The sequence below is a fragment of the Methylobacterium sp. WL7 genome (assembly GCF_008040085.1).
GTDB lineage: Bacteria > Pseudomonadota > Alphaproteobacteria > Rhizobiales > Beijerinckiaceae > Methylobacterium > Methylobacterium mesophilicum.
The window spans coordinates 1-40,697 of the sequence record NZ_VRVG01000037.1; the positions used below are offsets into that span (position 1 = coordinate 1).

Below are 40,697 nucleotides of genomic sequence, written 5' to 3' on the forward strand. Positions count from 1 at the left end.
GACCCCAAACGCGTGGCCGCCAGCCAGCGAAAACCCAAGCCGCGGTCTACCGAGCCCGCACGCCAGACCAACGCCCATGTCGCAACCGCCAGGGTTCTGGCAAATCAAACACCTTGAAAGGGCTGGGTCCGAGACCTTTCGTGGGTCCAGGGCGAAGCCCTGGTTCATCGGGGCGCCGCCCCGATACCCCGCCAAAGGGCTCAGCCCTTTGGAAACCCAGATGCACGCCTGAACTTCGAGCCCCCGCCATGCCCGAGACCGACTCGTCGACGCTCACCGCCCGGATGGCGGACGCGATCCGCTTCCTCTCCCTCGACGCGATCGAGCGGGCGGGCGACGGGCATCCCGGTGCGCCGCTCGGCTGCGCCGAGATCGCGGTGGCCCTGTTCACCCGTCACCTGACGTGCAACCCGGCCGATCCGGAATGGCCGGACCGCGACCGCTTCGTGCTCTCGAACGGGCACGGCTCGATGCTGCTCTATTCGGTGCTCCATCTCGCAGGCTATGCCGGCCTGCCGATGGAGCAGATCCGGCGCTTCCGCGAACTCGGCTCCCACACCCACGGCCATCCGGAGATCGCCCCGGAACTCGGCATCGAGGCGACCACCGGGCCCCTCGGGCAGGGCATCGCCAACGCGGTCGGGATGGCGGTGGCCGAGGCCAGGCTCGCCGCGGAGTTCGGCCCCGGCCTGGTGGATCACCGCACCTACGCGCTGGTCGGCGACGGCTGCCTGCAGGAGGGCCTCGCTCACGAGGTGATCTCGCTCGCCGGCCACCTGCGCCTGTCGAAGCTCACGTTCCTGTGGGACGACAACTGCATCACCGACGACGGCGCCACCGACCTGTCGATCTCGGAGGACGTGCGCGCCCGCTTCCGCGCCGCCGACTGGCAGGTGATCGACGCGGACGGCCACGACGTCGAGGCGGTCTCGGCCGCGATTCTCGTCGCCCAAGGTGACCCGCGCCCGAGTCTGATCGCCTGCCGCACCGTGATCGGCCGCGGCCTGCCGCGGCTGGAGGGCCAGCGCGGCGCCCATGGCGGGCGGGTGTTCGCGACCGACCTCGCCGAGGCCAGGGCCGCGAAGGGGTGGGACCATCCGGCCTTCTCGGTGCCGGACGACGTGGAGGCGGCGTGGCGCAGGGATGTCGCCGGCCGCAATGCCGCCGCCTACGCGGATTGGCAGGCCCGTCGCGAGGCCCTGCCCTCCCGGGTCCGGGCGGAGTTCGACCGGGTCAGCGCCGGCCGCCTGCCGGAGACGTGGCGCGACGCGCTGCGCGCCCTGCGCGATCGCTTCGCCGCCGAAGGCACGGCGCGCCCGAGCATCGAGGTCTCCGCCGAGATCGTCGCCGCCCTGTCGGAGGCGATCCCCGAGCTATTCTCCGGCGCCCCGGATCTTGAAGGCCCGACCCGGCACAAGGGCGAGCTCCACGCCTTCACGGCGCAGGACCGCTCCGGGCGCTACCTGCATTACGGCATCCGCGAGCACGCGATGGGCTCGATGATGAACGGCATCGCGGCCCATCGCGGGCTGGTGCCGGTGGGTGCCACCTACCTGGTCTTCTCGGATTACATGCGCCCGTCGCTGCGGATGGCGGCGCTGATGAACCTGCCGGTCATCACGGTCTACAGCCACGATTCGACCGCCATCGGCCGCAACGGCCCGACCCATCAGCCGGTGGAGTACCTCGCCTCGCTCCGGGCGATCCCGAACATGCTGGTCCTGCGCCCGGCGGACGCGGTCGAGACGGCGGAATGCTGGGAGATGGCCTTGGCCAACCGGCACGGGCCGAGTTCGCTGATCTGCTCGCGGCAGCCGCTCCCGGCGCTGCGCCGGCCGGGCGGCCCTGAGAATCGCAGTGCCCGGGGCGCCTACGTGCTGGCGGAGGCCGACGGTGCGCGGCGGGTCACGCTGATCGGCACCGGCTCGGAGGTGGCGCTGGCGCTCGCGGCCCGCGACGTTCTCCAGGCGGACGGGATCCCCACCGCGGTAGTCTCGATGCCGTCCTGGGAGGCGTTCGCGGCACAGGACGCGGCCTATCGCCGGCAGGTCATCCCGCGGGATACGGTCCGGGTCGCCGTGGAGGCCGCCCTGCGCTTCGGCTGGGACCGGTGGATCGGCGAGGATGGCGGCTTCGTCGGCATGACCGGCTTCGGCGCATCCGGGGCACCGGAGGCCCTGTTCCGGCATTTCGGCATCACCGCCGAGGCGGTGGTGGAGGCCGCGCGGACGCGCCTGGGTTGAGGCTGGTGGCGGCCGGTCAGATCATCCCTGCGCTGCCGGTGCGCGCGACGCGCTCGCGCTGCTCGGCGTAGCGACCGGCAGCGACGCGCTTCAGCGCGCCTTCGAGGCGCCCGGCCACCTGACCGAGGAGCGAACGCTCGGAGCGGAAGCCGACGATATACGCGAGGGTGGCCATCGTGCCCGATCCCGAACAAGGGCCGGGCAGGCGCGCCCGGTTGCTGCGGTGCAATATGCGCCGGCCTGGGATCGCGCGTGAGGGGGCTCTTCCGCGGCCTGCTATGCGAGAGAAGCATGAGGCGCGCACGAAATCTTCACCGGACTGGTCCGCGAACAATGTTCGCCGGGTGCGGTGCAGCGAACGCGGTCGTCCGGACCGTCACCGTCCGGCAGGGGCACCCGGATCGAACGGCAAGCAGCCGCTTGCTTCGAGCCCTTCGCGGATCGCCCGCTTGGTGACCTTGCCGTAGCCGGATCTCGGCAATGCCTCCCAGAAGAACACCCGCTTCGGCAGCTTGTAGCGGGCGACCTCGCCGGCGAGCCACGCGATCAATTCCGCCTCGCCGATCTCGGCGCCGGGGCGGGCGACGCAGACCGCCACGCCGACCTCGCCCCAGGCCGGGTCGGGCACCCCCAGGATCGCGGCCTCGGCGATGGCCGGATGCTTCAGGAGCTTCTCCTCGGCCTCGCGCGGGTACACGTTCGACCCGCCCGAGATGTACATGTCCGAGGCGCGGCCGGTGATGAACAAAAACCCTTCCGGATCGAGGTGGCCGAGGTCGCCGGTGCGGAACCAGCCGTTCCGGAACGCCGCCGCGTTGGCCTCCGGGTTGTCGTAGTAGCCCGCGAACACCGCCGGGCCGCAGACGCAGATCTCGCCGGTCTCGCCCGCCGGCAATTCCCGCCCTGCCCCGTCCTGGATCTGCACCTGCATGCCGGTGCGCTCGAAGCCGCAGGTGCCGACCTTCACCCCCGGCCCGTCCTCGGCGGCATGGAGGCGGGGCGGCAGCACGGTGATGTTGCCCGTCACCTCGCCGAGCCCGAAATATTGCACCAGCACCGGCCCGAGCGCCCGCAGCGCCCGCTTCTGATCCTCCCGGTACATCGGCGCGCCGGCATAGATCACGTGGCGCAGGCTCGCGTGGTCGTGGGCCGCGACCGCCGGATGCTCGGTGATCAGCTTCACGATGGTCGGCACCGTGAACAGGTTGGTGATGCGCCAGCGCTCGACCAAGGACCACACCTCCGCGGGGTCCAGCCGCGTGCCGCCGGTGAGCACCGTCTTGGCGCCGGCCGCGACCTGCGCGAGTTGGTGGATGCCGGCCCCGTGCGAGAGCGGCGCGACCACCAGCGAGGCGTCCGCCTCATCGGTGCCCGGCATCAGGTCGCAGAGATGGTTGGTGATCACGAAGGCCATCTGGCCGTGGGTGAGCACCGCCGCCTTCGGGCGGCCGGTGGTGCCCGAGGTGAAGAAGAACCAGCACGGATCGTCGTGCTCGACATCGGCGGTCGGGGCCGCCTGCCCCGCGCGCTCGGCCACCAGGGCGTCGTAATCCAGCCCGAAGGCGGAGCCGCCGATCTCGACCACGAGGCGCAGGTCCGGCGCGGCTTCGCGGATCGCGGCGGCGTGGTCGGGGAACTCCGCGCCGCAGATTAGCGCCGAGGCGCCGCTGGCGCGGGCGAGATAGGCCACCTCCGCGGGCGTCTGCCGGAAATTCGTCGGCACCCAGACGGCGCCGAGCCGGAAGCAGACGAACATCGATTCGAACAGTTGGTTGCCGTTGCGCGCCTGGACCAGCACGCGGTCGCCCTTGGCGACGCCCCGGGCCGCGAGCGCCGCCGCCATGGCGTCGACCCGGGTATCGAGGGCGCCCCAGCTCCAGGTCCGGTCACCCCAGGCGAGGCCGATCGCGTCCGGCCAGCGGCGAGCCGCCCGGCGCAGAAAGTGCGCGAGGTTCATCACCCGCCGCGAACAGGGCGCGACGCCGCCGCGCGGCGCCGGCCCCGCCGGGCCGTTCACGCGAGCTTCCCGCAGGCCTTCTCCAGGAGGGACCAGCCCTCCTCGCCGTACCGGCCCTTCCATTCGGCGTAGAAGCCGGCCTTGCGCAGCTTCTCGCGAAACGGCTCCGGATCGGGCTTGTTGAACACCAGGCCACTCTTTGTCAGATCGTCCTGCAGGCTGGCATTGAGCTTGGCGACGTCGGCCCGCTCCTTCATGCCGGCCTCGTTGATGTGGCGGGCGACCATGGTGCGCAGGTCCTCGGGGATGCGCTCCCAGGCCCGGCGGTTCGCCAGGAACCAGTAGCCGTCCCACATGTGGTTGGTGAGCGAGCAGTATTTCTGCACCTCGTAGAATTTGGTCGTGGCGATCACCGCCAGCGGGTTCTCCTGGCCCTCGACGATCTTGGTCTGGAGGGCCGAGTAGGTCTCGTTCAGGTTGATCGAGGCGGGTGCGGCCTCGAACGCCCGGAACATCGAGGTCCAGAGCGGCGAGACCGGCACGCGGATCCGAAAGCCCTTGAAGTCGTCCGGGCTGGCGATCGGCCGGGTCGAGGAGGTGGTCTGGCGATAGCCGTTGTCCCAGATCTTCTCCATGGCCACGAGGTTGGCCTTGGCGATCTGCTGGCGGACCCAGGCGCCGAGCTCCCCGTCCATCGCGGGCCAGACGGCGTCGTAATTCGGGAAGGCATAGCCGATGCCGTTGATCGACGCGTTGGGCACCAGGGTCGAGAGGATCAGCGGCGACATCGTGAAGAACTCGACGCTGCCCGAGCGCAGCTGGCTCAGCGTGTCGGTGTCCGAGCCGAGCTGGCTCGTGGGGAAGATCTTGAGATCGAACCGGCCGCCGCTCTCGACACGCAACGCCTCCGCCATCTCCCGGGCGCGGACGTTCATCGGGTGTGTGTCGGGCAGGTTGTTGGCGTATTTGTAGGTGAAGTCCGCCCGCTGGGCCCGGGCCACGTGCGGCATCGCCACGGTTCCGGCGAGGATCGCCGTCGAGCCGGTGGACAGGAACCTGCGGCGGGACAGGGGCAAGCGGATTCGAGACGACATGGGCGGCCCTCCTGATCCGGGCGCGCGGCCCGGCGTTTCCACAGGGTCCGCGTTCATGCGCGGACTCTCTCGTGTCTTGAGGCTTCGATAGCGGTTGGCCCAATCCAGTCAACGGGGCCGTTTCGGCCCGGCTGTCGGTGCGGGCGACTTGTCAGGGCACGCCTCGGGGCGTGTCCGCCGGATCTTGCGGACATCCGCGCGAAGGATCGCCCGATATGGGCCTACGCGGCCGGCAATTGCTGCTCCAGATGGGCGCGGAGGATCGAATAGTGTTCGACGACCTTGTCGAGCTTGTCGGCGTTCGCCCTCCGGATCCACTCCGAGCCGGCGTCGGGCTGATAGGTGGTTGCGTAGTGGGCGGCGTGCGCTTTCAGCTTCGCGGCCACGAAGGCCAGATCGGCCGACCAGACGACCTCCGCGCGGACCAGCTGAAGGCGCCGCGCGATCTCGAGCCAGTGCAGGTCGAGCGCGATGCCGCTGCCCATCTGCTTGAACAGGTCGAACAGGGAATCGAGGATCTCGATCGCGGTCCGGGCTGACACGATGGAGCGCTCCGTCATGCCTGCGTCGCGATGAGGTCGGGCCGCACGTACCAATCGTCGAACAGGGACAGCTGCCGGAACCGCCGACGATAACCCAGGCCGGTCAGCAGGGCGTAGATCTTCTCGCGGCTGTCCGAGAAATTGTGCTCGACGCTGATCAGGGCGATGTCGTGTCGGGTGAAGTCGAAGCTTTCCAGCACATCGAACTCGCCGCCCTCCACGTCGATGCTCATGTAGTCGATGCGCTTCGGCGCCCGGGCCTCCGCCAGGAAGCGCTCCAGCGAAACCGTCTGGACCGCGTATTGCCGACCGTCCTGGCGGAACTGGGCATGGAAGTCGCCCGTCACCAGGTCGTTCATGCCGGACAGCTCGCCGATATCCACCTCGTTGAACAGGACCTCGACCCCGTCGGTCCTGTAGACGCACTTGTCGGTGATATAGCAGTTCCGGTTGGCGTAGAGCGCGGCGTGCCAGGCCCGGGCCGGCTCAGCCAGAGCGCCCTGCCAGCCGAAGGTCTTCTCGAGCAGCAGCGTATTGCTCAGGCTGATCCCGTCGCAGGCACCGAACTCGACGAAGTAGCCGTTCCGCTTCTCCTTCAACTCGTACAGGACCCATAGGTCCTGCAGCAGCTGCGCGTTGGAATACGGCGCCATCTTCGTGGCGAACGACAGGAACTCGAGCTCTGAGCTGGCGAGATGGGGCTTCGCGTCCAGCTCGTTCCTGAGATCGACCAGGGCGTTGAAGACGGTCAGAAGCGCGACATCCATGGCCCTGCGTTCCACCATGTTGAAGGGGACCGATCGATACAGGAGACGAGTGCGGGTGCGGTGCGCTCAGGGAGGGGGTCGGTCAAGAGGCCGGGCCCCCAGGATCCGGTTCGAGCCGTCGAACAGAACCGTATGCTGCAGCGAATCGGGCCCCTGGTCCGGGACCGCGCGGGCCGCCCTGCGGATCGCCGACAGGAAGCGCTTCCTGCTGAACCCATAGGGCCGCAAACTCGCCGACAGGGCGTCGATCAGCTTGGTCGAGGCCTCGGATCGCGCCCGGGCCAGATCGCGCTCCCGCACGGCCGCGTCGCGCTCGGCCGTGATCAGCGCTAATGCAATCTGCTGCTGCTGGATCTGGCGGATGTATTTGGTGTCGATGTCGTGGACAGGTGACGTGGTCATACGGCAGCCCTCGGGGCTCTGAGCGGAACCAGGCCGCGATTCGGCCGGGAACGCGGCGGGACCGACGGGGATGATGGGATCCCGTGCATGCTCCGGTGCCCTTGCACGTCTCAGATGGTCCTGGCCAGATCGTCCTGGCCAGATCGTCCTGGCCAAGATCACGGTTCTAGTCGGCCCCCAGCATCCTGTGCTGCCGGATGGCGGCCGGCGTGCGCATCGGCCGACGTCACGGACCCGGCGAGCCGATTGACCTCGTCGGATCCTGAGATGGCGGTTTTGCGGTGTCGAGCGCTACGGGGTCAGCGGGATAGCCGTCAGAAACCGCATGGTTGTCTCACTGTCCGTCCCGCCGACCTCCCACACGGTGCGCAGAGGCATGTCGTGGCCGTCCGACGCGCGCACCGTGCAGCGGAATTCGACGCGGTTCGGGCCGGTCGGCCGCGGCTGCTCGACGCCGGGCAGGTTGTTCATCGCGCGCTGGCCCAACGCATCTGCAAGGGCTCTATCGTCCTCGCGGGTGAGGCCGAAGGAAGACAGATACGTCCAGCGCGATGCGCCCTTGCGGTGGTTCGGGTTGAGGAATGCCGAAAGCTTCGCACCCTGGATGGACCAGAGGACCGGGACAATACCGCCGCTCACCGAGGGGCGGGCCCCGCCGGCTCGATCTGATGCGAGAGTACCGTCGCAAGGGCGCCATCGGTCTCATCGAACTCGACAGCGTAGCTCTCGCCCGTGCCGTGGACGCTGAGCACCGTGCCGCGCGTGCCGGCCACGATCGCTACGCCGTTGTCGCCGACCACAGGCGTCAGCAGCACCACGTCATCGAGATCCCGAAGGCTCGACGGCGGCTCGGTCTGCCAGACCCGATAGGCGTACTCGAACGACACGAGAACAATCTGTCGCGCGGGGCGGACCGCAGGTGTCCCGGAGATACGGCACGGGACATCGCCCGCGACACAGCACGCATGAGACCCAGGGCCGTCGACGCGACCGCAATTCGGGTATCGGCGCTGCTCGGGCTGCGTGGGTCCGGCAGCTGGTTCTGCAAACCCGCTCAGAATTCAGTGAATGTGCGAGAATTTCGATTTTCGGACGCTCGGTCTGGAAAAATCCAGTGACTTCAGAGCGTTAAGTGGTGGAGACGACAGGGATCGAACCTGTGACCTTTCCCATGTCAAGGGAATGCACTACCGCTGTGCTACGTCTCCTAAACGACCGCCATCCGGTTCGGCGAACCTTAAAGCCATCGAAATAATCCAGACTGCTCAACGGCTTATGAGGAGGGACCCTACCCTGTCAAGGTAGTGCTCTCCCGCTGAGCGACGCGCCCGGGCCGGTGCTGCAACAGCGCCGGTGGGCCGGGCCTATAGCCGGTGCCCGGCGGGGGCGCAAGCGGAAGGTTGAGGGGCGTGGCCGGGGGGCTGAGACCGCGATGGTGCACGCGGGGAAGAAAATGCGCTATGGGCGTGCCGGCCGGCATCCGGCCGGGCCGCTCGGGCGGTCCCGGCATTCCGCCGCCTCAAGCTTCGGGACATGCGCTACTTCATCGATCACGATCACGGCGACTCGATCCGCGGCTGGATCGTGCCGGACAATCCCCTCGCCATCAGCCGGGTGATGGTCTCCGTCGGAGGCCAGCGCGTGGCCGAAGTTCCGGCCAGCGTCACCGACGAGACGTTCAAGCGCAACGGCTGGCACGCCACCGGGCAATGCACCTTCGTGTTGACGCAGGCCGAGGTGCCGGGCCTGGCCGAGATCCAGCGCCTCGAACTCTACGACGCCGACACCAACGTCCTGGTCTATCGTCGCACGCCCCCGGACGGGCTGGTGCGGCTGCGCGTCATGCTCATCAACACCGGGATCGAGCCCGAGACGGCGCTCCAGGCGGCCTTGTTCCCGTATTTCCAGCACTGCTACTTCGGCGTCCACAAGCTGCCGGACGAGATCCTGACCTGCGTCCTGTCCGGCCCCTCCGCCCCCTCGGCGTTCCTGTCGGGCGCAGTGACGATCCCGCGCTACGAGAACTTCATGACGCCGGACCTGATGGTCACCGGCATCCTGGTGCAGGACCCCTATACCGAGATGGCGACCCGCATGCTCTGGTTGAAGGCCCGGGCCGGCGACGCCCTCGATCCGGTGCGCGGCTGGCGGCTCGGACCGCTGGCCGAGGCCGCGTCGTTCTCGGAGGCCTACGACTTCACCGACGTGAAGAGCCTGAAGCGCTACTTCCGCATGCTGCCGGAGCCGGCCTACCGGCTGCTCTACAACCCGCTGACCCGCCAGCTCGGCACCCGCATGCCCGAGGATCGCCTGCACCCGGGCAACTCGATCGCCGCGATCGAGATCCTGGCCCGGGTCGGGATCGTCGGCCACAAGACGCGGTACCACGCCTTCGCGTCGACCCTGTTCGACCAGCTGGGCATCCACGCCCCGGTGCCGGTGCCGCCGCCGGTGCCGGCCGAGACCCAGGCGCTGGCCGAGCGCCTGCGGACCGTGAAGGCGGTGGAGGAGATGCTGGTGTTCGACGTCGCGATGTCGGATGCCGTGAAGGACTCGATCGACAAGAGCTGGAGCTGATGGCGCGCCCGACCGAGACGGGGGCGCCCGAGACGCGCCTGCCGCCGGCGCACCTGACCCGGACCGGGCGCAAGCGCCGGCCCCTGCCGGTCCGGGCGGCGGCGGACGGGATGCGCGTCGAGCTTCCGGGGCTCGCGGGCCGCTGGCTCGAGATCACCCTGTCCAACGACCCGACTGAGGGCCTGGACACGGTCCCCGGCATGGCCTTCGCCGGTCCGGAGGGGCGTCCGGGGCCGTTGCTGCCCCAGGAGGCGTCGGGCGGGGGCGCCTTCACGTGGATCGGCCGGCTCCCCGAGGGCGTCGTCGCCCTGCGGGTGGCCGATCCCGCCGGTCGGGTCCCGGCCCGGCTGCGCCGGATCACGGTGCGCCGCCTCGACCGGCCGACGCTGGTGCCGCGCGCGCTCCTGCGCGAGCCGGCGCTGGCCCTGCAGGCGCTCTACTGGCGAATCCTCGGCAAGAAGGTGCGGGCGCGCGGCTTCCTGGGCCGGGCGCTGGCTCACCGCCGGGTGACCGGGTACGAGGCCTGGATCCGCGCCCACGGCTATCGCCGGACGGAGCGAGACGGGATCGCCGCCGAGATCGCCGCCTGGGCCGATCCGCCGCTGATCTCCGTGCTGATGCCGGTGCACGACCCGGACCCGAAGGTGCTCCAGGCCGCCCTCGCCTCCCTGCGCGCGCAGCTCTACCCGCGCTGGGAACTGTGCGTCGTCGACGACGCCTCCACCCGGCCCGCGATCCCCCGGATCCTCGAACGCGCCGCCGAGGCCGATCCGCGCATCCGCGTGCTCGCCCGGTCCGAGAACGGCCACATCGCCCGGGCCACCAACGACGCCCTGGGCCTCGCCCGCGGTGTCGTCTGCGCCTTCATGGACCACGACGATGTGCTCACCGAGGACGCCCTCTACGAGATCGCCCGGGCGCTCCGCCTCGATCCGGACCTGGTGCTGATCTACAGCGACGAGGACAAGATCGACGGACGCGGCCGCCGGTTCGACCCGCATTTCAAGGCGGGCTTCGACCGCGAGTTGCTCTACGCGCAGAACTACATCAACCACCTCACCGTGGTCCGGACCGACGCCCTGCGGGCGGTCGGCGGCCTGCGCCCGGGCTTCGAGGGCAGCCAGGACCACGACCTGCTGCTGCGGCTGACCGACGGGCTCGACCCGTCCCGCATCCGCCACATCCCGCGGGTGCTCTACCATTGGCGCGCCGCGCAGGGCTCCGGGACCTTCTCGGACCGCGCCTTGGCCAAGGCCGAGGCGGCGCGCCTGCGCGCCCTCGACGAGGTCGTGGCGCCCTGGGGCGGCCGGGCCGAGCGCGGGCCCTCGGGCTTCAACCGCCTGGTCCGGCCGCTGCCGGAGCCGCCGCCCCGGGTTTCGGCGATCATCCCGACCCGGGACCGCGCCGAGATCCTGTCGGTCACCCTCGACGGGCTGCTCGGTCGCACCGACTATCCCGACATCGAAGTGGTGATCGTCGACAACGACAGCCGCGAGCCCGAGACCGCCGCCCTGTTCGCCCGGTATCGCGACGACCCGCGCGTGCGCATCGTGCCGGTGCCGGGGGCCTTCAACTTCTCGGACCTGTCGAACCGCGGCGCGGCCGCCGCCACCGGGCCGGTGCTCCTGTTCCTCAACAACGACGTCGAGGTGCTGGAGCCCGGCTGGCTCGGGGAGCTGGTGCGGCACGCGGTACGGCCGGAGGTCGGCGCCGTCGGGGCGAAGCTGCTCTACCCGGACCGGACCATCCAGCACGGCGGCATCGTGCTGGGGATCGGCGGCGTCGCCGGCCACAGTCACCTCGGCGTGCCGGACGACGATCCCGGCTATTTCTGCCGCATGGTCATCGCCCACGAGGTCTCGGCGGTCACGGGCGCCTGCCTGGCCATGCGCGCCGACGTGTTCGAGGCGGTCGGCGGCTTCGATGCCGAGGCCCTGAAGGTTGCCTTCAACGACGTCGACCTGTGCCTCAAGATCCGCCGGGCCGGCTACCGCATCGTGTGGACGCCGTTCGCCAAGTTGATTCACCACGAATCGAAGAGCCGGGGCGCCGAGGACACGCCCGAGAAGCGCAAGCGCTTCGAGGGCGAGGTGCTGACCATGCTCGACCGCTGGGGGCCGGAACTCCGGGCCGACCCCTACTACAACATCAACCTGTCACGGAATTCGGCGCTTTACCGGGTCTAGGAGAGCGGGCTCGGCCGGCGGCGCGGCGACGGGTTGCGCCCGCCGCAGCAGGCCGCCCCGCATGTGTGGACAGCAGGGCTGGCATGGGGGTGCCATGCATGCGTCAGTGGGTGAACTTGCGTCGGATGCCGGTTGCGATACCTCTGGACATGCCGCATGAGGCGGTTCCGGCCATGGCGCCCGAACGGGCGCGCGGCGAGGGCGGCAGTCAACCATGAGTGCGAACACCCCAATGGCCTCGGCCACGACCCTTGAGCGCGATGCTCAGCAGGCGATGGGGGACCACAAGGTCCACCCGAACGAGATCGCCATCGGCGTGGTCATCGGCCGCGCGTCCGAATACTTCGACTTCTTCGTATTCGGCATCGCCTGCGTGCTGGTTTTCCCGAAGGTGTTCTTCCCCTTCGTCGATCCGCTGACCGGCACACTGTACGCGTTCTCGATCTTCGCCCTGGCCTTCATCGCCCGGCCGATCGGCTCCGTGATCTTCATGGCGATCGATCGACGGCACGGGCGCAGCGTCAAGCTCACGATCGCGCTGTTCCTGCTCGGGGGCGCCACGGCGGCGGTCAGCTTCCTGCCGCGTTACGATAGCATCGGCATCTCATCCGTTTACCTCCTGGCGGTCCTCCGGATCCTTCAGGGCCTGGCACTGGGCGGCGCCTGGGACGGGCTCGCCTCCCTGCTCGCCATGAACGCGCCCCGGGAGCGCCGCGGCTGGTACGCGATGATCCCGCAACTCGGTGCGCCCCTGGGCTTCATGGTCGCGAGCGCGCTGTTCGCCTTCTTCCTGGTGAACCTCGACGAGGCCGACTTCATCGACTGGGGCTGGCGCTTCCCGTTCTACTGCGCCTTCACCATCAACGTCGTCGCCCTGTTCGCCCGGCTGCGCCTGGTCGCCACCGAAGAGTTCGCCCGGATGATGGACCTCGACCGGCTCCGCCCGGTCCCGGCCCTGGAGCTGTTCCGGCACCATGCCGGCGACGTGATCCGCGGCGCCTTCGTGCCCCTGGCCGGCTTCGCCCTGTTCCACCTCGTGACGATCTTCCCGATCGCCTGGCTTGCGCTCAACAACACCAGCAGCCGCTCGCCCGGCGAGTTCTTGATCGTGCAGTTCTCCGGGGCCATCGTCTGCGCCGGCGCGATCGCTGCCTCCGGGCTGATCGCCGACCAGATCGGCCGCCGCAACTGCCTGATCATGAGCGCCTCGCTGATCGGGTTCTTCGCGGTCGGCAGCATCATCGCGCCGCTGCTGTTCGGCGAGAGCGCGATCGGCCAGACCATCTACGTCACGATCGGCTTCATGCTGCTGGGCCTCGCCTACGGCCAGACCGCCGGCGCGGTGACGGCCCGGTTGGGCAACCACTACCGCTACACCGGCGCCGCGCTGACCTCCGACTTCGCCTGGCTCGTCGGCGCCGGCTTCGCCCCGCTGGTGGCGCTGTTCCTGTCGCAGCGCTACGGCCTGGCCATGGTCGGCGTCTACCTGTTGTCCGGCGCGGTCTGCACCCTCGCGGCCTTGTTCCTCGACCGCTCCGAGATGCGCCAGATGTAGCCGGCAGCGCGCGGCGCAGGCTGCGCGCCTCCTTCCAGACGTTGTCGGCCGTGCCGCAGTCGCGACACGGCGCGGATGCCGCGCATGCGGCGTGGGATAAAGAGACGAGTGCTGTGACCTCTTCGACCCCTCTCCCGGACAGGATCGAGCCCAGCGAGCGCCGGAGCGGCCTTGCGCGGCGACTCGTGTCGCTCCTCGCCCTGCCGCCGGTCCTGGCGCTGCTGGGCGGCTGCAATCTCGTGGTCATGAGCCCGGCCGGCTACGTCGCCGAGCAGCAGCGCAACCTCGTGCTCGCGGCTACCGGGCTGATGCTCCTGATCATCATCCCGGTGATCTTCTTCACCCTGTTCTTCGCTTGGCGCTACCGCGCCTCCAACGAGGACGCGGTGTACGATCCCGAATGGCACCACTCGACCCAGCTCGAGGTGCTGATCTGGACGGCGCCGCTGATGATCATCATCGCGCTGGGCGCCCTCACCTGGATCGGGACTCACACCCTCGATCCGTTCCGGCCGCTTAGCAAGATCGACGCGAAGCGCGACGTCCCCGCCGGCGTCGAGCCGCTGCAGGTCGAGGCTGTGGCCATGGATTGGAAGTGGCTGTTCCTCTACCCGCAATACGGGATCGCCACGGTGAACGAACTCGCCGCCCCGGTGGACCGGCCGATCCAGTTCAAGATCACCGCCACCGACGTGATGAACACGTTCTACATCCCGACACTGGCCGGCATGGTCTACGCGATGCCGGGCATGCAGACCCAGCTCCATGCCGTGATCAACCGGGAGGGTTCCTACGAGGGCCGCTCGGCGCATTACAGCGGCGCCGGCTTCTCGAACATGTTCTTCAAGTTCAACGGCGTGACCAACGAGGCCTTCGACCAGTGGGTCGCCAAGACCAAGGCTCAGGGCGGCGCGTTGACCCAGGAGGCCTATCTCGAGCTCGAGAAGCCGAGCGAGTCCGAGCCGGCGCGGTTCTACAAGTCCTACGCCAAGGGCCTGTTCGACCGGATCATCGGCATGTGCCCGCGGCCGGAGCAGATGTGCGTCGGCGAGATGGTGAAGATCGACGCCCGGGGCGGTGCCTCCGGGGCGGAGGCTCAGGCTAACTACGACCGGTTGCAATACGACAACCGCATGGCCGATCGCGGCAACGAGGCTCCGGGCGCTACCGGGCCGGCCTCCGGGACCGGCCCGCACGGGCAGACGCAGCCGCAGGGCATGAAGCCCCGGCCCGACATGGGCAACCCGGACTCGCGGGGCCAGGGCGAGTCGGCGCTGCCCGGGCAGGAGAAGGCGCCCGAGATCAAGGCGCCCGACAGCCAGGGCCAGAAAGAGGGCGGGCAGATCGCGCCCAAGCAGCTCAACCAGTAAAAACGCACGCCTCGCGCGTGCGCTTCACACCCAAAACCGGCGGTCGCCGTCGAACCCATTGAACGGGCCGATCCCAATGTTCGCAAACATGGACCTACAACAGTTGATCCTCGGCCGATTTACGATCGAGCAGATCCCGTATCACGAGCCGATTCTGCAGGCGACGTTCGCCGGCGTGGCCGTGGTCGGCCTCGCCGTCCTCGGTGTGATCACCTACTTCCGCTTCTGGGGGCCGCTGTGGCGTGACTGGGTCACGTCCATCGACCACAAGAAGATCGGTATCATGTACTGCATCTTCGCCCTGATCATGCTGCTGCGCGGCTTCGCTGACGCACTGCTGATGCGCTCGCAGCAGGCGGTGGCGTTCGGTTCGGAGCAGGGCTTCCTGCCACCGCACCATTACGACCAGATCTTCACCGCCCACGGCATGATCATGATCTTCTTCGTGGCGATGCCGTTCGTCACGGGGCTCATGAACTTCGCGGTGCCGCTGCAGATCGGCGCCCGTGACGTGGCCTTCCCGTTCCTGAACAACTTCAGCTTCTGGATGACGGTGGCCGGCGGCATCCTGGTGATGGTCTCGCTGTTCGTCGGCGAGTTCTCGCGCGCCACCTGGCTCGCCTACCCGCCGCTCTCGGGGGCCGCCATGAGCCCCGGCGTCGGCGTCGACTACTACATCTGGGCGCTGCAGATCGCCGGCATCGGGACGCTGCTCTCGGGCATCAACCTGATCGCGACCATTGTGAAGATGCGCGCGCCCGGCATGACCATGATGAAGCTGCCGATCTTCGTCTGGTCGTCGCTGTGCACCAACATCCTGATCGTGGCCGCTTTCCCGATCCTGACGGCCGTCCTGGCGATGCTGTCGCTTGACCGCTACGTCGGCACGCACTTCTTCACGAACGACCTCGGCGGCAACGCCATGCTGTACTTCAACCTGATCTGGATCTGGGGCCACCCGGAGGTCTACATCCTGATCCTGCCGGCCTTCGGCGTGTTCTCCGAGATCACCTCGACCTTCTGCGGCAAGCGGTTGTTTGGCTACACCTCGATGGTCTACGCGCTGGTGGTGATCACCATCCTCGCCTACCTGGTGTGGTTGCACCACTTCTTCACCATGGGCTCGGGCGCCGACGTGAACTCGTTCTTCGGGATCACGACGATGATCATCTCGATCCCCACGGGCGCGAAGATCTTCAACTGGATGTTCACCATGTACCGCGGCCGGATCCGGTTCGAGGTGCCGATGATGTGGGTGGTGGCGTTCATCGTCACCTTCGTGATCGGCGGCATGACCGGCGTGCTGCTGGCGGTGCCTCCGGCCGACTTCGTGCTCCACAACTCGCTGTTCCTGATCGCGCACTTCCACAACGTGATCATCGGCGGCGTGCTGTTCGGCATGTTCGCCGGCGTGACCTTCTGGTTCCCCAAGGCCTTCGGGTTCAAGCTCGACGAGTTCTGGGGGAAGATGGCCCTCGTATTCTGGGTGAGCGGATTCTACGTCGCCTTCATGCCGCTCTACGTGCTGGGCCTGATGGGCGTGACCCGGCGCATGCAGCACTTCGACGACCCGTCGCTGCAGATCTGGTTCGTCATCGCGGCCTGCGGCGCGGGGCTCATCGCCTTGGGTATCGCCTCGCAGATCGTGATGTTCGTGGTCTCGATCCGCAACCGTGAGAAGCTGCGCGACCTGACCGGCGACCCGTGGGGCGGCCGGACGCTCGAATGGTCCACCTCCTCGCCGCCGCCGGACTACAACTTCGCCTTCACCCCGGTGGTGCATGATTCCGATGCGTGGTGGGACATGAAGAACCGCGGCTTCGCCCGGCCGATGACCGGCTACAAGCCGATCCACATGCCCAAGAACACCGCCAGCGGCGCCATCCTGGCCGGCCTGAACTTCACCTTCGGCCTGGCCATGGTCTGGTACGTCTGGTGGCTGGCGGCGCTCAGCTTCGTGGCGATCATCGTCGTCGCGATCCTTCACACCTTTAATTACAATCGCGACTTCTACATTCCTGCCGACACGGTCAGTCGGACGGAAGGTCAAAGGACGCGCGAGCTGGAGATGGCGTGATCCGATGATGCACGCGGAGACTGCACCCCCCGGCGCTGCGGCGCCGGTCTTCTACCAGACCGACGAGGAGGGCCATCATTCCGAGGGCTCGACGATGCTCGGGTTCTGGCTCTACCTGATGAGCGACTGCCTCATCTTCGCGACCCTGTTCGCGACCTACGGCGTGCTCGGCCGCAGCTACGCGGCCGGGCCGACTCCCAAGGACCTGTTCGACCTGTCGGGCATCGCGGTGAACACCGCGATGTTGCTGTTCTCGTCCATCACCTATGGCTTTGCCATGCTGGAGATGGACCGGGACCGGATCAAGCCGACGCAGATCTGGCTCGCCGTCACCGGTCTGTTCGGCGTGGCCTTCGTGGCCCTGGAGATCCGGGAGTTCGTCCACCTGTTCCATGAGGGCGCCCCGCCCTGGCGCAGCGCCTTCCTGTCGTCGTTCTACACCCTGGTGGCGACGCACGGCCTGCACGTCTCGGTGGGCATCCTCTGGCTGGTCGTGCTGCTGGTTCAGCTGCGCAAGCACGGCCTGATCGTCGAGAACAAGCGGCGCCTGATGTGCCTGTCGATGTTCTGGCACTTCCTCGATCTGATCTGGATCGGGGTATTCACCGTCGTCTACCTGATGGGAGTGCTCGAATGAGCGCCGACGCGCACCACCTGACCGGTCACGGTTCGGATACCCACGACGCGCACGCCCACAGCCAGGGCGGGCACGGCTCCTTCGGCAGCTACATCACCGGCTTCGTCCTGTCGGTGATCCTGACGGTGATCCCGTTCTGGCTGGTGATGGGCAACGTGCTCGACAACAGCCTCGTCACCAGCCTGGTGATCCTGGCGCTGGGCGGCGTGCAGATGGTCGTGCACATCATCTACTTCCTGCACATGAACACCAAGTCGGAGGGCGGCTGGACCTTCCTGGCGCTGATCTTCACCATCATGGTCGTGGTGATCATGCTCGCCGGCTCGGTCTGGGTGATGTACCACCTCAACCACAACATGATGCCGATGGATGCCCACGACGTCATGAACAACGCCCGCTGAGCGGGCGTGCGGACGTGACTCCTTCGGGGTCGGCGGGGGGCTCCGGTGCGGGCCCCTCCCCGGCCCCGCTCTCGTTGGCGCGGCGCTTCCTGTTCGCCGCCGCGGCCGCCTTCGTGTTCGTCGTCCTGGTCGGGCTCGGGACGTGGCAGGTCCAGCGCCGGGCCTGGAAGCTCGACCTGATCGCCCGGGTCGATGCCCGGGTCCACGCCCCGGCGGTGCCGGCTCCCGGCCCGGCCGAATGGCCGCGGGTCGGCCCCGACGACGCCTACCGGCATGTCTGGCTGTCGGGTACCTTCCTCCACGACCGCGAGACGCTGGTCCAGGCCGTCACAGAGCGCGGCGGCGGGTTCTGGGTGCTGACGCCTCTGCGCCGGCAAGACGGCACCGTCGTGCTGGTCAACCGCGGCTTCGTGCCGGGGGCGAACCGCGATCCTGCGACCCGGCTGGCCGGTCAGGTGGCGGGGGAGGTGCGGGTGACCGGCCTCCTGCGGCTGACCGAGCCCGGCGGCGCGTTCCTGCGGTCGAACGATCCGAAGGATGGGCGCTGGTACTCGCGCGACGTGGCCGCCATCGCGGCGGCAAAAGGCCTGACCGGCATCGCCCCCTACTTCGTCGATGCCGACGCGACGCCCAATCCCGGCGGCCTGCCGGTGGGCGGGCTTACGGTGATCGCGTTCCCGAACAGCCATCTGGTCTACGCGCTGACCTGGTACGGCATGGCGCTGATGCTGGCCGGCGCGGCGATCTACATCCTGCGCGGCCGGCGGACGTCTAGACCTGGAGGGGAGTAGCCCGGTTTCCGGGGGCGTCTATAATGGGGTGACAAACGCCACAACGAGTCACCCCCAATGACCACCCGCATTCCGAACTTCGCCGAGATGTCTTGGGCCGGCGAGCCGCTTGCGGTGGCGTCGCCGGCTCTGCCCGAGCCGTGGATGACCCCGGAGGGCATTCCGGTGAAGGGCCGGTACGGGCCGGAGGACCGGGAGGGCCTGGAGTTCCTCGACACCTATCCCGGCATCGCGCCGTTCCTGCGCGGCCCCTACCCAACCATGTACGTCACCCAGCCCTGGACGATCCGGCAATATGCCGGCTTCTCCACGGCCGAGGATTCGAACGCCTTCTACCGGCGCAACCTGGCGGCCGGGCAGAAGGGCCTGTCGGTGGCCTTCGATCTCGCCACCCACCGCGGGTACGATTCCGACCACCCCCGGGTCTCGGGCGATGTCGGCATGGCCGGGGTGGCGATCGACTCGATCTACGACATGCGGACGCTGTTCTCCGGCATCCCGCTCGACGAGATGACCGTGTCGATGACGATGAACGGTGCGGTGCTGCCGATCCTCGCCCTCTACATCGTCGCCGCGGAAGAACAGGGCGTGCCGCCGCAAAAGCTCGCGGGCACCATCCAGAACGACATCCTAAAAGAATTCATGGTCCGCAACACTTACATTTATCCCCCCAAGGGATCGATGCGGATCATCTCCGATATCTTTGCCTATACCTCCAAAAACATGCCGAAGTTCAACTCGATCTCGATCTCCGGCTACCACATGCAGGAGGCCGGGGCGACGAACGACCTGGAACTCGCCTACACGCTGGCCGACGGCGTCGAGTACATCAAGGCCGGGCTGGCCGCCGGGCTGACCATCGACCAGTTCGCCCCGCGCCTGTCGTTCTTCTGGGCGATCTCGACCAACTTTTTCATGGAGATCGCCAAGATGCGGGCCGCGCGCCTGATCTGGGCGAAGCTGGTCAAGGGGTTCGATCCGAAGTCCGAGAAGTCGCTGGCGCTGCGCACGCACTCGCAGACCTCCGGGTGGTCGCTCACCGCCCAGGACGTGTTCAACAACGTCACCCGCACCAACATCGAGGCGATGGCGGCGACGCAGGGCGGCACGCAGTCGCTGCACACCAACGCGCTGGACGAGGCGCTGGCGCTTCCCACCGACTTCTCCGCCCGGATCGCCCGCAACACCCAGCTGTTCCTGCAGCAGGAGAGCGGCACCACCCGGATCGCCGATCCGTGGGGCGGCTCCTACTACGTGGAGAAGCTGACCGCCGACATCGTGGCCCGGGCCTGGGAGCATATCCGCGAGGTCGACCAGCTCGGCGGCATGGCCAAGGCGATCGAGGCCGGCATCCCCAAGCTGCGGATCGAGGAGGCCGCCGCGCGCGCCCAGGCCCGGATCGATTCCGGCCGCCAGACCATCGTGGGCATCAACAAGTTCAAGTCCGACGACGACATGGCCATCGACCTCCTGCGGGTCGACAACGGCAATGTCCGCCGCCTCCAGATCGACAAGCTCAAGCGGCTGCGCTCCGAGCGCGACGAGGCGGCGGTCACGGCCCGGCTCGAGGCGCTGACCAACGCCGCCGACACGAACGAGAACCTGCTGGCCCTGGCCGTGGACGCGGCCCGCGCCAAGGCCACCGTGGGTGAGATTTCCGAGGCCCTGGAGAAGGCCTGGGGCCGGCACCGCGCCGAGATCCGCTCGATCTCCGGCGTCTACAAGCGCGAGGTGGGGGGCATGTCGCCAGTGGTCGAGGAAGTCCGGGCGCTGGTCGAGGCGTTCGAGGAGAATGACGGCCGCCGGCCGCGCATCCTGGTCGCCAAGATGGGCCAGGACGGGCACGACCGTGGCCAGAAGGTCATCGCCTCGGCGTTCGCCGATCTCGGCTTCGACGTGGATATCGGACCGCTCTTCGCCACCCCGGACGAGGCCGCCCGGCAGGCGGTGGAGAACGACGTGCACATCGTCGGCGTCTCCTCCCTGGCGGCCGGGCACCTCACCCTGGTGCCGGAGCTGAAGGCGGCGCTCACCGAGCAGGGCCGCGACGACGTGATGATCGCCATCGGCGGCGTGATCCCGCCGGGCGACTACGACGCCCTGGTGGCGGCCGGCGCCTCGGCGATCTTCCCGCCCGGTACGGTGATCGCCGAGGCCGCGGTCAAGCTGATCCGCGCGCTGAACGAGCGGCTGGGCTACGCGGCGCGTCAGGCCGCGGAGTAGATCAGGGCCCGTCTCCCCGGCCGCGGGGAGACGGGCTGCCGCTCAGTTCAACGCCTGCGGGTCCGCCTCCGTTAGGAAGGCCCCGACCGCATGGAGGAACTGCATGCGGTTCTTCTCCATCATCACCGTATGGGTGCCCTCCCCCAGCTCGACGAAGCGCTTGTAGGGGGCGTGGGTGAGCTTGGCGAAATATTCCTGTGCCTGATAGCTCGGCAGGTCCGCGTCCCATTCGGCGTGGATGATCAGCACCGGCACGCGGATCTCCCCCGGATCATAGAGCGGCTTGCTCGCCGCCCAGTAGGCGTCCTTGTCGGCGACCGTGCCGTTCGGGGCGCGCAGGACCGGCGGCGCTTGCTTCGCGCCGACCGGATCGGTGGCGAAGGTCGCGTCGGCCCATTGGTCGAACCAGCCCGCCGGGATCAGGTCGGCCTTCTTGTCCTCGGGGACGCCGGTCAGCCAGCGCGTCCGGGCGCTGTCCCGGCTCACGCTGCGATAGGCCCCTACAGGGCCGCCGCCGCCGATCAGGCCCGGCGTGCGCGCCAGCCATTGCGGTGCGTACAGGACGAGCCGGTTGACCCTGTCATTGTGGGTGCTGGTGTAGAGGCCCATCGTGGAGGTCCCCCAGGACCAGCCCATCAGGTCGATCTTCTCGACCCCACGCCTCTTGGCGATGAAGTCCACGACCTGCCCCACCACCGTCGCGGCGTCCTGCGTGCGCATGAGCGGCGGGTTGTCGGCCGGCGGCGCGTCCATCGCGGCCGGGCGTCCGGACAGGCCGTAGCCCGGCAGGTCCACGAGGTAGACGTCGAAGCCGAGCCCCGCGAGGTAGTCCATGGCCGACATGCCGCCCAGCGGCAGGTCGAAGGCCGTGGAGGACGGGTAGGTGGAGCCGTGCACGTAGAGCAGGATCCGGTCGCCCGGGAACCGGTCGATCCCGGCAGGGCGCTTGTTGCGGACGTAGATCTCGACGCCCGGCTCGCTCCACGGCAGCCGGAATTCCTCCGTCTGCAGCCGGCTCGCGGGCGCGGCCGCCGACGGGGCCGCTGAGCCCGCGACCGCCACCCCGGCGGCGAGCGCCCCGACCAGCTGGCGCCGGGCCAGGCCCCTGCCCGGCCGCGCCCCGTTCGGATCCTTCTGCACCACTCTGTCCGCCATGGTTTCCTCCGGCCCGCCTTGTTCTGCGGCTCCGATGACTCAACCGATGGGTGTCGATCTGCGCAACGGTCCGGAGCGGCCGCTGGCGGACAGGAGGCGGGTTCCGTTGCCCGATTCGGCGAAAGCGCGTGAAAAACCTCCGCCCCTGTCGCCGGGGCTGGTGACGCCGCGCCTCCGCGCGGGCATTGAGGCGGTAGAACCCGGGAGACGCCCGCTCATGACGACCCCGACGACGACTGCGATGCAGGGCCCGACGACCGTCGCGACCACGCCCTTCCCCGATCAGAAGCCGGGCACCTCCGGCCTGCGCAAGAAGGTGCCGGTGTTCCGGCAGCCGAACTACGTCGAGAACTTCGTCCAGGCGATCTTCGACACCCTGCCGGACAAAGCGGGCGCGACCCTGGTGCTCGGCGGTGACGGGCGGTTCCTCAACCGAGAGGTGGTCCAGAAGACGCTGCGGCTCGCCGCCGGCAACGGGTTCGGCCGGGTGCTGGTCGGGCGCGGCGGCCTGCTCTCGACCCCGGCCGCCTCCTGCGTGATCCGCAAGGCCCAGGCGATCGGCGGCATCATCCTGTCGGCGAGCCACAACCCGGGCGGGCCGGACGGCGATTTCGGCATCAAGTTCAACGCCGCCAACGGTGGTCCTGCGCCCGAGACCGTCACCAACGCAATCTTCGAGCGGGCCAAGGCGCTCACCCGCTACAGCCTGGTCGAGGCGCCGGATCTCGACCTCGACACCCTGGGCGAGACCCGGCTCGGCGCCATGACGGTCGCGGTCATCGACCCGGTGGCCGACTACGCCGAACTGATGCGCACGCTGATCGACTTCGACGCCGTGTCGCGCCTGTTCGCCTCGGGCTTCCGCATGCGCTTCGACGCGATGAGCGCGGTGACCGGACCCTACGCGGTCGCCATCCTCGAAGGCATGCTCGGCGCGCCTCAGGGGACGGTCGTCAACGCCATTCCAAAAGAAGATTTCGGCGGCCACCACCCGGATCCGAACCCGGTCCATTGTCACGACCTGTACGACCTGATGCTGGGGCCGGACGCCCCCGATTTCGGCGCGGCGTCCGACGGCGACGGCGACCGCAACATGATCGTGGCCCCGGGCCTGTTCGTGACGCCGAGCGACAGCCTCGCGCTGCTTGCCGCCCACGCCCACCGGGCGCCGGGCTACGCGGGTGGGCTGGCCGGCATCGCCCGCTCGATGCCCACGAGCCGCGCCGCCGACCGGGTCGCGGCGGCTCTGGGCATCCAGGCCTACGAGACGCCCACCGGCTGGAAGTTCTTTGGGAATCTTCTCGATGCCGGCCTGATCACCCTGTGCGGCGAGGAGAGCGCCGGCACCGGCTCGAACCACGTGCGCGAGAAGGACGGACTTTGGGCGGTGCTGCTCTGGCTCAACATCCTGGCCGCCACCGGCGAGCGCGCCGACGCGCTCGTGCGGGCGCATTGGCGCACCCACGGCCGCGACTACTACGCCCGCCACGACTACGAGGAGGTGGATTCCGACGCCGCCAACGGCCTGATGGATGCGCTCCGGGAAAAGCTCGCCGGGCTGCCGGGCACGCGGCTCGGCGACCTCACGGTCTCGACGGCCGACGAGTTCGCCTACCGCGATCCCGTCGATGGCTCGCTCACCGAGCACCAGGGTATCCGCATCGGCTTCGCCGAGGATGCCCGCGTGGTCTTCCGCCTCTCGGGCACCGGCACCGCCGGGGCGACGCTCCGGGTCTATCTGGAGCGCTACGAGGCCGATCCGACCCGGCTCGATCTGCCCGTCTCGGAGGTACTGGCCCCGGTCGTGGCGGCGGCCCGCGCCGTCGCGGAGATCGAGCCCCGCACTGGCCGGGCCGAGCCGAGCGTGGTGACCTGAAAATCCCGGGTTTCCAAAGGGCTCAGCCCTTCGGCGAGGTATCGGGGCTGAGCCCGATAGCAGGGCTCAGCCCGGCACCCCCGGCGAAGGTCGCTCATTGATCCTCGGTTCGCGCATAGACCCGCAGGCGATGCCCGTCCGGATCGACGGCGACGAAGCTGCGGCCGAAATCGAGATCCGTCGGTGCCAGGACGATCTCGGCGCCCTTCGCCCGCCAGGCGTCGTGGAGCGCGTCCACGCGCGCGGCTCCGTGCACTCGGAAGCCGATCTCGCCTCCGCCGCCCGCTTGCGTGGGGGCCGGCACCACTCCACTTCGCGCCCACAGGCTCAGCGCCAGGCCCGAGGGCAGGGCGAACAGCACGAAGGTCGGGCTCGCCTCGACCGGTTCTCGGTCCAGGAGGGTCGCATAGAGGCGTGCGCTGGCCTTCGGGTCGGTGACGTAGAGAAGGATGTTGCTGGGTTCGGCCATCGGTCGCTCCTGTCCGTGGATGCGCGACCTCGATATCCGGCGCCCCTGCCAGTTTCCGGCAGCATCAATCGGCGGAAGCGGTGATCCCCTCGTTGCGTCGCCAGTCCTTGAGCAGGGCCTGCCGGCGGCGCGGATAGCGCGCGTCGCTCAGTTCGGCTTCGGCGATCCGGTCGGTGCGGAAGTGCCGGAAGCCCTGGCGCAGCTCGCACCAGCCCACCAGGATGCGGGCGGTGTCGAAGAACGCCAGCGCGAACGGCCACACCACCCGCTCCGAGGCTGCGCCCGTCCCGTCGCGATAGCGCAGTGTCAGCTTGCGCTCGGTCCGGATCGCCCTGCGCAGCAGGGCGGGGTCGACCGCGTCGGCTGGGGCCGCGGTGCCGGGGCCGACCAGCAGCGCCGAACCCGCGAAGGTCTCGCGCAGGTCGTCGGGCAGGACCGCGCCGATCCGGGCGAGCGCGCTCCGGGCCGCGCCGCTCAGCCGGTCGTCGGCGCGGTCGGCCACCCAGCGCGACCCCAGGACCAGCGCCTCGATCTCCTCCGGGCTGAACATCAGCGGCGGCAGCAGGAAGCCCGGCCTCAGGACGTATCCGACCCCGGGCTCCCCCTCGATGGCGGCCCCCATCGCCTGAAGGCTCGCGATATCCCGGTACAGGGTGCGCAGGCTGACGCCGGTCTCCCCGGCCAGCACCCGCCCGCTGACGGGCCGCCGGTGGCGGCGCAGGACGTGGAGCAGGTCGAACAGGCGTTCCGAGCGGGACATGCGGCCCTTCTAACGCCCGCGACGCTGCCGTCGGATGACGGCATCGCGGGTTCCGGCCCGTTACGGAGCGAGCGCCTTGACCATGTGCACCGTGATGTCGTCGTCCAGGGTCCGGCCCGGGCCGTCATACGGCTCCTCGCGCTCCACCCGGTAGCCGAGGGATCCGTAGAGGCGCAGGTTCGCCGTGTATTTCTTGTTGGTGTAGAGCCGCAGCCGCGTCAGGCCCGCCCCGGCGGCGATGGTGTCCGCGCGTTTGAGCAGCGTCGTCCCGAAGCCCCGGCCCTGGAAGGCCGGGTGGACCGCGACGTTGACGACCAGCAGGTGGCCGTTCCCTTCGTCGTCCCTTCGCGTGGTCTCGATCAGGGCGGCCAGTTCTTCGTCGATCTGCAGCAGGTCGAAGCGGTGATCCTGCACAGACTTCGCGTAATCGGCACGCATCGGCGTCGGCAGGCGGCCGATCAGCGGGATCCATGCGGCGTAGGCCGCGTCCACCAGAGCCCGGATCGCCGCCGCGTCCGCCGCCTCCGCCTGCCTGATCCGCATCGTCTCCGCCATTCCGAAAGACCGCCTGTGGTTGACCGGGGCCGGCCCATCCCCTAAAGACCCTGCCGTCGATGGGGCTCCGCACGGGGCCCCGTCGCGTTTTCACGCGCACCCGTGGGGGGGATCATCCCGCCCTGTCGTCCCGGCCTTGAGGGTCCGGGAAAAGGAGGGCGCGTTCCTCAATCTCGGTCTCGAGAGGACGCGAAACAATGTCGAAGCGGATTCAGGCGAAGCACAAGCTCGACCGCCGCATGGGCCAGAACATCTGGGGCCGCCCGAAGAGCCCCGTCAACCGCCGCGAGTACGGCCCGGGCCAGCACGGCCAGCGCCGCAAGGGCAAGATGAGCGACTTCGGCACGCAGCTGCGCGCCAAGCAGAAGCTCAAGGGCTATTACGGCAACATCACCGAGAAGCAGTTCCGCCGCTACTACGCCGAGGCGATCCGCCTGCGCGGCGATTCCGGCGAGAACCTGGTCGGCCTGCTCGAGCGGCGCCTCGACGCCGTGGTGTACCGCGCGAAGTTCGTGGCGACCCCGTTCGCGGCCCGCCAGTTCGTCAACCACGGCCACGTCAAGGTCAACGGGATCCGGGTGAACATCCCGAGCTACCAGGTGAAGGCCGGCGACCTCATCGAGGTCAAGGAATCCTCCCGCCAGCTCGAGATCGTCATCGTGGCGACCCAGCTCCCCGAGCGCGACGTGCCGGACTACATCGAGGCCGATCACGCCAAGATGACCGCCCGCGTCACCCGCATCCCCAGCCTGTCCGAGGTGCCCTACCCGGTGCAGATGGAGCCGAACCTCGTCATCGAGTTCTACTCCCGCTGAGTCTCCCGGGATCGCACCCCGTGGCCGAGCCGGCGGCGGGGTGTGGTTCGGGAGTCGGACTTGCGCAAGAAGGGGCTGCCCGCAGGGGCGGCCCCTTTTCGTATCCGGCTCAGCAGCCGTTGCAGATCGTGCCCATCGTGTGGCGCATCTTGCTGTCCCACGCCTTCGAGCGGGCTTCCGCGGCCTTCTGCGCCTTGACCATGGCGACCTCGTTCACCGGCCGGGCCGTACCCGTGGCGGCGGGGCTCGGCGGCTTGGTCTGCCCGGTGGCGGTGATCCTGCGGCCGACCCGGGACCCGTCCGGGGCCGGCGGGCTCTGGGCCAGGGCCGGCGCCGCCCCGAGCAGCACGCCCAGGATCACCGCGTGACGGATCGTTGGCATGGACCTGATCTCCCCGACGGCGGGTTGTCTGCGTGCCCCGCCTCAACTGCCGATGACATTAGGGCCGCACCGGAGCACGTTGCAATTGGATGCGGCGCTAAGCCTTTGTCGCGATGCGCGTGCGCACCCCGAGCCGGTATCCGCACCGGCGGGCAGCCCTCTAGCCGGCCGCGGCGGCGAAATCATGGTGCCCGGGCCGGAGGCGGCCCGGCGAGCCGCCCTGCGTGCATTCCGGAGAAGATCCCCTTGTCCTCGCCCTTGCCCCCGCCCCTGAACCGCCGCGAGGCCGTGGCCGAGGCGCTGGCCCACATCGCCCCGCGCCTGCCCGCCTTCGAGTCCGACGCCGTCCTGGACCGGGCGCTGGCGAGCGCCGGCCTGCGCGGAGCCGCCCCCGGGACCGCCGCGCGCCTCGCCCTTGTGGCCTATGCCCGCCACGTCTTCACCGATTACGACGACCTGCTGGGCGAGGGCTACGACCGCGACAGCGCCCGGCACTTCGTCCTCGACGACCTCAACGCGGCGCTCACCGCCTGGGGCGCCGCGCCGATCCCCGAGGAGGAGCCTGAGGCCGATCCGGAGGGTGAGCCGGACTAGCGCGGCGCCTCACCAGCGAGCCGCCGGCTTTTGGAAGGCGCGTCCGCGAAGGCGGATGTCCGTGTTTCCCCAGAGCCCGGAACACCTAAACCAGGGCATATCCAGCACCAGAGCGTTCGATCGTTCCACGGGCGGCAAGGTGCATCCCGGTCACGCTCACGCCGTCCGTCGCCGCGCGGTCGAGGATGTAACGGCGCGTCGCGATCGCTTCCGCGGGATCGGTGTCCCAGATCACCGTCCAGTCCGGATGCGGCATCTGCAGCAGCCGCGAGTGGATGATGTCGCCCCAGATCAACAACTGCGCCGGTCCGTCCGCGATCATCACGCCCATGTGCCCCGGCGTATGGCCAGGCAGCGGCAGTGCGTGGATGCCGGGTGCAAGTTCCGCTTCGCCGGAGACGCGCCGGATCCGATCGGGATAAGCCGCGAGCACGGCCTGCGCCGTATCGAACATCGGGCTCAAGGCGGTCGGAGCAGAGGCGCGGGCACCGGCGTCCGACCAGTAGGCGGCCTCGCGCTCTTGGAGCACGAGTTCGGCGTTCGCGAACCGCGCGAGGCGGTTCGGCGTGAGGAGACCGCCTGCGTGGTCGGCGTGGAGATGGCTCAACCAAACGGTCTCGACCTGATCCGGCCGTACGCCTTCCGCCGCCAGCGCCGCGGTCACCCGGTTGAACCCCGGTCCGAGCACGGTGCCGCAGCCTGCATCCAGCAGCCAGTGGCGGTCCCCACGTCGAATTAGGAAGGCGTTGACCGGCTCCGGTGACGGCCCTTGCGGGGGTAGGCCCGCCCCCGTCAGCAAGGCATGCCCGGCCGCGCAGTCGGACGACGGGATCATGCTCGGTTCCAGCGGAAACAGTCCATCCCGCAAGGGTGTCACCGTGAACGCGCCGATCTTGTACGGGCCTGCTACGGGCGCCCCCGCGGCCGGCCCGTACAGGCCGAGCGGTAGAAGGGCCGAGGCGGCCAACAGGCCGCGGCGAGAGAGGTGAAGGGCCATGGCGGGCTCCACGAAGAGGGACGCCGCTATCCTCCGGACCGCGCCGGGACGGGGCCAGGGCAGACCACCCGCGGATGCCCGGGCATTCTTCCCGACCTTGCGGAACACAGCTTGCGCGCCGGGACGTTCCAAGTGCCAAGTCGGCGTGCGACGTCAGCGCCCCACTCCGAGTCCGGCCGATTCATCCATGAGCCTGCCCGCACATCTTGGCCTCCGCCTCCTTGTGATCGCCATGCTGTGCCTGGCCGGAGCGGTCGCATGGACTTCCTGGGAGGCGCACGCGAGCCTCCACTGGGAGGCCGTAACCTCGGCGGATCGGATCGCCGCGCAGCTCGCGCGCCAGCCGGGCCTCGGCAGCGCCGGTCCGGCAACGATCGCCGCCCCAACTCCGCAGCCCGCCCCGGCTATCCTCACACTCCTGCCGGGGATCTGCGCCGACATCCATCTCGGCGTGGAACTGCCCCGACGCGTCTGCGGTGACTGGGACGGCCTCAATGCCGCTCCTGCGTGGCTTGGCGAGGTGCTCGCGCAGGCAGCCGACGCAGCGCCGCCGACACGGACGATCGTCTACCGGGAGCGGACCATCGGCAGCGTCACGGCTTGGCCCGACCCGATGGCTGCCGCGGCCCGTGTCTGGCGGCGGGTGCGCATGGCGAGTGGGCTCGCGCTCGGTTTGGTTGCGGCGACAGTGCTTCTCAACTGGCTCGCCGTGGCACGGCTTGTCGCGCCCGCCGGCCGGATCGTGCAAGGGCTGGAGAGCCTCGACGCGGCCCGCATCCGGTCTCCCCTGCCGCGCTTCACCGCAGGCGAGTTCGATCGGATCGCTCTCGCCTGCAATGCACTGGCCGACCGGCTCATAAGCGCTGAAGCCGAGCGCGCTCACCTGTTGCAGCGGCTCGTCACGGTCCAGGACGAGGAACGCCAGGCGCTCGCGCGCGACTTGCACGACGCCTTCGGCCAGTGCCTCGCCGCCGCCGGCGCACGCGCCGCCGCGATCGAACTGTCCGCGCCCCTGGATCGGGAGGACCTGCGCGAGGATGCTCGCGGCATCGAGGCTGTCGTCGCCACCATGCGCGAGAGCCTGCGCGGAGCATTGGCCCGCCTCGAACTGCCGGACCTGGCCGAAGCCGGGCTGGCGGACGCCCTCCGTAGCCTCGTCACAGACTGGCGGGCGCAACTCAGGGCCGGCCCCGCCCTTCATCTCGACGTAACGGGCGACCTCGCCGGGATGCCGGCGGACACGTCGGCGAGCCTCTACCGCGTCGCGCAGGAGCTTCTGACCAACGCCCTCCGCCACGGCCAACCGAGCCGGGTCTTCCTGCGGCTGGATCGGGCGGGGGCCGGTACGCGGGCGGTGACGCTTACCCTGGACGATGACGGCGGGGGCGACGTGGCCCGCACGGCGTCGGCCGCCGGCCGCGGCCTCGTCGGTATCCGGGCGCGGCTCGCCGCGCTGGGCGGCAGCCTGTCGCTCACCGGCACCGGCAGCGGCATCCGCGCCTGCGCGACCATACCGGCAACGGGTTGAAGACGCACATGGCCACGACCATCCTCCTCGTCGACGACCATCCCGTCGTGCGCGAGGGCTATCGCCGCCTGATCGAGCGACAGCCCGGCCTCGTCGTGACGGGAGAGGCTGAGAGCGCCGCTGCTGCTTACGGCCACTATAAGGCGCTCGCACCGGATCTCGTGATCCTTGACCTGTCGCTGCCCGGGCCGAGTGGCATCGAGGCCATCCGGCACATCCGGCAGTGGGACGGGGCAGCCCGCATCCTCGTGTTCAGCATGCGCACGGGGGCGGTGATTGCGCGCCAAGCCTTCGCAGCCGGCGCGAGCGGCTATGTCAGCAAAGCCAGTCCGCCGCGCGAACTTTTGGCCGCGGTGGCCGCCGTGCTGCGGGGCGAGCGGGCGATGAGCGCCGACATCGCCTGCGCGATTGCGCACGACCAAGTGACGGGTGGGCGCGCGGCTTTGGACGACCTGAGCCCGCGGGAGCTTGAAATCTTGAGCCTGACGGCGGGGGGGATGACTGCGCGGGCTGTGGCCGAAGCGCTGTGCTTGAGCCTGAAGACGGTGCATAACAATCTCTCGCTTATCCGGGCCAAGCTCGGCGCGCTTACCGATGCGCACCTCGTTTGGATCGCTGCCGGGGCTGGGCTCGTGTCGCCTTTCGAGCGCCCATCCATCGAAGGATGATAGGACGGCGCCCGTTTTCTCGACCGCCCCACCAACGGCCGACCAGCAGGCCCCCGCCAACGCTCCGCTCAGCCCTCGGCCACGAGCTTGCCCGGCCCGGATCCGCCGTTGCGAATCGTTTCCGGTTCCCCTAGCCTCGGCACTGTCGCGCTCGCATGAGGGAGGAGACCGCATGAGCATCGTCTATGCCGTCCGCCCCGCAGGGATCGTCCGCGCCCCCGCGCGGATCGGCTAGCCGCCGACCGCTGGCGCCCGGCCTCACGGCCCCGGCGTCCCCGAGCCCCTCCCCCGTCTGACCGCGCCCGCCCGCGTCGCATCCGATGCCGGGCCGGCGTTTCCCGGAGCCGACGCCGACGCGTCGGGCTTATGCATGTCCCTGTCCCCTCCCCGGCGGGTGGGCGCGGTCCGCCGCGTGCTCGCCTTCGTCGTCCGCGGCTGGCGCCTGCGCTGGCCCCTCGTCGCCGGCCTCTCCGGCGCGATCACCCTCGCGACCTTCGCGGAGGTGCTGCTGCCGCTCTATGCCGGCCGGCTGGTCGACGCGCTCACCGGCCCCGACCGGCAGGCGGCGCTGGAGGCGGCGCTGCCCGCCTTCCTGGCGATGACGGCGCTGGGCCTCGCCACCGCGCTGCTGCGGCACGTCGCCTGGAGCCTGGTGGTGCCGCTCACCCTCCACACCATGAGCGACATGGCCCGGGACGGCTTCGCCCGGGTCCAGCGCTTCTCGACCGAGTGGCACGCCAACACCTTCTCGGGCTCCACCGTGAGAAAGATCTCGCGCGGCATGTGGGCCCTCGACGGGCTCAACGACACGCTGCTGCTGGCGCTGCTGCCCGCCCTGGTGGTGCTGCTCGGCACCGCCCTCGTGCTCGGCCTGCACTGGCCGGCCCTCGGCGCCGTGGTGGCGCTGGGCGCCGCCGCCTATGTCGGCGCCACCGCCCTCCTGGCGACCCGGGTCATCGCCCCCGCCTCCGCGCTCTCCAACGCCCTCGACACGCGGCTCGGCGGCGCCCTCAGCGACGCGATCGGCAACAACGCCGTGGTCAAGGCCTTCGGCGCGGAGGCCCGGGAGGAGGCGCGCCTCGGCCGGCTCCTGGCCAAGTGGCAGCGGCGCACGCACCGCACCTGGATGATCATCACGTGGAGCGGCACCGGCCAGCTCGGGCTGCTGCTCGCCCTGCGCACCGCCATCGTGGCCACCGCCCTGTGGCTGTGGTGGCGCGGGGAGGCGAGCCCGGGCGACGTCGCCTACGTGCTCACCACCACCTTCGTGGTGCACGGCTACCTGCGCGACATCGGCGGCCACATCAACCACCTGCAGCGGGCGGTCAACGAGATGGAGGAACTGGTCGCCCTGGCGGACGAGCCCGTCGGCGTCGCCGACCGGCCGGGGGCGGCCCCGCTCGCGGTCGCGGGCGGGACGATCCGCTTCGAGGCCGTGCGCTTCCACTACGGCGCCCACGGGCATCCGCTCTACGACGGGCTGTCGGTGACGATCCCGGCGGGCCAGCGGGTCGGGCTCGTGGGGCGCTCGGGCTCGGGCAAGACCACCTTCGTCAAGCTGATCCAGCGGCTCTACGACGTCTCGGGCGGGCGCGTGACCATCGACGGGCAGGACGTGGCGGCCGCGAGCCAGGACAGCCTGCGGGCGCAGGTCGCGATCGTGCCCCAGGAGCCGGTGCTGTTCCACCGCTCGCTCGCCGAGAACATCGCCTATGCCCGGCCCGGCGCCTCGGCGCAGGCGATCGAGCGGGCGGCCCGGCTCGCCAACGCGCACGCCTTCATCGCCCGGCTGCCCGACGGCTACGCCACCCTGGTGGGCGAGCGCGGGGTCAAGCTCTCGGGCGGCGAGCGCCAGCGGGTGGCCCTCGCCCGCGCCTTCCTGGCGGACGCGCCGATCCTGATCCTCGACGAGGCGACATCGAGCCTCGATTCGGAATCCGAGGCCCTGGTGCAGGAGGCGATGGCGCGGCTGATGCACGGCCGCACCGCCCTCGTGATCGCCCACCGCCTCTCGACTGTGCGGGCGCTCGACCGCATCCTCGTGTTCGACCACGGCCGCATCGTCGAGGACGGCCCCCACGCCACCCTCATGCGCCGCCCGGGCGGGGCCTACCGCGCCCTGTTCGAGCGGCAATCGGTCCTGGCGGACAGCGCGTGACGGGCCGGTCCGCCCGCCCCCGGGCGGTCGCGCCGGCCGGCGCCTTGCTGTAGGACACGCGCCGGATGCGGCCGGATTCGGCCGCGGACGCTTCGGAGCACGACAGCATGAAGATCAGCGCGCGCAACGTCCTCAAGGGCACCGTGGTCTCGGTCGACAAGGGCTCGACCACCGCCCACGTGAAGATCGAGATCAGCCCCGGCCAGGTGGTCACCGCCGCGATCACCAACGAGGCGGTCGATTCGCTCAAGCTCGTGGCCGGCGGCCCGGCCTACGCCGTGGTGAAGGCCTCCGACGTGATGGTCGCGGTCGACTGAGCCTTCCATGGGGGCCGGGGCGGTCATTGCGCCCGCCCGGCGCCCGCATTACGCCGGCCCGGCGGGCTCCCGGGCGGGGCCTGCAGGTCCGATGACCCTAGGGAGTGGCCCGTGAAGACCGTGCTCGGCATCGAGACCACCTGCGACGAGACCGCCGCCGCCGTGGTGTCCGTCGATGAGGACGGGGCCGCGCAGATCCGCGCCAACGAGATCCTGAGCCAGATCGCCGAGCACGCCGCCTATGGCGGCGTGGTGCCGGAGATCGCCGCCCGGGCCCATGTCGAGGTGCTCGACCGGCTGATCGCCCGCGCCCTCGACCGGGCCGGGATCGGGTTTCCCGACCTCGACGGGATCGCGGTCGCGGCCGGGCCCGGGCTGATCGGCGGCGTGCTGGTCGGCCTGGTCACCGCCAAGACCCTGGCGCTGGTGACCCGCAAGCCGCTGCTCGCGGTCAACCACCTGGAGGCCCACGCGCTCACCGCGCGGCTGACCGACAACCTGCCCTTCCCGTACCTGCTGCTGCTCGCCTCGGGCGGCCACACCCAGCTCGTCGCCGTGCGCGGGGTCGGCGACTATGTGCGCCTCGGCTCCACGGTGGACGACGCCATCGGCGAGGCCTTCGACAAGGTCGCCAAGCTCCTGGGCCTCGGCTACCCCGGCGGCCCCGAGGTCGAGCGCATGGCCGAATCGGGCGATCCCGAGCGCTTCGACCTGCCCCGGCCGATGCTGGGCCGGCGCGAGGCGGATTTCTCCCTGTCGGGCCTCAAGACCGCCCTGCGGATCGAGGCCGAGCGGATCGCGCCGCTGGCCGAGCGCGACGTCGCCGACCTGTGCGCGAGCTTCCAGGCCGCCGTGGTCGACGTGGTGGTGGACCGCGCTCGGGTCGCCCTGCGCGCGTTCTCGGGCGTCGCCGGCCGGCCCACCGCCCTGGTGGCGGCAGGCGGCGTCTCGGCCAACGGCGCGATCCGGCGGGCGCTGGCGGCGCTGGCCGGCGAGGCGGGCCTCGGCTTCGTCGCCCCGCCCCTGCCGCTGTGCGGCGACAACGGCGCCATGATCGCCTGGGCCGGGCTGGAGCGGCTGCGGCTCGGGCTCGTCGACGACCTGACGGCGCCGGCCCGCCCCCGCTGGCCGCTCGCCGCCGATCCGGCCCGGGACGCGGTCCCGGCCGGATGAGCGCCGCCGCCGACCGGCGCGCGCACTGGCGGGACCTCGTCGCGCGCCGCCTGCCCGAGGCCGCCCGGCCCGGCTGGCCGGTCCGCCTCGACCATTGCTTCGCCCGCATCCTCCTGGACAACGCCTGCGGCGGCCCCTGGCGCGACAGCGTGGCGGCGCCCGCCCACGCCACCATGCCCGCCGACGGCCTGGAGCACGCGATCGCCCTCGGGGAGGCGGTGCTGGCCGGCACCGCCGACCTCGCCCTGCTGAACCGGCGCTCCCTGGCTTGGCGCGGCAAGATTGCAACCGCCCCGGTGCCGGATCATCTCCGTGACGGCGACCTGCTCCTGCGCCGCTGGCGTCCGGCCGACACGGCGCCCTTCGCGGCGCTCAACGCCGATCCGGCGGTGATGGAATTCTTCCCCCGGCCCCGGACCGAGCCGGAAAGCGCCGCCGAGGCGGGCAGCTACGACCGGCGCTTCGTGGCGGACGGGTTCGGCCCCTGGGCCCTGGAGCGGGACGGCCGGTTCGTCGGCTTCGTCGGCGCGTTCCGGATCATGCGGGCCATGCCGTTCCCGGGGGGCGAGCGGGTCGGCGCGACGATCGAACTGGGCTGGCGCCTCGCCCGGGACGCCTGGGGCCAGGGGCTTGCCACCCGGGCGGCGCGGCTGACGCTGGCCGACCTCGCCGGGCGCTGCGGCATCCGGGCGGTCGTGGCGTATGCCGCGTCCGGCAACCGCCGCTCGCAGGCGGTGATGGAGCGCCTCGGCATGGTGCGGGCGGGCACGTTCGCGCATCCGGCGGTGCCGGAGGGGCCGCTGCGCAGCCACGTGCTGTATCGGCTCGAACAGGCGGGGGTTTCGGCATGAGCGCACCCATCAACGTCGTCGGCGGCGGTGCCTGGGGCACGGCGCTGGCCAACGCGGCCACGGCCGCCGGGCATCCCGTGACCCTCTGGCTGCGCGACCCGGAAGCCGCCGCCAGGCTCGACGCCGAGCGGGAAAACCCGCGCTACCTGCCGGGCGTGCCGCTCCAAGCTGGCATCCACGCCACAGCGCTCTCCGAAAAACTCGCGGGCGCCCGGGCGACCCTGCTGGTCGTGCCCGCCCAGACCGTGCGTGGCGTGCTGGAAGCCCTGCGCGCCCCCCTCGCCTCGGCCGGGCCGGTGATCCTCTGCGCCAAGGGCATCGAGCGCGGCAGCGACAGTTTTTTGAGTGCGGTGGCCGAAGCGGTCCTGCCCCCGGGAACGCCGGTGGCGGTCCTGTCCGGCCCGAGCTTCGCGGCCGACGTCGCCCGCGGCCTGCCCACGGCCGTCACCCTGGCGGCGACGGATCCCGGGCTCGCCGCGTCGTTGAGTGCCCTGCTCTCGGGGCCGAGCTTCCGGCTCTACCACACCGACGACGTGCGCGGCGTCGAGATCGGGGGCGCCGGCAAGAACGTCCTGGCCATCGCCTGCGGGATCGTGGCCGGCCGCGGGCTGGGCGAGAGCGCCCGGGCGGCCCTGATCGCCCGCGCCTTCGCCGAACTGATGCGCTTCGCCCGGGCCTTCGGGGGCCGGCCCGAGACCCTGATGGGCCTCTCGGGCCTCGGCGACCTCGTGCTCACCGCCTCCTCGCCGCAATCGCGCAACTTCGCCTTCGGCCAGCGCCTCGGCGCCGGGGCGAGCCCGGAGGCGGCCTCGGGCGGCAAGCTCGCCGAGGGCGCCTTCACGGCCGCGGCCCTGGCCGGCCTGGCGGCGGCCCGGTCGATCGACATGCCGGTGGCCCAGGCCGTCGCGGCGATCGTGACGGGCCGGGCCGGCGTCGAGGACGTGATCGCCGGCCTGCTGGCCCGGCCGCTGCGCGGCGAGATGGATTAGGATCTGAGTTTACGTAGCTTGACCGTGGGGTCGCCGCTTTCAGTCCGACCCTGTCACCCGGGCTTATGCGTCGCCGGGGGGGCAGGCTTGGGCTTGGTGCGCACAAGCACCCTCGGGCTGCAGTAACAGCGATCGAGCAGCCGCGGGGCGACCTGTGGGTGGCGCGGCCGGGGGAGTGGGCCGGAAACGCAGCGGTACGCGTTCCTCGACTTCGGAGGCCATTAACGGCATCATTCGACGATCGCGATGACCGAGTACCCATCATGTCGTCCTACACGGCCCTGATCGAAGATACCGAAGAGATCGGCTTCGTCACCGCCCAAGCGCGGGTGGGCGAATGGCGAGATCGTATCAATGCGCTTTATCGCCAATTAAAGGACTGGTCCCCGACTGAATACAAATGGGATACCTCGCAGCATCTTACGATGCACGAGGAAATGATGAAAAATTACGGCATCGATCCCATTGAACTTCCCGTTCTCAATATCGACGACGCTTCTAGCTGGAAGGCCAAGATCATACCGTACGGGCTGTGGATCATCGGCGGAGACGGCCGGCTCGATCTGCTCACCAAGTCGCGGCGTTACCTGATCACGGGGGTTCCCCCGAGCGCGGGTTCGGGGTGGCGCATCTCCGATCCGGGATCCCGTCGGGACACAGAAACTTTGAATCAATCCTCTTGGCTCGCCGCGCTGCAATGAATTTGGTGCCGCAAATTCTCGCAGCCTACACAGAGACCGAAAATTATCTGTTGGGCGAACTAAACAGTGCGCTCAATGACAGCAACCTCCCGCGCCAAGCGATCCTCCAAGATTACCGGCGTTTCAACGACAATGCGTATTTTGTGTAGCTATGGGGCCAGCTCGAAAATGAGATCAACGCGAAGTTTGTAGCGATGATCACGGCTGGCCAGGCGCATACTGATTGGTCCGAGCGCCGAAAGTTTTACAATTATAATTTAGATAAAACAAGATTTGAGGACCGACTGTCACTGTTGCTCGACAAGCAGGCTGGAAGGGGGAGCGAGTGGGCGCTCGCAATGCGATACTATGGGTACCGGAACAAGATCGCGCACGGGGAAAGCAACAGAACCGGCATTGACGTGACCACCGTGATCGGCGTGCTCTACCAAGTACAATCGGCGCTTACGGTCTGACTTCAACGCTCGTTCTGGGGTGAAATGCGGTGCGGTCGCCGCGCAAGACCGTGCCGCCGCTCGCGGTGAGCGCGGCGACCTGAACCGAGGGGGGCCGATCTGCGCTTTCGCAGCCCCGAGATATCGAGGCCGTTTTCGGAACGGCCTTTGCAAAGACCAGGGGGCACTGGCCAAGCGGAACAGTCCAATACCGAATGCTCCTGCAATCACCGTGAAAGGGTTGGGTCCGAGACCTTTTGCGGATCCAAGGCAGGGTCCGGCGTTCCCTGGAGCCGGTGAGGCGCGCACTGCACCCCGGACGACACGATCGGGCTGCTAACCCCTCCGGTGCTCCCGGAATGCCGCCGTGATCGCCCGGAGCGCGTCCTTGCTGCGCGGATCGGTCAGGGACGAGTGCAGCACCAGGGCGAGCGAGGGGATCGGCGGGAGCCTCAGCGCGTCGCCGACATCGATCACGTCGGCCGGGGCGAGCCGGCGCGGGAAGGCCGAGACCGCCAGGCCGGCCGACAGGGCCGCGCTGATCGCCGCGGTGCCGCCGACGAACACCTCCGTCCAGGGAATCCCGGCCCGGTCCAGCAACTGGATGGCGACGTCCCGCACGGAGCAGCAGGGCGACGTCGCGGCCAGGCGCAACGGCTCGCCGGCCCGGTGCTCGAAATGCGGGGCCGCGAACCAGCCGAAAAGCTCCGGCCCGAGGATGTCGCCGTCGCGCCGGTCGTCGTCGCTGCGGATGATCACCGCGTCCAGCGTGCCGGCCTCGAACCCGTCCAGTAGGGGGCGGGCGTTGTCGAGCAGCACCTCGATCGCCAGAGCGGGATCGAGGGATTTCAGCCGGGCGAGCAGCCCCGGCACCTCCGGTCCCATGACGTGGGCGGCGATCCCCAGCCGGAAGCGGCGGCGCGGTTCGGTGAGGCCCGCGACCGCGCGCTCATGCGCGGCCAGGAACGCCCGCGCCGCACCGATGAAGATCTCGCCCTGCGCCGAGAGCCGGACCTGGCGGGGCGTGCGCTCGATCAGCCGCTGGCCGAGCCTGTCCTCCAGCCGCCGCAGCTTCACGCTGACGGCGCCCTGCGTCACCCCGAGCGCCTCGGCGGCCCGGGTGAAGCTCCGGTGGTCCGCCACCGTCACGAAGGTCCGGACCGCGTCGACGTCCAGGGTCAGCACCGGCACCATCCAGTTTCGTCATCACTGAAATAGAGTGCCATTCGATTGTGTTGTGATCAAGCACGCGCGAAGCTCGCCGCGTCCGCGTGTCGCCCACGAAGGTGCCGATCCATGACGAGCAAGTTTGGTGACCTCGAAGATCTGTCCGGATCCCTGCGTGGGGCCGATCCGGGTCTGGTTCCCGTCGATCGCAGGACCGGGAATACCCTGGCGCTCGCCGCGATCTGCCTGTCCGCCCTCATGCTGGGGCTGGAGATCTCCAGCATCCCGGCGATCCTGCCGACCCTGGAACGCGTCCTCGGGGCCGATTTCCGGCAGCTTCAATGGATCATGAACGCCTACACGGTGGCCATGACCACCTGCCTGATGGCGATGGGGACCCTGGCCGACCGGTTCGGCCGCAGGCGCGTGTTCCTGATCGGCGTGGCGGCGTTCGGGGCGGCCTCCCTGGTCTGCGGGCTGGCGCCGAGCGCCCCGATGCTGATCGCGGCCCGGGTCCTCCAGGGGGCGAGCGCCGCCGCCATGCTGGCCTGCCAGACCGCTTTGCTGTCCCACCAGTTCCGTGACGGCGCCGAGCGCGGAAAGGCCTATGCCTGGTGGGGGATCGTGTTCGGGTTCGGCCTGGGCTTCGGCCCGCTGGTCGGCGGCGTCACGGTCGCGGCCCTGAGCTGGGCCTGGGTGTTCCTGGTCCACGTCCTGCTGGCGGTCGTCACCCTGGGTCTGGCCCGGGCCGGCGTCGTCGAATCCTCCGATCCGCACGCCCGGCGCGTCGACGTCGCCGGCATCGCGACGCTGTCGTTCGCGGTGTTCAGCTTGGTCTACCTGATCACCCGCGGGCAGCCGCTTCACGGGGACGACCCCGCGAGCCTGCTGGCGCTCGCCGGCGCCGCGAGCCTCGGGGCGTTCGTCGTGGTCGAGACCCGGGTGGCGCGGCCGATGTTCGACGTCGCGGCCTTCCGGAACCGTCGCTTCGCGGGCGCCCTGCTCGGATCGAGCGCGATGAACTTCAGCTTCTGGCCGTTCGTGATCTACCTGCCGATCTATTTCCAGACGGTGCTGGGCTACGACGGCGTGACCGCGGGCCTCGCGCTCCTGGCCTACACGCTGCCGACCCTCGTGGTGCCGCCCCTGGCGGAGCGCCTGCTCCTGCGCCACGGCCCTGGCGTGGTCATCCCGCTCGGCCTGTTCACCATCGGCGCCGGCTTCCTGCTGATGCGCGCGGCCGCCACCGGCGCGCAGGCGGGCTGGCTGACGCTGCTGCCCGGCTGCCTCCTGGCCGGCACCGGGCTCGGCCTCACCAACACCCCCGTCACCAACACCGCCACGGGCGCCCTGCCGCCGGAGCGCGCCGGGATGGCCGCGGGCATGGACATGAGCGCGCGGATGATCGCCCTGGCCGTCAACATCGCCCTGATGGGCTTCCTCCTGCTCCAGGGCGTCCGGGCGGGTCTCGCCCCGCTGGCGCAGGGGGCGGCGCTCGACACCCTCGCGGAGACGGTGGCGGCCGGCAATCCGGCGCTGGCCGACGCCGGCGACGTGACGGCATCGATCGCCCGGCAGGCGCTGGTCCGGGGCTTCGACGGGGTCATGCTGTATGGCGGGCTCTGCGCCTGGGCCTTCGCGGGGGCCAGCCGGCTCGTGCTCGGCCGCAACGGGCGGTGAGCCGGGGCCGGAGGGGCCTGTCCGCGCCGGGGACAGCTGCGCTATGGGGGCCGTGTCGCCGCGACGGGGCGGCCCCGCGAGAGACGGCGTGATGGCGTACTGGCTGTTCAAATCCGAGCCCGCGACCTGGTCGTGGGACCAGCAGGTCGCGGCCGGCGCGGTCGGCACCCACTGGAACGGCGTGCGCAACCACCTCGCCAAGAAGCACCTGATGGCCATGCAGGTCGGCGAGCGGGGCTTCTTCTACCACTCGAACGAGGGCAAGGCGGTGGTCGGCATCGTCGAGGTGATCCGACCCTACTACCCCGACCACACCGACGAGACCGGCCGGTTCGGCATGGTCGACCTGAAGGCCGTCGCGGCGCTGCCCCGGCCGGTGACGCTGGACGCGATCAAGGCCGATCCGGCGCTGGCCGACATGGTGCTGGTGAACAACTCGCGCCTGTCGGTGCAGCCGGTCACCGAGGCCGAGTGGGACCGCATCCGCGCCGTGGCCGAGACCCCGTAAGGTCCCGGTTTCGAAAGGTCCGAGACCTCTTGCGGGTTCGGGGGCGGAGCCCTGGTGTCGGGCTTCGCCCGATGATCGGGGGCTCCGCCCCCGATCAT

Annotated in this window: 38 protein-coding genes and 1 tRNA gene; 23 read left to right on the top strand and 16 right to left on the bottom strand. The window is 69.9% G+C overall.

Going from position 1 to position 40,697, the window contains the following annotated elements; all coding sequences use genetic code 11:
• The first annotated feature begins 248 nt into the window (after positions 1 to 248).
• Positions 249 to 2,243, top strand: a complete 1,995-nt coding sequence (gene tkt / locus FV233_RS12115) for a transketolase (RefSeq protein ID WP_147897621.1) — start codon at positions 249 to 251, stop codon at positions 2,241 to 2,243.
• A gap of 16 nt (positions 2,244 to 2,259) precedes the next feature.
• Here tkt and FV233_RS30290 read toward each other — a convergent pair whose 3' ends face one another.
• From FV233_RS30290 to FV233_RS12155, 9 genes are all read right to left on the bottom strand, one after another.
• Positions 2,260 to 2,418 carry a hypothetical protein gene (locus tag FV233_RS30290; RefSeq protein ID WP_187278097.1) on the bottom strand — a complete coding sequence of 53 codons (159 nt, stop codon included), beginning with the start codon at positions 2,416 to 2,418 and terminating at the stop codon, positions 2,260 to 2,262.
• A gap of 201 nt (positions 2,419 to 2,619) precedes the next feature.
• Positions 2,620 to 4,260 carry an acyl-CoA synthetase gene (locus FV233_RS12120; RefSeq protein ID WP_147897622.1) on the bottom strand — a complete coding sequence of 547 codons (1,641 nt, stop codon included), beginning with the start codon at positions 4,258 to 4,260 and terminating at the stop codon, positions 2,620 to 2,622.
• Positions 4,257 to 5,294, bottom strand: coding sequence for a TRAP transporter substrate-binding protein (locus FV233_RS12125; RefSeq protein WP_147897623.1), 1,038 nt, complete (start codon positions 5,292 to 5,294; stop codon positions 4,257 to 4,259). Before FV233_RS12125 ends, FV233_RS12120 begins: the two co-directional genes overlap by 4 nt.
• 221 nt (positions 5,295 to 5,515) lie before the next feature.
• The gene (locus FV233_RS12130) at positions 5,516 to 5,854 is read right to left on the bottom strand and encodes a hypothetical protein (protein ID WP_246689968.1); all 339 of its coding nucleotides are present in this window, start codon (positions 5,852 to 5,854) and stop codon (positions 5,516 to 5,518) included.
• Positions 5,851 to 6,603, bottom strand: a complete 753-nt coding sequence (locus tag FV233_RS12135; RefSeq protein ID WP_147854545.1) for an FkbM family methyltransferase — start codon at positions 6,601 to 6,603, stop codon at positions 5,851 to 5,853. Before FV233_RS12135 ends, FV233_RS12130 begins: the two co-directional genes overlap by 4 nt.
• Positions 6,604 to 6,669: 66 nt before the next feature.
• On the bottom strand, positions 6,670 to 7,005 hold the full coding sequence (locus FV233_RS12140; RefSeq protein ID WP_147897624.1) for a hypothetical protein: 336 nt from the start codon (positions 7,003 to 7,005) through the stop codon (positions 6,670 to 6,672).
• Positions 7,006 to 7,296: 291 nt separating this feature from the next.
• Positions 7,297 to 7,644, bottom strand: a complete 348-nt coding sequence (locus tag FV233_RS12145; RefSeq protein ID WP_147897625.1) for a DUF6883 domain-containing protein — start codon at positions 7,642 to 7,644, stop codon at positions 7,297 to 7,299.
• A complete protein-coding gene (locus FV233_RS12150) occupies positions 7,641 to 7,892 on the bottom strand; it encodes a DUF4926 domain-containing protein (RefSeq protein ID WP_147854542.1) in 252 nt (83 codons plus the stop codon). Before FV233_RS12150 ends, FV233_RS12145 begins: the two co-directional genes overlap by 4 nt.
• 246 nt (positions 7,893 to 8,138) lie before the next feature.
• Positions 8,139 to 8,213, bottom strand: a tRNA-Val gene (locus FV233_RS12155).
• 325 nt (positions 8,214 to 8,538) lie between these two features.
• On the opposite strand from FV233_RS12155, the gene FV233_RS12160 reads away from it, so the two are divergent.
• The 9 genes from FV233_RS12160 (at position 8,539) to scpA (ending at position 20,822) form a co-directional block, all read left to right on the top strand.
• Positions 8,539 to 9,582 carry a hypothetical protein gene (locus FV233_RS12160; RefSeq protein WP_147897626.1) on the top strand — a complete coding sequence of 348 codons (1,044 nt, stop codon included), beginning with the start codon at positions 8,539 to 8,541 and terminating at the stop codon, positions 9,580 to 9,582.
• Positions 9,582 to 11,768, top strand: a complete 2,187-nt coding sequence (locus FV233_RS12165) for a glycosyltransferase family 2 protein (RefSeq protein ID WP_147897627.1) — start codon at positions 9,582 to 9,584, stop codon at positions 11,766 to 11,768. Before FV233_RS12160 ends, FV233_RS12165 begins: the two co-directional genes overlap by 1 nt.
• A gap of 214 nt (positions 11,769 to 11,982) precedes the next feature.
• Positions 11,983 to 13,323 (top strand): MFS transporter, encoded by a 1,341-nt coding sequence (locus FV233_RS12170; protein ID WP_147855296.1) that lies wholly within the window; start codon positions 11,983 to 11,985, stop codon positions 13,321 to 13,323.
• Positions 13,324 to 13,436: 113 nt separating this feature from the next.
• Positions 13,437 to 14,693 carry a ubiquinol oxidase subunit II gene (gene cyoA / locus FV233_RS12175; protein ID WP_147855295.1) on the top strand — a complete coding sequence of 419 codons (1,257 nt, stop codon included), beginning with the start codon at positions 13,437 to 13,439 and terminating at the stop codon, positions 14,691 to 14,693.
• Positions 14,694 to 14,769: 76 nt separating this feature from the next.
• Complete coding sequence (cyoB, locus tag FV233_RS12180) at positions 14,770 to 16,770, top strand: cytochrome o ubiquinol oxidase subunit I (RefSeq protein ID WP_147897628.1); 2,001 nt, start codon at positions 14,770 to 14,772, stop codon at positions 16,768 to 16,770.
• 4 nt (positions 16,771 to 16,774) lie between these two features.
• Positions 16,775 to 17,407, top strand: a complete 633-nt coding sequence (gene cyoC, locus FV233_RS12185; RefSeq protein ID WP_147897629.1) for a cytochrome o ubiquinol oxidase subunit III — start codon at positions 16,775 to 16,777, stop codon at positions 17,405 to 17,407.
• On the top strand, positions 17,404 to 17,808 hold the full coding sequence (gene cyoD, locus FV233_RS12190) for a cytochrome o ubiquinol oxidase subunit IV (RefSeq protein WP_147897630.1): 405 nt from the start codon (positions 17,404 to 17,406) through the stop codon (positions 17,806 to 17,808). The genes cyoC and cyoD overlap by 4 nt, the downstream gene beginning before the upstream one ends.
• Before the next feature lie 74 nt (positions 17,809 to 17,882).
• Entirely contained in the window at positions 17,883 to 18,599 is a 717-nt protein-coding gene (locus FV233_RS12195) for an SURF1 family protein (RefSeq protein ID WP_238259689.1), read from the top strand.
• 57 nt (positions 18,600 to 18,656) lie between these two features.
• The gene (gene scpA, locus FV233_RS12200) at positions 18,657 to 20,822 is read left to right on the top strand and encodes a methylmalonyl-CoA mutase (RefSeq protein WP_147855622.1); all 2,166 of its coding nucleotides are present in this window, start codon (positions 18,657 to 18,659) and stop codon (positions 20,820 to 20,822) included.
• Positions 20,823 to 20,864: 42 nt separating this feature from the next.
• Here scpA and FV233_RS12205 read toward each other — a convergent pair whose 3' ends face one another.
• Complete coding sequence (locus FV233_RS12205) at positions 20,865 to 21,977, bottom strand: alpha/beta hydrolase (protein ID WP_147897632.1); 1,113 nt, start codon at positions 21,975 to 21,977, stop codon at positions 20,865 to 20,867.
• A 241-nt stretch (positions 21,978 to 22,218) separates the two neighbouring features.
• Between FV233_RS12205 and FV233_RS12210 the strand changes: the two genes are divergently transcribed.
• On the top strand, positions 22,219 to 23,853 hold the full coding sequence (locus tag FV233_RS12210) for an alpha-D-glucose phosphate-specific phosphoglucomutase (RefSeq protein ID WP_147897647.1): 1,635 nt from the start codon (positions 22,219 to 22,221) through the stop codon (positions 23,851 to 23,853).
• Between the two features lie 94 nt (positions 23,854 to 23,947).
• On the opposite strand, the gene FV233_RS12215 is transcribed toward FV233_RS12210, so the two are convergent.
• The 3 genes from FV233_RS12215 to FV233_RS12225 form a co-directional block, all read right to left on the bottom strand.
• Positions 23,948 to 24,322, bottom strand: a complete 375-nt coding sequence (locus FV233_RS12215) for a VOC family protein (RefSeq protein ID WP_147855618.1) — start codon at positions 24,320 to 24,322, stop codon at positions 23,948 to 23,950.
• A gap of 64 nt (positions 24,323 to 24,386) precedes the next feature.
• Positions 24,387 to 25,082: a YafY family protein gene (locus tag FV233_RS12220; RefSeq protein ID WP_147897633.1), complete on the bottom strand. Its 696-nt coding sequence runs from the start codon at positions 25,080 to 25,082 to the stop codon at positions 24,387 to 24,389.
• 60 nt (positions 25,083 to 25,142) lie between these two features.
• Complete coding sequence (locus FV233_RS12225; RefSeq protein WP_147897634.1) at positions 25,143 to 25,637, bottom strand: GNAT family N-acetyltransferase; 495 nt, start codon at positions 25,635 to 25,637, stop codon at positions 25,143 to 25,145.
• Positions 25,638 to 25,834: 197 nt separating this feature from the next.
• On the opposite strand from FV233_RS12225, the gene rpsD reads away from it, so the two are divergent.
• On the top strand, positions 25,835 to 26,452 hold the full coding sequence (gene rpsD, locus FV233_RS12230; RefSeq protein WP_058190956.1) for a 30S ribosomal protein S4: 618 nt from the start codon (positions 25,835 to 25,837) through the stop codon (positions 26,450 to 26,452).
• 109 nt (positions 26,453 to 26,561) lie between these two features.
• Here rpsD and FV233_RS12235 read toward each other — a convergent pair whose 3' ends face one another.
• Entirely contained in the window at positions 26,562 to 26,834 is a 273-nt protein-coding gene (locus FV233_RS12235) for a hypothetical protein (protein ID WP_147857290.1), read from the bottom strand.
• Between the two features lie 246 nt (positions 26,835 to 27,080).
• Here FV233_RS12235 and FV233_RS12240 point away from each other — a divergent pair, with 246 nt between their 5' ends.
• Positions 27,081 to 27,428 (top strand): DUF2293 domain-containing protein, encoded by a 348-nt coding sequence (locus tag FV233_RS12240; protein ID WP_147897635.1) that lies wholly within the window; start codon positions 27,081 to 27,083, stop codon positions 27,426 to 27,428.
• Between the two features lie 85 nt (positions 27,429 to 27,513).
• Here FV233_RS12240 and FV233_RS12245 read toward each other — a convergent pair whose 3' ends face one another.
• Entirely contained in the window at positions 27,514 to 28,425 is a 912-nt protein-coding gene (locus FV233_RS12245; RefSeq protein ID WP_147897636.1) for an MBL fold metallo-hydrolase, read from the bottom strand.
• A 187-nt stretch (positions 28,426 to 28,612) separates the two neighbouring features.
• On the opposite strand from FV233_RS12245, the gene FV233_RS12250 reads away from it, so the two are divergent.
• The 8 genes from FV233_RS12250 (at position 28,613) to FV233_RS12285 (ending at position 36,810) form a co-directional block, all read left to right on the top strand.
• Positions 28,613 to 29,953, top strand: a complete 1,341-nt coding sequence (locus tag FV233_RS12250) for a histidine kinase (RefSeq protein WP_147897637.1) — start codon at positions 28,613 to 28,615, stop codon at positions 29,951 to 29,953.
• An 8-nt stretch (positions 29,954 to 29,961) separates the two neighbouring features.
• Positions 29,962 to 30,621 carry a response regulator transcription factor gene (locus tag FV233_RS12255; RefSeq protein WP_147897638.1) on the top strand — a complete coding sequence of 220 codons (660 nt, stop codon included), beginning with the start codon at positions 29,962 to 29,964 and terminating at the stop codon, positions 30,619 to 30,621.
• 370 nt (positions 30,622 to 30,991) lie between these two features.
• On the top strand, positions 30,992 to 32,779 hold the full coding sequence (locus tag FV233_RS12260) for an ABC transporter ATP-binding protein (protein ID WP_147897639.1): 1,788 nt from the start codon (positions 30,992 to 30,994) through the stop codon (positions 32,777 to 32,779).
• A gap of 107 nt (positions 32,780 to 32,886) precedes the next feature.
• Positions 32,887 to 33,096: a TOBE domain-containing protein gene (locus FV233_RS12265; protein ID WP_147857797.1), complete on the top strand. Its 210-nt coding sequence runs from the start codon at positions 32,887 to 32,889 to the stop codon at positions 33,094 to 33,096.
• 111 nt (positions 33,097 to 33,207) lie between these two features.
• A complete protein-coding gene (gene tsaD, locus FV233_RS12270) occupies positions 33,208 to 34,269 on the top strand; it encodes a tRNA (adenosine(37)-N6)-threonylcarbamoyltransferase complex transferase subunit TsaD (protein WP_147897640.1) in 1,062 nt (353 codons plus the stop codon).
• Entirely contained in the window at positions 34,266 to 35,120 is an 855-nt protein-coding gene (locus tag FV233_RS12275) for a GNAT family N-acetyltransferase (RefSeq protein WP_147897641.1), read from the top strand. The genes tsaD and FV233_RS12275 overlap by 4 nt, the downstream gene beginning before the upstream one ends.
• A complete protein-coding gene (locus tag FV233_RS12280; RefSeq protein WP_147897642.1) occupies positions 35,117 to 36,109 on the top strand; it encodes an NAD(P)H-dependent glycerol-3-phosphate dehydrogenase in 993 nt (330 codons plus the stop codon). The genes FV233_RS12275 and FV233_RS12280 overlap by 4 nt, the downstream gene beginning before the upstream one ends.
• A 263-nt stretch (positions 36,110 to 36,372) precedes the next feature.
• The gene (locus FV233_RS12285; RefSeq protein ID WP_147897643.1) at positions 36,373 to 36,810 is read left to right on the top strand and encodes a hypothetical protein; all 438 of its coding nucleotides are present in this window, start codon (positions 36,373 to 36,375) and stop codon (positions 36,808 to 36,810) included.
• Positions 36,811 to 37,580: 770 nt separating this feature from the next.
• On the opposite strand, the gene FV233_RS12290 is transcribed toward FV233_RS12285, so the two are convergent.
• Positions 37,581 to 38,438, bottom strand: a complete 858-nt coding sequence (locus FV233_RS12290; RefSeq protein ID WP_147897644.1) for a LysR family transcriptional regulator — start codon at positions 38,436 to 38,438, stop codon at positions 37,581 to 37,583.
• 102 nt (positions 38,439 to 38,540) lie between these two features.
• On the opposite strand from FV233_RS12290, the gene FV233_RS12295 reads away from it, so the two are divergent.
• Together FV233_RS12295 and FV233_RS12300 are read left to right on the top strand one after the other, a co-directional pair.
• A complete protein-coding gene (locus tag FV233_RS12295; RefSeq protein WP_147897645.1) occupies positions 38,541 to 40,091 on the top strand; it encodes an MFS transporter in 1,551 nt (516 codons plus the stop codon).
• Positions 40,092 to 40,182: 91 nt separating this feature from the next.
• Entirely contained in the window at positions 40,183 to 40,599 is a 417-nt protein-coding gene (locus tag FV233_RS12300) for an EVE domain-containing protein (protein ID WP_147897646.1), read from the top strand.
• The last annotated feature ends 98 nt before the right edge of the window (positions 40,600 to 40,697 follow it).

Bases quoted from the DNA above. Each gene is read 5' to 3' on its own strand.
- FV233_RS12300 (WP_147897646.1), top strand. From the start codon at position 40,183: ATGGCGTACTGGCTGTTCAAATCCGAGCCCGCGACCTGGTCGTGGGAC.
- FV233_RS12290 (WP_147897644.1), bottom strand. From the start codon at position 38,438: ATGGTGCCGGTGCTGACCCTGGACGTCGACGCGGTCCGGACCTTCGTG.
- FV233_RS12140 (WP_147897624.1), bottom strand. From the start codon at position 7,005: ATGACCACGTCACCTGTCCACGACATCGACACCAAATACATCCGCCAG.
- FV233_RS12215 (WP_147855618.1), bottom strand. From the start codon at position 24,322: ATGGCCGAACCCAGCAACATCCTTCTCTACGTCACCGACCCGAAGGCC.
- FV233_RS12295 (WP_147897645.1), top strand. From the start codon at position 38,541: ATGACGAGCAAGTTTGGTGACCTCGAAGATCTGTCCGGATCCCTGCGT.
- cyoB (WP_147897628.1), top strand. From the start codon at position 14,770: ATGTTCGCAAACATGGACCTACAACAGTTGATCCTCGGCCGATTTACG.
- FV233_RS12275 (WP_147897641.1), top strand. From the start codon at position 34,266: ATGAGCGCCGCCGCCGACCGGCGCGCGCACTGGCGGGACCTCGTCGCG.
- FV233_RS12255 (WP_147897638.1), top strand. From the start codon at position 29,962: ATGGCCACGACCATCCTCCTCGTCGACGACCATCCCGTCGTGCGCGAG.
- rpsD (WP_058190956.1), top strand. From the start codon at position 25,835: ATGTCGAAGCGGATTCAGGCGAAGCACAAGCTCGACCGCCGCATGGGC.
- FV233_RS12125 (WP_147897623.1), bottom strand. From the start codon at position 5,294: ATGTCGTCTCGAATCCGCTTGCCCCTGTCCCGCCGCAGGTTCCTGTCC.
- FV233_RS30290 (WP_187278097.1), bottom strand. From the start codon at position 2,418: ATGGCCACCCTCGCGTATATCGTCGGCTTCCGCTCCGAGCGTTCGCTC.
- FV233_RS12235 (WP_147857290.1), bottom strand. From the start codon at position 26,834: ATGCCAACGATCCGTCACGCGGTGATCCTGGGCGTGCTGCTCGGGGCG.
- FV233_RS12265 (WP_147857797.1), top strand. From the start codon at position 32,887: ATGAAGATCAGCGCGCGCAACGTCCTCAAGGGCACCGTGGTCTCGGTC.
- FV233_RS12135 (WP_147854545.1), bottom strand. From the start codon at position 6,603: ATGGATGTCGCGCTTCTGACCGTCTTCAACGCCCTGGTCGATCTCAGG.
- cyoD (WP_147897630.1), top strand. From the start codon at position 17,404: ATGAGCGCCGACGCGCACCACCTGACCGGTCACGGTTCGGATACCCAC.
- FV233_RS12245 (WP_147897636.1), bottom strand. From the start codon at position 28,425: ATGGCCCTTCACCTCTCTCGCCGCGGCCTGTTGGCCGCCTCGGCCCTT.
- FV233_RS12160 (WP_147897626.1), top strand. From the start codon at position 8,539: ATGCGCTACTTCATCGATCACGATCACGGCGACTCGATCCGCGGCTGG.
- FV233_RS12285 (WP_147897643.1), top strand. From the start codon at position 36,373: ATGTCGTCCTACACGGCCCTGATCGAAGATACCGAAGAGATCGGCTTC.
- FV233_RS12250 (WP_147897637.1), top strand. From the start codon at position 28,613: ATGAGCCTGCCCGCACATCTTGGCCTCCGCCTCCTTGTGATCGCCATG.
- tkt (WP_147897621.1), top strand. From the start codon at position 249: ATGCCCGAGACCGACTCGTCGACGCTCACCGCCCGGATGGCGGACGCG.
- FV233_RS12205 (WP_147897632.1), bottom strand. From the start codon at position 21,977: ATGGCGGACAGAGTGGTGCAGAAGGATCCGAACGGGGCGCGGCCGGGC.
- FV233_RS12165 (WP_147897627.1), top strand. From the start codon at position 9,582: ATGGCGCGCCCGACCGAGACGGGGGCGCCCGAGACGCGCCTGCCGCCG.
- FV233_RS12210 (WP_147897647.1), top strand. From the start codon at position 22,219: ATGCAGGGCCCGACGACCGTCGCGACCACGCCCTTCCCCGATCAGAAG.
- FV233_RS12130 (WP_246689968.1), bottom strand. From the start codon at position 5,854: ATGACGGAGCGCTCCATCGTGTCAGCCCGGACCGCGATCGAGATCCTC.
- FV233_RS12225 (WP_147897634.1), bottom strand. From the start codon at position 25,637: ATGGCGGAGACGATGCGGATCAGGCAGGCGGAGGCGGCGGACGCGGCG.
- scpA (WP_147855622.1), top strand. From the start codon at position 18,657: ATGACCACCCGCATTCCGAACTTCGCCGAGATGTCTTGGGCCGGCGAG.
- FV233_RS12280 (WP_147897642.1), top strand. From the start codon at position 35,117: ATGAGCGCACCCATCAACGTCGTCGGCGGCGGTGCCTGGGGCACGGCG.
- FV233_RS12170 (WP_147855296.1), top strand. From the start codon at position 11,983: ATGAGTGCGAACACCCCAATGGCCTCGGCCACGACCCTTGAGCGCGAT.
- cyoC (WP_147897629.1), top strand. From the start codon at position 16,775: ATGATGCACGCGGAGACTGCACCCCCCGGCGCTGCGGCGCCGGTCTTC.
- FV233_RS12220 (WP_147897633.1), bottom strand. From the start codon at position 25,082: ATGTCCCGCTCGGAACGCCTGTTCGACCTGCTCCACGTCCTGCGCCGC.
- FV233_RS12260 (WP_147897639.1), top strand. From the start codon at position 30,992: ATGTCCCTGTCCCCTCCCCGGCGGGTGGGCGCGGTCCGCCGCGTGCTC.